Source organism: Paenibacillus sp. GYB004 (assembly GCF_036577605.1).
GTDB lineage: Bacteria > Bacillota > Bacilli > Paenibacillales > NBRC-103111 > Paenibacillus_AB > Paenibacillus_AB oceani.
The window spans coordinates 1-57,671 of record NZ_JARBDB010000035.1 but is presented as its reverse complement, the minus strand read 5'-3'; the positions used below and the strand labels follow the sequence as shown (position 1 = coordinate 57,671).

Here is a 57,671-nt window from a genome sequence, read left to right as displayed (position 1 = left end):
AATTATGTACTATGACCTAACGTCATAGTCAAGAGCTTTGAATCAAATAATGAAAATTAAGTATATGGTGCTCCATCACATGCCTCCAAGAATGAGTTAAATAACTGACCATAAAATTCACCAATTTATTTTCTCAGGTTATCCCGTTCTCCTTGCCGGGCGGAGGGTTATTAGCGGAAATTGAACAAGCTACACGAACTTCCGCCAAGCCGGTCATATAGTAACGGGGAAGTGATTCGTCGTTTTCAAAAAGAACTCCCGCAGTCGCACTATCAGAGGCAAGCTGCGGGTAGTCGATATTTGTCTGGCGGTTACGGATTCGTGATCGTTCCGAGGAACAGCCAGGAGCCGGTGTGACTGTCCTCGATGGCGAAGAAAAAGGGACGGTTCACGATCATGTCGACCGGCTTGGAAGGCGGAGCAGAGCCTGCCATCATGGCGCCAGTAGCGGCGGCGGCTTCGGTGCCTTCTTCATTTACGTCCAGATACGTCTTGTGCGTGACGCCGCTAATGTAAAGAGGATGAACGTCGGCCATTTTACGGAAATCCGCCCGGCTCGGATCGAAAGCCTGGGACATGCCGATACCGGTTAGCGCGTCTTTCAGCTGCGCTGTATACTCCACCTTGAACTTAGGGAGACGGAGATCGACCCGGACAGGTTCGAACGTCTGCCGGCAGGGGAGACAATCGGACCACAGCTGGCGGTTTAATTCGTCCAGGGAGGACGTCTCCTTCGGCAGGACGAGCAGCATATTCATCCGCCCGTCGCCGTAGGGAAGCTTGACGGCTTGCCAAGCTTCGTGTTCGGAATAGGCATAGGTGCGGGTTTGCCGCATCATGGGAACTTTTTTGACGGCACCGTCCAGCAGCGTGAAGTCATCATCATGTGTATTCCCCTTCTGGAACGGGTCCGTCCATGAAGCGTTGAAGTAGACCGCATTCAGCAGAACCGCTGCGCTATCGGCGGGGAGCCTTTCCTCGAGCAGCTTGCGGATTTTGCCTTCCGTCCGCTTCGACACCCAGCTGTTGATGACGTCCGTCGTCTTCGGGGAGGCGAAATCTGCAGCGCGAACCTCCGCTTGATAATAATCTTTGACGGTTTGAAGATAAGGCTTATGGATGGCCATATGTGCAGCGGTCCATACCGAATTCGCGATCGTTAGCTTGACGCCGCCCCCGGATGCGGTTAGCAGCTCTGTCATCTTGCGGTTCGCCTCGTTCAGCTCGTTCTCACTCATTCCGTTCCAGTCCAGCGCAGCCGCGATTTCCACCGCCGTCTCCCCGGAGCTTCCCGTAAAGGCCAGAGCAAGCGCGGCCGATATGCTTGCCGGCGAGATTACGACATTTTCCCCTTTTCCGGTACCGCTCATCTGCTTGTGCAGCTTGAGTCCGAACGACCGGCTCGCTTCGGCAATACGCGGATCGATCGCCGCCGCGGCCGCTTTTCGTTCGTCCGCCGACAACTTCGGTCCGGCAGGTCCGGCGCCTGCACAGGCGGTCAGCAGGAGAAGCAGAACACCCGCCGCAACAGTTTTTTTCTTCATAACGCCCCAACCCCCAAATATTGGTGTTCTCTTTCCTAGTCCAGACGAGTTCAAGACACCGAAGGTTGCGCTTCCGGACAACAAATGTGCCGGAAAGCCCAGTCCAGTCAGGCAGGAGCGAATGATTAGAACCGTTTTATCCGGGTGCGATTCCAGCTGTGTAACGGTATAATAGATAAGCTCTGCAAGAGAAGACCATCTGAACAGGAGGGGCCGCCGTTAATCGGATGATCCGTTGTTTTCTCCAAGCTGCTTCCATTCTTCACAAGGTAGAAAAGCGGCCGGTAGTCGTACTCGCCGCTGCTATGCTGGCAATCGTCCCGGTATTGCCGGCTGAGCTATGGCTGATGAAAGAGTTGATTGATCGTATCCAAGGCTGGAACCCCTCCCTAAGTAGTTACCCGATTCTGACCTCCGCCGCTTGGCTGGCCGCTCTGATGCTGGTGAACAATATCGGGCTGGGCGTACCGATCCCGATGGCGCTAACCCGGATTAACGAGATCGGAGCGCTGGAGCAGCAGCGGCTGGTGCTTGAGAAAACGTCCCGCCTTCCTCTCCAATCCGTAGAATCTCCTTCCGTCAAAGATATCCGGGAACGGGCCTTGCGAGTTTCCCTGCACGAGATCTACAATACGGGCCTTCAATGGATACAGCAGCTGATCCAGGCCGCCCTGCTCGTCTCAATCCTACTCGCCTTCGGGCAATGGATACCTCTTGCTGCCATAATCGGCGCTACGGTCTTGCTGTCAATCGTTACCGGCAAGTCGGTGCGTTCCCTCGAGAAACTGTCCCGGAGCCAGACGCCGGATCAGAGATTAATGGATCATTATGCGGGGCTGATGACCGGAAAAGAGGCGGCGAAGGAGATCCGGCTGTTCGGTCATGCGCCTGAGCTGGAGAAACGTTGGCGCGGCCTGTATGAGCGGCAATCCCGTGACAGACGGACCGCCGTCCGCGTCTCCGAATTGCGCAAGCTGGGGCCGGAGCTTCTGCTCGCTCTGCTGTCGGGACTGCTGCTGGCGTTGCTGGTGCTGCTGCCGGGAGCGCGGACGTTTACCGCAGGAGACTTTGCGGTATTGTTCATGACGATGACGATGCTGCTCGCGAAGTTGCCGGAAATCGTTCGGACCGGAGGTTCCTTCCAGAAACTTTATATGAGGTGGGAAGACTTCCGGACTTATCTGGAACTGGAGGAGGACGCCTCGGCGGGAAACGCGGGGAGGGCGGAAACATGTGGCAGGAGCGCAGCCGGCGGAGGATTGCGGTTATCTGATGTTTCGTTTCGTTATCCCGGGATGGACCGCAAAGCGCTGGATGGAATCCGGATGACGATACCGCCGGGCTGCCGGGCCGCGCTCGTCGGCGAGAACGGCTCCGGCAAATCGACGCTGGTGAAGCTGCTCGCCGGGTTTTATCAGCCGTCGGAAGGTGGTATCGATTGGGGCGGTTTACCAGCCAGCGGGCTGGAGTTGGACCGGGAGCCGGAGAGAGAGCGGAACGTGAAGCTGGCCGCCGTCTTTCAAGACTTCTCGCAGCTGCATGTGCGGCTTCGGGAAAACGTCGCACTCGGTCAACTGGCGGAGCTGCATAACGATCCGGCGATCGAAGCGGCGCTCCGGTCCGCCGGATACCGAAAAAGCGGACTGGACACGCAGCTCGGCGCCGCGTTTGGCGGAATCGAGCCTTCCGGGGGCGAATGGCAAAAAATCGCCACAGCCCGGGCGCTGATGCGCGACGCGGATTTCGTCTTTTTCGACGAACCGACGGCCGCGCTTGATCCGCAAGCGGAGCGGGAGGCGTTCGAGCTGTTTATGAAAGTGACGGAAGGCAAGTCGGCGCTGCTCGTCACCCACCGGCTCGGAGCGGCGAAGCAGGCGGACCTCGTGTTCGTCCTCAGGCAAGGCAAGCTGGTCGAGCAAGGGACGCACGAGGAGCTGATGCGGATGAACGGCGAATACTGCCGGATGTACCGGACGCAGGCGTCCTGGTATAGCAGGGATTAGGCAGCAAGGGCATTTGTTCCATAAAGAAACTCCGGCCGAAGCCGGAGTTTGCGCCACCTTTTAGAATGATCGTGCGGAGCGACCGTTTCAGCGCCACCCGTTACCGTTTCAGCAGCGTGATCGAAAATAAGGTGCTGCCTTGGGTAACGGCTGTTCCCGACGGGTTGAGAAGACGGAGGGACACCGTTCCTTTTGCCGCCACATAGGCGGATGCCACGAGCTTTTGCAGCGCGACATTGGTACCGACCGTTACCGCATCGCCGACTACCGCCTCCGGATGGGCGATGTTGACGGTTGCTTCTCCGCCTCCTCCGGCGATCGACGGAACGTTCCACGTATAGTCGACGGAGAGCAGCTGGCGGTCGTTATAGCGGTTCGTATCGTCCGCGAAATAAGCGTTGCTCAGGCCGTTCGGGTCGGAGCCGTTTCCGTAAACAGTAGGGAAGGGGATATCGTAAAAGCGGTTGCCGATCAGCACCGGCTTCGCCGCCGTTCCGGCGTAGGCCGTCGTCCAGGCCCACCGCCAAGTAATGCCGACCCCGCTTTTGCCCGCGATGTTGTTGTTGCACAGCCGGATGTTCATATAACCTTCGCTTGTCGTCAGCGGCAAGTTTTTGGCCGGATCGCAGTAAAACATCACGCCATTATGGCGAATGCTGCACCCGCGCACCTCCAGTCCGTCGATGGAATTGATTTCAAAGATGTTGGACGAGGCAATGGTAGGTTGAACGTTGATCCGGTCCAGAACGGAGTTATGGAATTTCAAGACGCGGGCGTGAAAGGAACGGATGCCGTCGAACGTAATATTGCTCCATTCGCAGCCTTGCAGAACGTGCGACAGCGAGTCGATTCCGAAATGAATGACGGAAGCGTCCGCCTTCAGGACAAGATCCCGGAAAGAGCAGTTGACCAGGGAAGCCGGGTAATAAACCGCTCCGTCCGTATGCGTAAACGTTTTGATCCGGTTGCCGGCGTTAAACAGGTGACGGGCATTCATATCGGGCGGAATAATGATTTTGACGCACGACTGCTGCGCAGCCGATCCGGCCGGGATCTCCAGCGTCGAGCGGCGGAACGTGACATGAACCGCTTGAGGCAAATAAGAATGCTCGTAGTAGCGCCACTGATTGATTCCCCCGAACACGACATTTTCCTTGGAGTCGTAATGGCCGTCGTACGTCCAGCCTGCGGAGTTCGGCACGAGCGCCGGATCGTCGGCATTGGCCCGGTAAGCGACATATTTTTTGCCGCTCTGGAAGACGACTGGCAGCTTGGAGACGATATGGCAGCCGTCGACCAGAACGTGCCGCACCCGGTTAAAGACGAACCCGTTCACCGTCCCGTGGAAATAGCTGTCCCTCACCTGCAAATGTTCGCTGTAATCGAACTCGTCGCTGCTCCGCAGCCAGATTGCGGTAATGTAACCGCGGACGTCCGCCCGTTCGACGCTGATATGTTTGCTGCCATAGCCGACGTTAATGCCGCGTGCTCCGATCGTACCGTCGCTGACCACTTGAATGTCGGACACGCTGCACTTGATGCCGTGCTTGTACTCGTAGCCCATCGTATTCGTTTTGCCGACGCGGATGCGGCGGTCGTGAATGGCATAGCTCCAAAAAATAAACACGCCGTATGTAATGTTCGCGTTGTCGTCGATCCGGACGTTCTCCCAGCTTCCTTCGGAGCAATAAAACGTCCGGATGACGTTGCCTGCGGAAGGAAGCGGTCCGGCGGAAGGGCTGGCAAACGTAAAGTGAAGGTTGGCGTTGCGGAAGCCGTCGACCTTCCGCATCGTAATGACGGTGCCTGTATTCCGGGTCAGGCACAGCTCCAGATCGGAGATGCCGACATTGCTGAGACGATAGTCGTCGCCGCCGTATTGCGCAGGGTCGAACGTATCCATGTCCGCGTAATAAGGCAGGTTGCTCGGATTCGTTCCGCCGAACCCTCCCCGGCTGTCCCAGACATGGATGCAGCTGTCGCCCGTTCCGGGGGACTGAAACAGCAGCCGGGTATGGCCGGTGCCGCACAGAAACACGTTGCTCCGCTGGATCGAGAGATGGCTTCCCTGGACGACATACGTTCCGTCCGGGATTACTACGGTGCCGCCGCCCGCGTCGTAGGTGGCGTCGATCGCGCTTTGCAGCGCCGCCGTATCGTCGGTAACGCCATCGCCTTTGGCGCCGAACCATTTGGCGTTCAGGACGTCTTCATACGAGCGCTTGAACCTCGCGCCGGCGGCGGATACGAGCACCGTCCCCGTATTATCCGCGGATGTCGTATCGGCGGGGTCGTAATAGTAGTGGCCTTCCTGGCCCGGGTCCGTTACATAATACGCCGTATCCGCGTCCGGCAGCGTCATGGCGCGCAAGCTGGATACCGTCGTCGCAACGACGCAAACGTCTGTAGCCGCTGTCAGGCCGTAAACCGATGAAGTAACGGAACTTTGCGCAAATGTTCGCGTAGCGAGGCTGGTCTGGACGAGGCCGCCTGCGGTCAACGCGGCGCCGGCAAGGCCGGCGGTTGCCAGCAGCTGTCTGCGGCTTAATTGTTTCGGATCGGAAGTCATCAACGGTCACCCCATTCCCCATGGTTATTGTCAGACTGCGGGACCGCGCGGGCTCCGCAGCCGTCGTGCCTGAATCCGTCTTGCGCCGCCGGCTACTTGTTGGCGGATTCCAATTCCGCAATTTTTTGATTGGTCCGTTCTTCCGCTTCCCGGATCGCCGTATTGTAATCTTTACCTCCGGCCATCAGCTCGGTAAACGCTTTGTTCAGTTCCGCGACGCCATAGCCGTTATATTTAGACATGTACGCGGGCGGCGCGAACGATTCCGGCAGGAACGCCTGCAAATTTTTCCCTTTATATTCGGGCGCATCCTGGGCGAACGCTTGCCGGATCTCTTTGTTTCTCAGCACGGTCAGGATGCCGCTGCGCGACTTCTGCATCTGGAATTCGTCCGACGCCAGAAAGGCGAGAGCCTGAAACGCTTCCTCCTTGTGCGCGCTCGTGCTCGTCAAGTAAAAGAACAGTGGCCACGACTGCGGTCCGATGCCGGGCGCCTCTTTAAACGACGGGATTTTCGCGAAATCGTAATTGATCCCTTCGAACGACAAATCGTGAACGCCGGTACCGGACACCGGAAGCCACATGGCAAGCCGCTGCTCCTTGTGGAACAGCGTTCTCGTCTCGCCTCCCGCGAGTTGGGCGGGCGACAGCTGATTGCCGGGAATCTGGTAAAAGCGGAGCAGGTTATGAACGTAGTCCCTCCACTTGCTGCTTGAAAAATCGGCTTTTTGCGTCGTCGGATTGATGAAGCCGAGCGAAAACGAATTGCGCAGCAGCGCATCGGCCGGCGAGATGACAGCTCCGTAATACGATACGCCCCCTTCGCTTCGGGACAGCTTTTTCGTCATCTCGTACAGATCGTCCCAGGTCATCTTGTCCGTCGGATAGGCGACCCCGAACTTGTCGAACAGGTCCTTGTTGTAGACGATCGGCGAAGCGGCACCGTTAACGGGCATGCCGTAGATGCCGCCGCCGGCGAGCTGCTTGGCGAGCGCGACCGTCGTCGGGTCGATGCGCTCCATATCGAAGCCGTGTTTTTTAATATAAGGCGTCATGTCGAACTGCAGCTTGTTGTCTTCGATATTTCCGTAGAAGCCCGACAGCGCTACAATAACGACATCGAGCTGCGCTTTGGTCGTCAGCATCTCCTTGATCGGAGCGGCGCTTTTCGGCACGAACGTAATTTTCATGTGCGGGTATTTGTTCTGAATTGCATTGCCGTAGTCTTTCATGAACGATTCCGCCGACCAGCCGAACGTCGCATCCTTAAAGACGAGCTCCACCGGCTCCGGCGGCTTGGGCGCTTCAGGACGAGCCCCGGTCTGTGGCGCTTCTCCGGAGCTTCCGCTTCGGCTCCCGCAGGAGGTCAGCAGCAGCGGAGCGATCATCAGACTTGTCAGGACAACCGTTCCGCTTCGCGCCTGGCGGCGTTTCCGGCCTCTCCTGTACTCGACCTCCTGTTCCCGGTTATTGCTGGATCGTGACATGTTCGGTACACCCCTTCATTTGTTGTGGTGACTGCATTCTTATTGTCCGATATTCCGGCCGGCGGGCCTATATTAAATTTTTAAGATTCATTACATTTGTTTGCGCAGCGGCATTACAGTTTTTCTGCGGAGTTCGTTTTTTTGCGCGGCAGGGCGGGTGATTCGGCTTGGAGTGAGGGAGGGAGAACGGATGCGGCCCCCGGTTTACAACTCGTATACCGCATGTTACGATTCAAGTTACATAAGGGAGAGAACGGAACGGGAAGGCGACGTGGAATGGGGGCATTCGGATGAGAAAAGAGAGGGTACACCGATTCAGCGCTTTATTCGAAAACGCTTACTTTCGGCGGTTGTTCGTATCGTATGCGGTGACAACCGCTCTGATCGCCTGCTTATGCGGCGCCGTCCTGTACGACAGGGCCGGAAGAGCCGCCCATGAGGAGCTGGAGCGGCAAAGCCGCAGCAAGCTGCTGGGCGTTCAGGAGCATCTGGAGAATACGTACCCGAACGTATTCAAAAACGCGTTCGTCAGCAATTTGCTGTCGGCGGTCGATAAGCCGGGGCGGGACGCGTTTTCCGTCTATTACGAAGAGTACGGACAAAATGTATATCAAATGTATCATTTGGCCGCTCACTTGAAAACGATCGTTTCCGGCCGGCCCGAAGCGGAAAATGTAACGGTTTATTTCAAAAATACGAATTTTATGGTCGACAAGCACGCCTTCTTCCCGATGGAAGAGCATACGCCGGGCGCCGAACTGATCCAGCGGCTGCAAAAGGACGAAATCCCGACAAACCGCTGGCTGCAGCGCAACGTGTATTACGGCGAAGGCGTGTACGACCGGCTCATGACGTTCGTATATTCGTTTCCCGAACGGGCGAAGGGCGGCGAGATCCAAGGGTATATGCTGATCGACATTCGCGCCGACCGGTTCCGCGACATCCTCAGCGGGCTTGCCGGCGATTCCGGAGAGAAATTTGTGATGCTGAGCGTCAAGGACGGCTATATGACCGGCTCGGATCACGTTACGGAAACGGATTTCACCCGGGTGCTGAACGCCCGGGAGCGGGGGGCGGGGAGCAGCGACAAAGGAGTGAGCCTGCTTCCGGCGTCCGAAGGGAACGGAGATTGGGCATATGCCTCGATCCGGCCGAAAGGGATGGTGGCTCCGGCTTCCGCCCAGATGCAGCGCAACGTCGTTTTCGTTTGTCTGGGCGTGATCGCATTAGGCGTGCTGATCGCTTATTATTTGTCGCTCAAATCGTATAAACCTGTGCAAACGATGCTGCTGCGGCTGAAGGAACGCGACAACGGGCTGCTTCCGAATCAGCAGCGCAATGAATTTCTGGCTCTCGATCTCGTGCTGAACGGGCTGTACAGCACGATCCAGCAGCTGTCCCAGCAAGTGGACGGGAATATGCTGCACGCCTTGCTGAACGGCCGATTGTCCGAGGACGAAATGCCGAAGCAGGTGCCGGTCAAAGCCGGTTACGTCGTGGCGGCTGTCAGAATGGAGAACGGCGGCGCGCGCGAGCTCGTCCCGGCCCTTCAGAGCGGCAGTCCGATTGCGCAGTTAGTCGCCGAGAAAGATGCGCATGAGATCACGATCCTGTATTTCAGCGATGAGACGGGGACCCTCCGGGAGCGCATCCGGGAGGAGCTGGAGCGCTTGCTGCCTTCGATTGCCGGGGATCGCGGTTATGCGGCCGGCATGGGCGGTCTGGTTCAGACGCGCGAGGATATCGCCAAGTCGAACGAACAAGCGGCCAGCGCTTTGAAATACACGTTTCTGCTCGGGATGAACCGCGTGTTTGACTCTGAGGAACTCGGGTTGCGCTGTGATATTCCTCAGATCGATTACGAGCCGTTCGAGCGCGCGCTTCGTGCGGGGAACAGCGAGGCGGCGAAGCAGTTTATCGCCGATTTTTCGGAGAAGATCAAGGGCCGGCCCGTTCCGCTGGAAACGGCGGAGCTTTCGCTTGCGCAGCTGACGATGATCATGTCCAAGGTAATGATCGATATCAATACGAAGGAACGTATCTTTCCCGACGTTTTGCCGTATCAGCGGGCGAGTCAGGGGACGTTTGCCGAAACGGTCGGCTCGATTTGCGAGCAGAGCATGCAGATTGCCGGTCATATCGGGCGGCATTTGCTGCCGCATGCGCAGCACGAAGTCATAGCCGGACTGATGCGGTATATGGATGCCCATCTGCACGAAGATATATCGCTGGACCAGCTGGCGGGAATGGCCGGGCTGTCGACCCAATATTTGTCCAGACAGTTCAAGGAGATCGCAGGGATTTCCTTTATCGAATATTTGACGAATGTGCGGATGGAGCGGGCCGGCGGACTTTTGCAGAACAGCCGCTCGTCCGTAACGGAGATCGCCTCTGCTGTCGGATACAGCAACGCTCAATATTTTTGTGCAAGGTTTAAAAGCAAGTTCGGCGTCACGCCGATGCAATACCGGAATTTATTCAAAGCAGAGGGTGACCGGACCGCGCATGCGGGACGCGGATAGACGGAGGGAGGGGGCCGGCGTCCGTCCGCTGTCCGGGATTTCGCTTCATCCATAGGAGGGGAAATGAAAAGATCTAGCCGCTATTCGTTAGGGCGCTGCATGATGCTGCTCGTATACCGGATATGGAGGGCTATGCCCGTGCTTGCATCGGTATGGCTCGCCGTTCCGCTGCTGCTCGGGCTGCTGCTCGTTCCGGGCTTCGCGGCGCAGCGGGAGCTGATCGATCTATTTACAGGAGGAATCGGCGGCAAAAGCTGGACCGAGATGCTCGCGTTGGCCTGGCAACCTGTCGTCGTGATTGCGGCCGTCGCGATGCTCCGCTCGTCGTTATCCGCCCTGCACCAGATGACGGATTCGGGGTTAAAGGACCGGGCGTCGATGCTTCTGCAGGCCGAGGTGCATGCCAAGGCGGTCGGCGTTCCGCTCGAGCGGATGGAGCAGGCCGGCTACTATGACCGGTTGGACCGAGCCAATCAGGCCGCCAGGTCGGAGCTGTTCGACATTTTGCAAAACGGGATTACGCTGCTCCGCCTGTTATTCGAGTTCGCCGGGCTGCTGGTCGTATGCTGGCTGGCCGATCCGGTCGTCGGCGTTATTCTTGCCTTCGTGTTTGCGGTGTCATTCGCGATCCGTCTGGAAGCGGATATGGTGAAGCGCAGGTTGAACCGGGAGCTGACGTTTTCCGGCAGATACTCCGACTATTTGCGCAGCGCTGCGGTCCAGCCGGCGACGGTGAAGGAGCTTCGTTTATTCGGATCGATGAGCTACCTGATCGGAAAATGGCATGCGGTCACGGACCAGGCGGTTACGCTTCGCGGCGATGCGAACCGGAGAGAGATCCGTCACGGCATCGTCGTATCGGCCGTTCAGATCGCCGGCCTGTTCGCTTCGATCGTATGGCTCGTTTTGCAGATGAAGGCGGGAACGTTTACGGCGGGAACGCTGGTCGTCGTCTTCCAGGCGATGAGGCAAGCTTACGGAATATCCGGAAGAATGGCGTGGCCGGTAGGGAAGCTGTATTTGCAAAGTGCGAAAATCACAGACCTGGTCCGGTATTTGCATGAACCGCCGGAGACGGAGGCGGGAGCAAGAGAGAGGATTGGGGCAGCGGAGCGCCGGGAGCGTTATGGTCCGGACGGAGCGTCCGCCGCAGAGAGCCGGTCTTCCCAAGTGCCGGGCGAAGAGGGGCGCATCGTGTTCGATCAAGTGGAGTTTCGTTATCCCGGCGCTTCGCAGCCGGTGCTGCGTAATATCCGGCTGGAGCTGAAGCCCGGCGAGACCGTAGCGCTTGTAGGGGAAAACGGTGCGGGCAAATCGACGCTCGTCCGGCTGCTGCTCGGTCTGTACGAGCCGACATCGGGCCAAGTGACGTGGGACGGTACCGACTACCGGGAATTGGACCCGAAGCTGTTCCGCGAATCGGTATCCGCCGCGTTCCAGGACTACGTCCGCTATGAAACGACGGTTCGCGACAACGTCGGTTTCGGCCGGCCGGACCTGCTGAACGACGACGATTCGGTCCGGCTCGCGATGCGGGCGGGCGGGGCCGAACGGATCGGGGGCGGTTATCTCGATTCGCGGGTCGGGCTTGTGACGGAAGGCGCCCGCGAGCTGAGCGGCGGACAATGGCAGCGTCTCGCAATCTCCCGCGCCGCGATCCGGCCGGCCCGCCTGCTGGTGCTCGACGAGCCGACCGCCGCGCTGGACCCGCAGCACGAACAGGAGCTGTACCGCTCGTTCCGCGAGTTGTCCCGGGACCGGACCGTGCTGTTCGTCTCGCACCGGCTGGGCTGGGCGCGGTACGCCGACCGGATCGTCGTGCTTCGGGACGGCGCGATCGCCGAAGAAGGAACCCATGAAGCGCTGATGGCTGCGGATTCCTGCTATGCGGCGATGTTTCGGGCGCAAGCACGGTGGTATTGCGACGAGGGCGGGGGGAAAGGCCAGCCTTGAAACTCGGAGGCGTCGATGAAACCGGCGACGATGCGCTCCAGTGCGATCATGAAATCGTCCGAATCGTTCGGATATTGAACCGATACGAATTCCATGCCGAGTTCTCTGGCTTCACGCTGCAATCGTGGCCGCAATCATAGACGACCTCGACATTCTCCGTCACGGTGAGCAGGTCGCATACGACGACGGCGGCCGCTCCGTCTGCGGCGGCTTCTTCGATCATCCCGGTAACGTCGGGAGCGAGCCATGTTTGCGGAGCGGGCCCGCCGCTGCGGTAGCCCATCTTCCAGGAACCGATTCCGCCGGCAGGCGGCCGTGGAACAAGTGCGAGTAAAAGGCAGGCGGCTCGTCTATCGAAGCAATCGAACAGTAACCCATCAGAAGAACGGCTTTTTTCATAGTCGAATCTCCTTATTTCCCGAATTGCCCGGGATGAAACCATTCGGCCAGTTCCGCAACCGTATCGACGTTATAACGATTCGGATACAGCATCAACTTGACCGTCATCGTTTTGAGGTTCCCTGTCTGGACGCCATAACGGAGAAGGTAATCGCATACCGTTTTAGGCGGAGAGAGCCGTCAAACAAAGTTACGGTAGTAGGGGAATTCCCGGTATTGCGCTGCCGATGGGGAGTGTTGACAGTTTCCACGTTTGCCCTCCTGTGATGGTTTCTTCCTGCCGATCCGCTGCGCCACACCGTTCACTGAACATTTCTTTCCCTTGGGCATATAATTTTACCATGGTTTAAAATGTTTCCTTAGGTAAACAAAATGCCCGAAAAAAAGACGGGCGCCGATCAGGCTTCCGGATGATTTTTATCGTACAACATAAAAGTTTCCCTTGCAACAAATATTTTCCTGAATGCAAAAATAATTCGGTATATCGAGTTAAATACAGAAATCATGAGTAAATTTGAATTATTAAACGAAATGTAGAGGATCTCTGTGGCTGCCGCTCAAAAAAAAGCTTGAAATGTTTTTTAAATGCGGTATGATTATGATAATGATTATCATTCTAGTACGTCATTACGATTTGACGAGGAGTGCCCATTGATGACTTTCATGGTCCCGATCTTATTTGTCATATTGCTTGCGGTTGGCGGGATGGCCGTATTTACCGGATGGGAGAACATTCGCCAGACGAAAGCTTGGAAAGCGCAGCCGGTCCGTACCGGCAGAGCGGTCCGGTTGGACTGGAGCGGTTCGGAAGCCCGGGAGATGAAGTAACAGTTAATCAAGGCGTGACTCCGTTCGTCGTTATAACTTAATCGTGGACTGAGAAAAGCGGCGTAATTATCGGCGCTTTTTTTGTGTTGACGTTATTCGGTTATTTATTTATAATAAGTATAAATAAGAGTGAATGCTAAATAAAAAACGAGCTTTCTTATCATGCTGTTCCCAATCGGGAGCAGCATGAGTCATTTTAAAGGCACTAACAATGGTTCTCAATCTCAAATAGAATGGAGCGATCGAACATGAACTCATCCCTTAATAACGTGGACCGCAACGTCCATTCCCCCATCGTGAAGCCGACCATCCACAGCGTCAAATCGTGGATCGCTCAATACGGCGAAGGAGTGGCTGCGCTTCTAAGCGGCTTGCTGATTGCCGTCGCCTGGGTGCTCGGGAACGTCTCGGACACGGCTTCCGTAATCGTCTACTTGCTCGCCTTCGTTGTCGGCGGCTTCGCCAAAGCGAAGGAAGGGCTGGAGACGTTAATTCAGGAGCGCGATCTAGACGTAAACCTGCTCATGATCGTCGCCGCCATCGGTGCGGCTTGTATCGGGTATTGGGCGGAAGGCGCCGTTCTCATCTTCATCTTCTCTCTGAGCGGTGCGCTTGAGAGCTACACGATGGCGCGCAGCCACCGCGATATTTCGTCGCTGATGGAGCTGAAGCCGGAGACGGCCGTTTTGTATACGGATGGCCAGGAAACAGTAGTGCCGATTGAGCAGCTCTCCGTAGGCGATACGGTGATCGTGAAGCCGGGCGAGCGCATTCCGTCCGACGGCGTGGTGAAAGGCGGCGCTTCGGCGGTGAACCAGGCTTCGATCACAGGCGAATCCGTTCCTGTGGACAAAGCTGCGGGCGACGGAGTATATGCAGGAACATTAAACGGTCAGGGCATCTTGTTCGTCGAAGTCACGCAGACGAGCGAATCGTCGCTGTTCGCCAAAATTATCCGTCTCGTTCAGGAAGCACAAAGCGAGAAGCCGGCGTCGCAGCGGTTTATCGAACGGTTTGAACGAATTTACGCCCGAGCGATTATAGCCAGTACGCTGCTGCTTGTCCTAGTGCCGCCGGTATTGTCGGCGGTAAGCTGGAGCGATGCGTTTTATAAAGCGATGGTATTTCTCGTCGTTGCTTCTCCTTGCGCCCTCGTCGCTTCGATCATGCCTGCCGTGCTGTCGGCCGTCTCGAACGGCGCCCGTCAAGGACTGCTCGTCAAAGGCGGCGCCCATCTGGAGCATTTGGCGAATACCGCGGTTGTGGCGTTTGACAAAACAGGCACCTTAACCGAGGGCAAACCCGCGGTGACGGATGTAGTCGCATTCCGGTCTTACACGGAGGAGCAGGTGCTGGAGATCGCCGCTTCGATCGAAAGCTTCTCGGAGCATCCTCTGGCCAAAGCCGTCGTTCAGCATGCGGCTGAGCGCAAGCTGGAAGTAGGCCGTCCGGAACGGTTCACGTCGCTGACCGGTTTCGGGGTAGAAGCGGACTACAAGGGTGGGACATGGACGGTAGGCAAGCCGGAATGGACGGATGCGGAGACGCGGGAGGCCGAGGTGACCGCCGCCGTTCATGAACTGGAGCAGCAGGGCAAGACGGTCGTCGTCCTGCGGGGAAGCGAAGGTCCGGCCGGCCTGATCGCGATGCAGGACCGCATCCGGCCGCAGGCGGCTGCCGTAGTCGCCCGTCTGAAGCAGATGGGCATAAAGGTAGCGATGTTGACCGGCGACCAGGAGCGGACGGCTCAGGCGGTAGCTCGCGAAGCCGGCATCGATCTCGTCTACGCCCGGCTGCTGCCGGAGGAGAAGGTAGCGCGTATTAAAGAGCTGAGACAGACGTACGGCAAAGTCGCGATGGTCGGGGACGGCGTCAACGACGCGCCCGCGCTTGCGGCGGCTACGACGGGCATCGCCATGGGAGGAGCGGGCAGCGACTCCGCGCTCGAGACGGCCGATATCGTTCTGATGAACGACGATACGCGCAATATCGCCACGGCGATCGCGCTCGGGCAAAAAACGAAAAAGATCATTAAACAAAATCTCGTCTTCTCGATTTCGGTCATCGTTCTGCTGATCGCGGCCAACTTCCTGCAAGGGATCGCGCTTCCGCTGGGCGTTGTGGGGCATGAGGGAAGCACGATTCTCGTCATCTTAAACGGACTGCGCCTGCTCCGCGGCGTTCCGGACCGGTTCGCTTCCGGCGAATAAATGGACCCGAGTGCCGCAGACCAGACCGTTCATCGTGGCAAGCCTAACAGGCAGGAGACAGATCATACGTTGATCGTTGATCAGTGCCCCTCTTATGGGGAGGAGCGAACCAAATAAGAGCGGTTTGTACCCTCTAAATTGCTCGAAAACCGGCTTGGACACAAAGTAAGAGCGGTTTGAAGCCGCTAAAATCGGCAAAAAGGGTGCACAGCCCATCCGTTGGCTGAAATAAGGGGTGCAAAACAAACCGCTTCTATTCGTCGCTGTTTTCCCAATATGGCGGAAATAGAGGATGCCAGAGACTCATATATTATGGATTTGGGCTGTCTGTCTCAACGTCTCAGCCGTCCTGTTGCGATGTTCGAGCCCCGCTTACAACCGATTTTCCCCTTGCAAATAATAAGGACCTCAATCTCTACTTTACCGTGGAAGTCGAGGTCCTTTCGTTTGGAAAGTGGCCTATTTCGCTCTCATGCGAACGCCGTTGGCACAGCCCCTCTTTTATAGGCTGCTAAACCAATTGCAACTTCACAGGAAATGGAGTCGATCCGCGCACCGTTTATCGTTTGAACGAATGACGCTCCATCCGGTTCGGCTTCCATAGCCGGGCCGCTTTTATTTTGCGGGACAGCAGGGCGATAACGTAGATCGCGGCAAGTACGCAGGGCAGCCATACCCATTTGAGCCCGGTGGTGGAGATGTAGCTCCACAAATCCTGGACCTGATCACCCGTTTGAAATCCGATGGTGAAATAAATGGAAGTCCAGACCAAGGCCGGTGCATAGGCAAAAAGGGCAAATCGCTTGAACCTCATCCGGTTCGTTCCCGCGAGGATGGGCATCAGATGGCGCACGACAGGGAAAAAACTGCTGATGCACAATGCGAAGCTGCCGTACTTCCCCATCAGCCTTTCGGTGAAACGGATATATCGGTTATATTTCTTATTCCGCAGACGGGCAAGCAGCTTGACACCGATCCACCGGCCGATCGAATAACCGACAGTCAGTGCGACGGCAAGACCCATATATATCGTGGCAAAGGCAGCGATCGGATGAAACAGCCCGCTGGAAGCGGCGGCGCCTCCGGTCATCACGACAATCTCGTGCGGCAGCGGAAGCCCGAACAGACCGAGACCGAGCTGAATGAACAACGCCCAGTACCCCGCGTCGTCGATAAGACGGTAGATGAGATCGACGTTCATCCCAGTTGCCTCCTTTATCGAATGATTCTACACGTTTAGTATAGTCCCGGACTATTTAAATTTTCTTAAAACGGTCTAATCTGCTACAATCAATTCGAATGAAATTATACGGTATCCGGATGAAAAGGATGGGGGCCTAATGAGAGTTCTGGTTGTTGAGGACGAGCCGTCTCTGCAAAAAGTGATACAGGACGTATTCGAAAGCGAGTCGTTCCAGACCGATTGCGCAGCTACCGGGGACGACGGATATTTTTTGGCGGAGCAGGCGATTTACGATTTGATCGTGCTTGACATTATGCTGCCCGGGATGAGCGGGATCGATATCGTCAAAAAGCTTCGCGAGAGGTCGATCATGACGCCGATCATACTGCTGACGGCCAAAGATAGTCTGGAGGACCGGGTAGCCGGACTGGACGCCGGGGCGGATGACTATCTCGTCAAACCTTTTGCCGTATCGGAGCTGCTGGCCCGGACGAGAGCGGTGCTTCGCAGGCAGGGAACGATTCATGCCGACGGCTTGCTCGTATGCGGCCCGATCCGGCTCGTTCCGGCGCTCCGGGACGCTTTTACGGGGGAGCAGGCATTAAAGCTGACGACCAAGGAGTACGATCTGCTTGAATTTTTTATGTGCAACAAAGAGCAGATTCTGACCCGGGAGCAAATTCTGCACCGGATCTGGGGGTTCGACTCCGATACTGCTTCCAGCGCCGTCGATGTGTACGTCCACCTGCTGCGCAAAAAGCTGGCCGCCTGCGGCGTCGAATCGTTTCTGCAGACGATCCGAGGCGCGGGGTATATGTTCAAGGGGGAGCAGCATGTTCCATAAAACCAGGATACGCCTGGTCCTGTTATACTCGATCGTAATCCTTCTGATTTTGACCAGCTTCAGCGCGTTATTATATGCATATGTCCGTTACAAGCTGTTTGAGCAGGTCGACACGGGGCTCCAGCAGACGGAACGGAAGATCGTCCGGCTCGGCTTTCAGGACATCCATCCGGAGCTGGACATCGGCACGTTTTATTTGTTCTGGAACACCCAGGGAGAGCTGCTGAATCCGCTGCCGAAACGCTTCATCCCCGTCGAGCACCAGTACGGGTTCCGCCAGGAGCTGACTGAGCGCACGATGAAAGACATGACGTATAACGGGCAAAGCTACAGGCTGCTGCAGTTCCCGAATGAAGGCAAAATCAAGCGGCCGTCCGACGATCCGTCCGTTCCCGTCATAGCGGCGGTGACGCTGCTGAAAGATTTGGGCGACGAGAAACGGATGCTGAAAGCGCTCCGGTTCGTCATTTTTATCGGAATCGCGGCAGGTATCGTGTTATCCGTAATTGCCGGCTTTTTTTTGGCAGGACGATCGCTTATTCCGATCCGGCGTTCATGGGACAAGCAGCAGCAGTTCGTGGCCGACGCTTCGCACGAGCTCAGGACGCCGACTACGGTCATTCAGGCGCAGACGGAGCTGCTGTTCCGTCATCCCGGCCATACGATCGAGCAGGAAAGCGAAAACATCGCCAATGTGCTGAAGGAGAGCAAGCGGATGGGCAAGCTGATCGACGATCTGCTGACCCTCGCGCGCTCCGATTCGGACCAGTTGCAGATTCAATCGAACACGTTTCCGCTCGGTCCGCTCCTGGAGGATATTGCCCAGCAGTTCCGGTACTTGGCCGAAACGAAAAGCATTACAATCAACACCGATATCCAGGATGGAACGGTATTCCGCGGGGACGAGGGCCGAATCCGCCAACTGATCGTCATTTTGCTGGACAACTCCTTGAAGTATACGCCGGCGGACGGAACGATCGAGCTGCACTGCCGCAAAAGCTCCAGCGCCGTTCATCTGGTCGTCAAGGACAGCGGCTGCGGCATCGGTCAGGAGCACATCTCCCGGATATTCGAACGGTTCTACCGGGTCAATATTTCGCGTTCGCGGACGGAGGGCGGGACCGGGCTCGGCTTGTCGATCGCCAAGTGGATCGTAGAGGCGCATGACGGCGACATCCGCGTCCAGTCCGAGCTGACCAAGGGGACGACGTTCCATATTACCTTTCCGCAAAAAAAACAAAGAGAGTAACACAAAAAGGGCTTCCCGGGCGCATGTTACGATGACGCATTGCCGGAGAAGCCCTTTGTTTTTAACGCCAGAATGTATAAGTTTACTTAGGCGTAAGGCGCTCGATATGGTGAAATGAACCAAAATTTCCAGTAAAATTACCAAAACTAACGCTGGGTCATTCATCGTGGCTAAGGCTTCGTTAAGAAGCTTTTCTTTTTATGTCTGTCCCGTTACGGCGACGGAGGACCTTTGCTGACCCAAAACATTACTTTGCTCCCTTTATCCACTTTTTTGCCCGGAGCCGGGTCCTGCCGGATGACGGTGCCCGCCGCCTGAGTGGCGAATTCGATAAAGTAATCGTACTTGAGTCCGTAAGCGAGCGCTTGTTTCTCGGCTTCCTCCCGGGCCAGACCGGTTAACGTCGGGATTTCCACCACATCCCCTGATCCGGGAGTGGGAGTAGGGGGGACCGGCGGTTTTACCGGGTCAGGCGCGGGCTGGTCTTTTTTGGTCACCTCGGCCGGCCCCTGCTTCTGCTGGGCCGGCTGATCGGGCGCAGCGACGGAGGGCGCTTCCTTCCCTTTATTGCCCGTTATTCCCAGCAGCAGTGTAAAGACTCCGACGAAAACGGCAACCCCTACCAGCGCGAACGCCCCGCCGATCCAAATCGTCTTGCTGATCCGGAACAACCGGCCTTTCCGGCCGTCCGAAACAGCCTCATCCGCCTCCGCTTCATCGGCTTCCGCCTGCAAGTCGTCGTTCGCATCTTCATCGGGCACCGCTTCATAACGGCGTTCATGAACGTCGGACGGGGAGCGCGGTTCTTTACGCGAAGGCAGCGGGGGAGCGAGCGGATCGCCCGGCCGGTTGTCTCCATGAACGATTCCCGGGCGCATATCCGAGACGGTACGGACGAGATCGGCAGCCGTAATGTTTTCCTGCCATCCTTCCGTTAGAGCCGTAATCGCCGTTTCCTTCACTGGGGAAGGAACGTGGCGCATCGCCTGCCGGAGCTGGGCGGAGAACGTGCCCGCTTCCGCAGGCACGACAAGCGAGCCGACAACGAGCTGGTACAAGAGCCCGCTTAAATGTTTGACGAGCCGATCCTTGAAGGAAGGGGCGTTCCACGTATCGATGACGTTGATCCGCATCTCCTCGGTAACCCATAGATTGCCGGCTTCGAGCGAGAAATCGAGCGGTCTCTGCTCCGCCGCATCCAGCAGAGCCGCACCGAAATCACCGACCATCGAAGCGGCTTCCTTAAAGGACAACGGATGCTCCTGAATGAATTCGCGCAGCGGGCGGCCTTCCTTATAATTCAGGACGGCGCGCAGTTGCTCCTCTCCGACCTCGACATCCAGAACGTGCATAAATTCCGGCTGGTGAAGGCCGTGAGAAGCTTTGCTCAGCCCGGCGATCGCTCCGGACTTGCCGGTTTCTCCCTGATACGGAATTTCGTATATGAATACGAGCCGTTTTAAGGCCGTGTCTTTGCCGATATATAAGGTACCTTGCTGGAGCGGCGTTACGAGCCTCTCCGGAATATAACGGTTTGAAAATGGCTTCATTTGGAATCCCCCCTATATGTCTATACCCATATTGTTCGCGTACGCCGCTGCTTTTTGGGGTAAGAGAAAGCTCTGAATGCGAAGCTTTCCAATAAAATACATAGGAATGATTGCGGAGCCTTGATCGCAGCTTGGCAGAGCCGTATAGACAATTCCTATAACGTTAATACGATTTATATATTTCCTGATGGAAATTCGGTTTTATATACTGAAATTGACAAGCACATCGTTCAACAAATACAAAATACAGGGAGGTGTCCGGATGTCCGACATTGTGAAAAACCAGTTTGATAGTGCGGCGGACCGTTTCGACAGCCAGAGAGAACGGTTGATTCCTTGCTTCGACGACTTTTACGACACGGCCGCCTCCTGGATCGAGACCGGCGAGCCGGCTCCGCGCATATTGGATCTTGGCGCAGGCACGGGCCTGTTCGCCGGATTCGCCAGACGGAAGTTTCCGGAAGCATGGCTGACCCTGATCGATCTGAGCGATAAAATGATCGGGCAGGCGCGCACCCGATTTGCAGGAGACACCCGGGTCGAATGCATTGTAGCTGATTATACTAGTTATTCGTACCGGGGACAATACGACGCTGTCATCTCTTCGCTGTCAATCCATCATTTGTCCCATGAACAGAAGAGAGCGTTGTTTCGCACCGTCTACGAACTGCTGCATGAGGGAGGCGTCTTCGTAAATGCGGACCAGGCTTCGGGTTCGACGCCGCAGCTCGACGCCGAGTACAACAGACGCTGGGAAATGCACGTTCACGGCAGCGGCTTGCCGGCGGAGGCGATCGAATCGGCGATCGAGAGAAGAAAGCTGGATCGCAACGCTCCGCTGCACGCTCAGCTCGACTGGCTGAGGGAGGCCGGGTTCGCCGATGCAGACTGTGTGTACAAATTTAACGAATTCGTCGTATTTGCCGCACGAAAAGCCGGCCCGTCGTAAGGGCCGGCTTAGGCTTCATGCATCCACAGCGGCGGGCAAGTTCAGGAGCGGGAAAACCCTTCCTCCTGCAAATATTCGACCGCTTCCTCATACGTTTCGAACACCGAATCCAGGTTCAGCCCGGCGAATATGTACCAGAAGTCGTCCTCGAACTTCAGCGTCAGCGACTGGTTGCCGGTGCCGGTCCATCGTTCGCTGCGCGGCTGGCCGCTGGCTTGGGCTGGTTCGGCCGCCGTCGACAGCGAACGGATCGAGTCCGCGATCAGGGAACGAAGCTCATGCTCGGGCAGATCCCGGATGTTGACGAACCCTTTGTCGTCCGCAGGGCAGTCGGGAAGCAGTCCGGCGTATGCGAAGCCGTTGCCGTTCGGATGGAGATGATATACGACGTTTTTCTTATCGTGCACGCTTCCGGGATACTGGAAGTTGACGCGCCCGAGCGAGACGTCTTTGCGCTCCAGCTCGGCGAACGATTCGATGATCGCCAGTTTCTGTTCAAAGCTTAACATGCTGATTCCCCTTCGTCATTCCGCTTCGTTTTTTAGAAATTAAAGTTGTCGGGGTCCGCACCGACGCGGGTATCGAGATTTAAACCGTCGATTAATGCCATGTCCTCCGCGGACAGCTGAAAATCGAAAATATCGGCGTTTTCGCGAATACGCGACGGCGTAACCGATTTCGGAATCGTAACGACGCCGTTTTGCAAGTCCCAGCGAAGAATGATCTGAGCGGGAGACTTCCCGTATTTTTGGCCGAGGCCGACAAGCAGCTCATGCGAGATCAGCTCTTTGCCCTGCATCAGCGGACTCCATGCTTCCATCTGGATTCCGTTCTTTTGGCAATAGGCAAGCAGCGGGCGCTGAGAGAGCCGGGGATGATACTCGACCTGATTGACCATCGGCTTGACCACCGCATCTTGCAGCAGATCGTCTAGATGATGAACGTGAAAGTTGCTGACGCCGATGGCGCGCACGCGGCCTTGCTCATACAGATGCTCCAGCGCTTTCCAAGTGTCCTTATACTTGCCTTTAACCGGCCAATGAATCAGGTACAGGTCCGCGTACTCCAGACCGAGCTTGCCGAGGCTTTGCTCATAAGCAGCCAGCGTCGAGTCGTAGCCTTGATCGGCGTTCCACACTTTCGTCGTAACGAACAATTCATCGCGGGAGACGCCGCTATCGCGAATAGCCCGGCCGACGCCTTCCTCGTTGCCGTATACGGCCGCCGTGTCGATGCTGCGGTAGCCGGTTTCGATCGCAGTCCGGACCGCATGCTCGACCTCCTGGCCTTCCGTCACTTTCCATACGCCAAGCCCGAGCCAGGGCATCCGAACGCCGTTGCCAAGTACAGTCGTGTCCGTCAAATGTGAAGCCAAGTGCAGCCTCCTCCTTCTCACCTGCAGAAATGAATATCATCCTAGGATTCGCGATCCTCTTCCAAAATACCATCCCGGGACATCCGATGCAAACAGGGAGGGGCCGCTTTGCGCCATCGCCTCCGGGAGTGCGGTAAACGGCTACGGACTCACCCTCGCGATCACGGCGGCGGCTTCCGCGCGCGTAATCGGCCGGGCCGGCCGGAACGTGCCGTCATCATAACCGTCGAACAGCTCAGCTCGAACGGCCGCATAGATGAGGCCTTCCGCCCAATGACCTTCGACATCGCCAAAGGCCGCAGCCGTCCCGCCGTCTTGTCCCGTCTTGTCCAGCGCTTCGCTTCGGGTCAGGATCGCCGCAATCTCCGAGCGTGTAATTTCCTGGTCCGGCCGGAACGTGGAGTCCGGGTAGCCGTCGACGATGCCGTATTCGATTGCTGTTGCGATGTAGGTTTTGTAGGGGGACTTGGCGATGTCGGTTATGTCCGGACCGCTGCCGTTTGAGAGGAACAGCTGTTTGGCTTTGACCAGATACGTTATAAATTCCGCTCTCGTAATGTTCTGCTCCGGCTTATACAGCAGCTTGCCATTTTCGATATAACCGTCGACGGCCCGCTTGCGATGAAGCGACAAGATCGAATCCCGGGCCCAATGCGCTTCGATATCGGACAATTCCGTCGGAATGCCGTTAAGCGACAATACATAGTTGACGATCGCTTCGTAGTCTTCGTCCCGGAGCGTGGCCGGCGCGTTTTGTGGCATCTCGGTGCTGATATAGCCGTAAGCCTCTTCGAAGGTGCCGTATTTTTTCTTGAAGCGTTCTGTCGTCAGCGCCGGATTCGAGCCCCGTCCTGCGCCGTCTGCGGCATGGCACGACAAGCAGTGCTGCTTGTACAGCTCTTCGCCGGAAGACAGGGTCTCGGAGGCGGAGCCGGCGTTCGTCTGAGCGGACGTGGCGGGCTGCTGAAAGGGCAGGGCGGCAGCGGCCAACGCGACGGTGCCGATCGCTGCGGCAATCAGCCATTTGCGTTGACGGTCCGTGATAAGCGGCATGGTGAACGGCCTCCTTGCTTGTGGGGTTAAAAGTGTCATTCTTCAGCGTATCACAAGTTTATGACATTCTTATGACGGCCTGTACGCCACTAACACCATTTCGCGGGCAGTTCCTCGTATGGTAGCCGGGGGAGGGGAGCCGCCGAAGAAGCTCCGGCCAAAGAAAAAACCGGCCCAGGGCCGGTTTGGACTTTTGTTCGGTATGGCAGCGATCAGTAGATCATGGATTCATGACTTGGAATGCCGGAATGGGACTGCATCTCTTTCCCTTTGTTGTGGTGGCGTTCCTTGTCCTTTTTCCATTCTTTCCAATCTTTTTTGTTGACCATCGCTTTCAGGTGCTCCGGCAGCTTTTGTTTGATGCGGTCCGCTTTGTCCTGCGGCCATTTGCCGGATTGGACGGCTTCGTCGATTTTCTGGTTCCGGATGGCGATCATCCGGTTGATCAGATCCTCTTCGCCGATGCCTTTCGCCTTGGCGATATCCGCTATGCTTTTGCCGGCTTCAAGCTGCTTTTTCAGCTCTTTTTTGTCCACGCCGATGACGGCGGCGGCATCTTCGAACAAGAAGAAGCCTTTGCGCCGCTTTTTCTCATCCTGGGCGGCGGAGGGCGAGTGAAGCTCGGTATCGGGAGCCGCTTCGTTCAAGACGGCGATCTCGGGCGATGGCGCCGCGGAAGCGGGGGTGCCTCCGGGAACGACCAGCAGAGCAGCCGTCAAGCCAAGGGCGAGGAGGCCCAGCGGGATCTTTTTGACAGTCGGAATAACGTTCATGGTACTTCATCACCTTTCTTCTCCAAAGTTCGGGTCGGTTTAGTTTGTTCCAAACTTTGGAGAATGATACGGGATGAATGTCAGAACGCGATCCGGTACAGCGGCATGACGCGTTCGAACGTGTCTTTGATGATGTCGGTCAGCAGAGCCGGATCGGTTAATACCGGATCTTTGCGGTCGATGCGGATGCCGCACAGCGCTTCGGTTTTTTTGACCTGCTGCAGCTTGTCGATCATCCGCTCAAAGTCTTGTTTGCTCATATTCTTATGTACGGAGGAGTCGGGCTGCATATGATCGGTCGACCAGCGGAAATGTCCGGGAATCGACTTGCGGATGGCGGGCAGTTTCTTCTCCAGATTGCGGGCGAAAATCTCTTTGTTGCCGCTTTCGTAAATAACCGCGAACTGCACGAACAAATGCGTCGACCACAGTCCGACCTGAAAATGCGGATGGGCTTTGTACCCTTTTTTGTTATTCGCCCACGCCACCCATGTGTCGTCCGGAGGATTGATCGTCCGTCTGGCATGTCTGGCCACATGGGGGTACATCGGCTCGCCGCACAACGCGGACAAGTAAGGAGCTAGCTCCTCGCCAAGCTTCGTCAGCTTCGGGCGGACGCGCGCAATCAAAGCTTCCATACGCGGCTCCAGCCCGGGAATTCCGAACACTTCAAAATCGGCAACGTCAAACGCGGGAACATCGAGGACAGTCATGAGTACCTCCTAAATAAATAGCTTATCGATCGTCGAACAGCTCCTCTTAACAGTACAACAATCGGCCGATTGTACGCAAACAGTCAACTCCTTCTATGCGGAGGGACGAGGCTAGGCTATAATAGGAACTGGATAAAGAAGGAACTGATGCGAGAACAGTTCGGGACAGGAGTGAGAATGATGAACCATATTCGTTTCAAACGGATAGCCGGATTAACGTTGGCGATGGGGCTTATGTTTACGGCTGGCGTCTACGCTAAGGACACGCTGCAGAAGGTCGAGGCTTATCTGCGTCCGGATTTCAAAGTGGAGATCGACGGCAACAAGGTCGGCGGCATGACTCCGCTCATCTATGACGGCAGCAGCTACTTGCCTTTCAAAGCGATCGGAGAGCTGCTGGGCGCCCAGGTAAGCTGGGACGAGAGTACGACGACGATCAAATTGAAGCGGCCGGCCGCGCCCCAGACAGGTTCCGGTACGAATACGGGAAGCGGTACAGGAACCGGCACAGGAACCGGGACGGGGACAGGGACAGGGACAGGTACGGAAACTCCGATCGTTCCGCCGGTGGTCGAAGTACCCGAAGAGATTACGCTGGACACGCTGATCCGCTACAATTTCGAGTACGAGAAAGTCAACTACCCGGCCTTGATCAATTTGTATAAAGGGACAGAATATATCCGCTGGAAAGATATCAAGAATATTCCGATCAACGTCGGCAATCCGGAGCTGACGAAGGAGAAGCATACCGGGGAGCTTTACGTTCATATGGATTTGATCAAGCCGTACTGGAAAGATAAAGTGAAAGGCGGCCTGAGCAAATACGCGATTGTCGAAGGCGGTTATGCGATCGCGGAGGACAAGCTGAAGGCGCTGGACGAATATTTCGGCCGGTTCGAGAAAGGGTTCACGATCAAGCCGCTGGAAGGGGACAACGAATATACCGTTCTCGCCCAAGGCAGCAACAAAGCGTACTACCAGTACAATATCCGCTTTTCTCCCAAATACAACGGAGGCTGGCTCGTATCGAGCTTCGGCTGGAAATCGTACCCGACCGAAAATCTCGACCCCGCGCTGTGGCCCCCGCGCTGACCGAAAAAGCCGCCCGGCGAGGGCGGCTTTACAGCTTCAAATAAAAAATCGCGATCTGGGTACGGTCGCGCAGCACCAGCTTACTTAAAATGTCCGTAATATAATTTTTGACCGTTCCTTCGCTCAGGTGCAGCTGCCGGGCGATTTCCTTGTTGCTCAGCCCGTCGGCAATCTTCTCCACGATCTGCTGCTCGGAGACGGTCAGTCCGTATTCCGCCAACGATTTTTTGGCATTCGGCGTTTTGTCGGAAGGCTTCAGGAAGACGGTCAGTTTTTTGGCGATATCGGGGTGGATCAGGACGTTTCCGCGGGCGACGGTTTTGATGCCGTCGATGATTCGGTCCGGGGCGACGTTTTTGAGCAAGTAGCCGCCGGCTCCGTTGCGGAGCGCTTCGATGATATACTCGTCGTCGTCGAACGTCGTCAAAATGATCACGGCGATGCCGGGATTATAAGCTTTGATTCGCCTCGTGCCTTCGACGCCGTCGCAGACTGGCATGCGAATATCCATTAGCACTACGTTTATACCACCGTGCTTTTGTACGAATTGCAGCGCTTCCTCCCCGTTCGTGCATACCCCTTCCACCGTAATTTCCGGGTCCAGCTCCAAAATCATTTTCAAGCTTTCTCGAATAAACGGATCGTCGTCGACGATCAGCAGGCGAATGTCGCTCATCGGTTGTTACTCCTTATGCGCCGCCGGAGGCTCGGCTCTATGGGATCTGGGAATGACCGTAGTGACGGCAAATTCGGGCTCCAGGCCGATTTCGAGCGACCCTCCCAGCAGCTTGATTCGTTCTTCCATGCCGCTCAGCCCGAGTCCCTTGCGCGAGATCGAAGCGGGGACGACGCCATTGTTGGAGACAGTCATCGCCACCTTCTGCCGCCCGTAGCGGATCGCAATGCGAAAACGGTCTGCGCCCCCATGGCGGATCGCATTCGTGACCGCTTCCTGGGCGTTGCGGTAAAGGACGATTTCTTCGCTCGGATAGAGGGGATACGGCATCCCTTCCGTATCGAACGACAGCTCGATTCCGTTCGTCTTGCCCAGCTCCTCAATCAGAGCGGCGAGCGAATACGGGCTTTTCGCCTCACCGGGCTTCATATTCCGGACCGTCTTTCTCAAAATATCCATGCTGTCCGCAAGCTGGTCGCGCACTTCGGCAACAAGCTCGAAGCCTTTCTCCGGCCGGGTCGGAATGACCGCGCAAGCGGCGTCCATCATCATCTTTAGGCGAACGAGACGGTGCCCCAGCTCGTCGTGAATGTCCCGGGCGATCCGGTTGCGCTCTTCGGTTTGCGCCAGATGTTCCACCTTCGCCGCATAATCGGCGATCCGGTTGCGGGCTTCTTGCAGCTCGTAATGTTTGCGGCGGAGCTCATCGTTGTAGGTCTCGGCTTTGCTCGTCTCCGAGGAAGCGATGCGAAGAAGGTGCAGCACGGCCGCCAAAGCGGCAAAAGCGAGACATACGGCAATCCGGGTGCTTGCGGGCAGCGTTAACACGGAAACGTTCAATAAAACGAACAGCGCGCTTGCGATCAGCCCATGTCCTTGCCGCCCCCGTTCGGCGTATACGGAGACGAGCGTGGAGAAGGGCAGCATGTAGAACAGTCCGCCATAAGTCCAGGCGAGCCAGCCGGAATATCCGATCTCGCCCCACAGCAGGAGCTGTCCGGCCGTGTGGGCGTGCCGCTTGACGCGCACCTGGGCCAGCCATATAAGCAGGAGGGCATGAATGACGTATACCGTGTAGGAGGAAATATCGGCTCCATACAGCCCGGCGATCGACGGGATGAGCATAAGCATGTAGCGGACGGCTGGCAATGGCAAAACGACTTCCTCCGATCTGTTTCTTTCCTCATTATACCCGGGCGTTCGGGCGCAACGCTACGGAAAAACGAAGCCGGTGGAGAGGATATGACTTTCGTCACCCGGTTTCATGACTTTTTCTACCTGCCGTTTCGGCCGCGGAGGGATACAATGGAACCATAAGCAAACCGAAGCAGACCAAGAGACGGGAGCGGAGCGATGGAATATATACAAATTCGCGATCTGGTGAAACGATACGGTAGCCAGGTATCGGTGGATCATCTGAATCTGGACGTAAACGAGGGAGAAATTTTCGGGCTTCTCGGCCCGAACGGAGCCGGCAAGAGCACGACGATCAAAATGATGTGCGGCCTGCTCGCGCCCGATCAGGGTGAGATCCGGATCGGAGGGGAGTCGGTTCGGCGCAGTCCGCTCGAGATCAAGAGGCGGATCGGGGTCGTTCCTCAGGAGTTGGCGATCTACGAAGATTTGAGCGCCCGGGAAAATGTAATGTTTTTCGCCAAGCTGTACGGATTGAAGGGGAAGGTGCTGGAGGAGCGGGTCGAGGAGGCGCTTGGCTTCGTCGGGCTGCTGGACCGGCAAAAGGACAAACCCAGCGCTTATTCCGGGGGGATGAAGCGGAGACTTAATATCGCTTGCGCCATTACGCACCGCCCGAAGCTGATCATTATGGACGAACCGACCGTCGGCATCGATCCGCAGTCGCGCAATCATATTCTTGAGTCGGTGAAGACGCTGAACAAGATGGGCTCCACGATCATTTACACGACTCATTATATGGAGGAAGTCGAGGCGATCTGCAGCAGAGTCGGCATTATGGATCACGGCAGGCTGATCGCAAGCGGCACGAAGGAGCAGTTAATCCGGCAACTGGCGCGCGAGGAGAAGGTGGTGATCGGGACCGGCGGAGTGAACACTGCTGCCGTCGATGAGCTGCGCGGGCACAGCCGTGTAGAGAAAGTTGTGGTCGAAGGGGATGAGCTGGCCGTTTATTTGCCTTCCTCTTCATCTTACTTGCAAGACATTTTGTTTATTTTATCGAAACATGAAGTGGCGATTCAGACGTTAAACCGGATCGAGCCGAATTTGGAGACAGTGTTCCTGGCTTTGACCGGGCGTACACTGCGCGACTAGGGGGAGGGACCGTTATGCAGCTGTGGACGGTGGTCCTCTGCGAGATCCGGCGGATGCTCCGAAGCCGGTCTTTTTATTTCGTACTGTTCGCCCTGCCGTTTCTGCTCATTCTGATTCTCGGCAGCGCGTTGAAAGATATATTCAGTCAAGACGACCGTACGATCGCTCCTGTCCGGCTGGCGGTCGCAAGTCTGGATCAGGGAGCGCTGCAGGAAGGCGTTCAAGCGTTTCTGGGAAGTCCGGACCTGTCCAAGTATTTGCAGCCTTCGCCGGTCGTTTCACGGGAAGCGGCCGTGGACGCTGTAAAGTCGGGGGAGGCCGATTTCGGTCTGGTCATTCCGGAGCGGTTCAGCGAGTCGGTCCTGCGGGGGGAGCGGGCGAACTGGGAGTTTCTATACGGACCCAACCGCACCCATAATACGACGGCCGAGCATGTGCTGCAAACGTTTATCGACCAGACCAATATGATTCAATCCGTTCATATGACGATTCCGTCCGCTGCGGCTTCTGCAGCGCGCCCGCCAGCTTCCATTCCTGCCGGAGGCGAAAGTTTTGTGCTGACCGGTTCGCTGAACAAGGCGAATACCGCCGTATCCGCCTTGCAATATTACGCTGCGGCGGAGCTGGTTATGTTTCTGCTTTATGCGGGGATGATGGCGGCGATCAGCCTGACTACGGAGAAAGAGCAGCATACGCTGGCCCGGCTCGGAACGCTGCCTGTCAAGCCTGCGACCGTGCTGGCCGGTAAAATGGCGGGACAAGGATTTCTTGCGGTCGTACAGGCGGCGGTCATCGTTGCGGGCACGTCGCTGCTGTACGGGGTCGATTGGGGCGACAACTGGGGGATGCTGGCGGCTATCATTTTGTTGACCATAGCCGCTTCGATGAGCCTCGCCCTCTTGATCGCCATCATCGCCAAAACGTACAAAGCGGCGGTCGGCCTGTTCCAGGCGGTAATTATCGGGATGACGCTGCTAAGTGGAGGGTTTATGCCGGTTGACGGAATGCTACAAAAACTCGGTTTTTTCACGGTCAGCTACTGGGCTTCGGACAGTATTACCCGGATTATGCAGGGCTTCGGCCCCGATATTGTAGCCGGACATCTGACCGTACTCGCGGCGATCGCAGGCGGGCTGCTCGCCGTTTCGTTCGCTGTATACCGGAAGGCGGGATTTTAATCATATGAATAGCATAGCGATCGCAATTAATCTCATACGTCGTACGTTCGGGAACAAGAAAGGCATCCTGACCTTCCTTCTCGCTCCTTCCTTGGTCGTAGCGCTCGTCATCAGCTTCCTCGGCTCCGGCTCGTCGCAACCCACCGTGGCCTACGTGAACGGGGATCGGGAAGGACTCGGCGGTTATGTGATCTCCGCCCTGGCCGATTCTGGGGAATACAGGCTCGTACCCGCGCCGTCTGCCGAGGCTGCCAGGCAATCCGTATCGGAAAATAAGGCGGCTGCCGCGATTTTGATCCCGGGTACGTTCGGAGTTCGGCTGCTGCAGGGAGCGGGAGCCGAAGTCGAGATGATTCAGATGCGGGTCGACGAGCAGACGTTCGGGCTGGAGCTGGCTGTCGAGCAGACGATCCGCGGCATGAACCAGGCGGTTGCATTTGCGAAGGAAGCGGGATCGGCCGGCCCGGACCTGCTGCAGACGGTCGAGCGTATCTGGATTCAGCAGCAAAACAAGCAGGTCGGCGTAACGAAGACCGATCTCGGTCTGGAAGTGAGCCCGGCAGTGGATATGGCTACGGGGATTTTACTCGTATTTATGTTAAGTCTGGTGACCAGCTCCGTGGCGTCGATCGTGGAAGATAAGAGAAACCGGACGATGACCCGGATGTACACCGCGCCGGTTCGTGCCTGGGAGATTGCAGCCGGCAACTTTATCGGCAGCTTCGCGATCGGTACGATCCAGACGGTGATCGTGCTTGTGTTTTCCCGGTACGCCCTCGGGTTCGATTACGGGGTCGGATTCTGGCTTCATTTCCTGGTGATCGAGTTTTTCCTGCTCGCCGCTATGGGACTCGGCTGTACGATCGCCGGCCTGGTCCGGAATCCGAATCATCTTGGCGCGATTAATTCGCTGATCATCACGCCGACGTGCATGCTGGGCGGTTGCTTCTGGCCGGTCGAGCTGACTCCGGAGTTTATGCAGAAGCTGTCCAATATCGTGCCGCAGCGGTGGGCGATCGATGCGCTGAGGCAGCTCGCGGCCGGAGAGTCTCTGGCCGGGGTTTCTTTGCAGCTTGGCATTCTTGTGCTGTTTGCGGTTATTTTGCTCGGATTCGGCTCCGTCGTGCTGCGGCCAAACGAGAGCTGATCCCGGGAACCCTCCTCCTTGCAGTACGCAGGGGAGGGGTTTTTTTGTATTTTGAACCGTCTGCCCTGTCCGGCGGCAAGTGCAAGCGCTCCGAATTTTTTACCCGTCCGCTTTAAAAATAATCAATAATCCAAGTTGCTAAATCATATGATCCATAATAAGATAAAAGTAAGCGGCAAAGTTGTCTGAACATTCTGTCAAAAAGTGCAGCGATTGATCAACGGGGTGCAAGCCTAAAGCAGACTTTCAGCGCGACAACGATTCAATCTACAGCCCGTACGTCCGGTTCGGACGCCGAAAGACGGTTTATAGTAATGACAAGGGTGTTCATTGTGTAGGAGGGATTGCCGTGAACAAAAGTTATGAAGTAGAGTACTGCAACCTGGAGTTGCGTTTTGACCGCCGGCAAATCCGCAACTTTATCAAGTCGCTCATTCAGGAAGGCTACTCCTTGTACTGGAACGAAAACGATCAGCAGTTCGTCATCTCGATCCGTACGGGCCGCAAGCTGATCAAGCTGAAATTCCAGCGGATCGGGGACCGCTACAAAATCGTCGGCGATTATTCGTTCAAGGACGAGAAGCTGTCCGAGCTGATGGAGAAGATGATCGGAGACACACGCGGCCACGCTATCGTCAAACGGTTCCGGGAGCGGCAGATTGTAATCGAGAACATCATGTTTGGGGAAATTATCCGCATGGTGGAGATATCGGGAGTCGAGCACAAAATTCTGTTCCAGAAAGAGCCTGTCGTTACGCTGGACGAAATGGTTCAGGCGTTTAAATCGAAACGGGCGGAAGAACGGGTGGCGGTGCTGCGACTGGAGCTCGATTACGAGCTGGCGATCCTGCACGAAGCGCTGCAAGACAACGATGAAGAAAAAGCCGCCGAAAGTAAAGAACGTCTGAAGGAGATGCGCAGCGAAATGCTGCAGCTGGAGATGTAAATGAACAGTAGAGCAATGACGTAACGACCGTCTCAGCCGTGCCAGAGCACCGGGGAGATGGTCGTTTTCGCTGTCCGGCTTCTTGCGCGCGAAAGCAGGGGAACGAGGGGGCCCGATTGATCGTTAGACCGGAAAAGCGGCTGCGGATTCGCTCTTGTTAACGTGTGCATAGATGTGCTAAAATCAAGGCAACAAGAGGTGGTAGGATGTCCGTAACGATCAAAGATATTGCGCGTATGGCCGGCGTGTCGCACACGACCGTGTCGCGGGCGCTGAACGACAGCCCGCTCATTCACGAGGAAACGAAGCGGAGAATCAGGGCACTGGCGGAGCGGCTCGACTACTCTCCGAATTACAGCGCCAAAAGTCTGGTGCTCGCCCGTTCTTACCACATCGGCTTGTTTTTTTCCACGTTGTCGAAAGGAACGTCGTCCAACTTCTTTCACGAGACGGTTAAGGGCGTTCATGGCGCGGTTCAATCGAAGTATCATCTGATTGTGAACTCGATCGACGATTACGACGGCAACTTTGCCGGGGTCACCCGCAAGACGTTCGACGGGGTCATCGTCATGAGCCAGAGCGACCGGGACGAAGCGTTCATATCGTATGTGGCCGAGAAGAACATTCCGCTTGTCGTTCTGAACCGGAATGCCGAGCCTGTATCCGCCGTCAACGTTCTGGCCGACGACCGGGCCGGCGTGTTCCGCGTCGTGGAGCATATGATCTTGCAAGGCCACCGAAGTATTGCGGTTATTGAAGGCAAGGTCACGTTTAAATCTTCGCATGCCCGTAAGGATGGCTATTTGCAAGCGCTTCGGCAATACGGTCTGGAACCCGATCCCCATTACGACGTCGTAGGCGGTTATACGCTTGAGGGGGGCTACCGGGCGATGCAGGAGCTGCTTACGCGCAAGCCTTTGCCTACGGCGGTATTTTGCTCCAGCGACGAGATGGCGGTTGGGGCGATGAAGGCGATCGCCGAGCACGGACTTTCGGTGCCGGGCGATATTTCCGTCGCCGGATTCGACGACGATGTATTTTCCGCGTTTTTATCGCCCGCGCTTACGACCGTGAAGCGTCCGGTCGAGACGATCAGCCGGATCGGAGCGGAGAAGCTGCTGCGGGTTATCGAGAAGGGGTATCCGTCGAAGGAGACGCTGTATGTCGAGACGGAACTGCTCGTGCGTGAATCGGTCAGGGGGATTTGACAGATAGTAGGATGAGAGGGAGGCAGCAGGGATGAGCATTTTACGGACATTGCTGGACGATATTCCGATACCCCAGATGGTACGGATTCGTCAGAAGTTTGATGCAACTAAGGTCGACGATATTGAAGGGGCTCTGCGCGGAGAATTGAAGAAGCCGGGAGCGATCGAGACGATCAAGCCCGGACAGCGGGTCGCCGTTGCCGTAGGCAGCCGGGGCGTGGCGCATATCGCCGAATTTACGCGGATTACGATCGATGCGATCAAGGAAGCCGGCGGCTTGCCGTTCATCGTGCCTTGCATGGGCAGTCACGGCGGCGCCACCGCCCAAGGCCAGATCGAGGTGCTGCATCATCTCGGCGTTACCGAGGAATCGACCGGCGCTCCCATCTTGTCCTCGATGGAAGTGGTCAAGATCGACGAGCTGTCGAACGGCTTGCCGGTGTATATCGATAAATACGCCTACGAAGCCGATGCGATCGTCGTCATTAACCGGGTGAAGCCGCATACCGCCTTCCGCGGACGGATCGAAAGCGGCATTATGAAGATGATCGCCATCGGTCTCGGCAAGCAGAAGGGCGCCGAGGCGTGTCATCAGCTCGGGTTTAAATATATGGCGGAAAACGTACCTGCGATGGCGAAGATTATGCTCGACAAGCTGCCGATCTTGTTCGGCGTAGCGCTTGTGGAGAATGCTTACGACGAAACTTGCCGCGTCGAGGTGCTACCGGCCGCGGATATCGAACACCGCGAGGAGCAACTGCTCGAGGAAGCGAAATCGCGTCTGCCGAAAATCTTGTTCGACCAGATCGATGTGCTCGTGATCGACTATATCGGCAAAAACATTAGCGGCGACGGGATGGACCCGAACATTACGGGCCGGTACCCGACCCCTTACGCCCATGGCGGGCCTGACGTATCGAAGATGGTCGTGCTCGATCTGACGCCGGAGACCAAGGGCAACGCCAACGGGGTCGGAACGGCGGACTTTACGACCCAGCGGCTGGTGGACAAAACGGATTGGCCGGCCACCTACGCCAATGGGTTAACCTCGACGGTATGTGCGCCGACGAAGCAGGCGACGACGTTCGAAAGCGATTTGTACGCGATCAAAGCGGCCGTCAAAACATGCAATATTCTCGACTACACGACATGCAAGATGGTCCGGATTCGCGATACGCTCCATCTCGGGGAGATTGAAATATCCGTCAACCTGCTCGAGGAAGCGAGAAAACATCCGGATATCGAAATATTGACGGAGCCTTACGATTTGCAGTTCGACGATGAGGGGTATTTGCCGAAATGACCGTTAACCGCAGCTCCAAACGATATGTCGTAGCCGCCGATATCGGCACGACGAGCACCAAAACGCTCGTCATCGACCGGGACGGCCGGGTGATTGCCGGCCATTCGATCGAATATCCGCTGTATACGCCGACGCCGGACCGGGCGGAGCAAGATCCGCTTGAGATTTTCGCAGCCGTTGTCCGCGGCATCCGCGAGGTGATCGCCAAGGCCGCCATATCCGGCTCCGACGTCCTGTGCGTCTCGTTCAGCTCGGCGATGCACAGCCTGATCGCGGTCGACCGCGAGCTTCAACCGCTTACGCGCTGTATTACGTGGGCGGATAACCGCAGCGCCGATCTCGTAGCGCCGCTCAAAAACGAAATGAACGGCATGGGCATCTACCGGAATACGGGGACGCCGATTCATCCGATGTCGCCGCTGCTGAAGTTGATGTGGATGAACCGTTACGAGCCGGAGCTGGTCGACCGGACTTATAAGTTTATCGGGATCAAAGAATTCGTCTTTGCCAAACTGTTCGGCAAATTCGTGATCGACTATTCGCTGGCCAGTTGCACCGGATTGTTCAATCTGCGCCAGCTCGAATGGGACGAGGAGGCGCTGCGTGTCGCCGGCGTGTCGCGGGACCAGCTGTCCGAGCCGGTATCGACGACGCATATCGAGACGGGCTTGTCTTCGGCCTACGCGGCGGAGATGGGACTTCCCGCCGATACGCCTTTCGTGGTCGGCGCTTCCGACGGCGTTCTCGCCAATCTCGGCGTAGGCGCCTTCGAGCCGGGCGTATACGCGGTTACGATCGGGACAAGCGGAGCCGTGCGCGGCACGGTCAACGAGCCGCTTACCGATCCGCAGGGCCGTCTGTTCTGTTACGCGCTGAAAGAAGACTTCTGGGTCGTAGGCGGCGCGATTAATAACGGCGGCATCATGTTCCGCTGGGTGCGCGACCAGCTCGCTACGCTTGAAGCGGAAGAAGGCCGCCGCCGGGGGATGGACCCGTACGATTATTTGACTTCGATCGCCGAACAGGTCGCCCCCGGGTCGGACGGGCTTATTTTCCTGCCGCTGCTCGCCGGGGAGCGGGCCCCTTATTGGAACGCCAACGCGCGCGGCGTCTTTTTCGGACTGTCGCTCTTCCATGAGAAGAAGCATATGATCCGATCCGTGCTGGAAGGAGTCGTCTACCGGATTCATTCGGTCGCCATGGCGCTCGAGGAAGTCGGGGGACCGACCCAAGAAATTCGCGCTTCCGGCGGTTTCGCCCGTTCCGCTTTTTGGAGACAGATGATGGCGGACGTCCTCGATACGCCGGTGACGGTTCCCGACTCGATCGAAAGCTCCGGTCTCGGGGCTGCCCAGCTCGGACTGCTCGCGCTCGGGGAAATTCGCGATTTCTCGTCAATTCACGGCTGGGTGCGCTCCAGTATCCGCCACGAGCCGAATGCGGTCAACCATGCGGTTTACCGCGAGCTGACGTCACTATACGCCGACGTTTACCAGCAGTTGAAAGGGTCGTTCGACGCGATCGCCGCTTTTCAGAAAAGGCATGTGGGCGGCGAGTTGCGCTCCTAAGCGCGAGTTCGTCGGGTTTTCTGCACCGAGAAGACGGGATGAAGCGAGGAAATTGAGGAGCGGGCTTGTTGGACATCCTCTATAAACCAATTGGATCTACATATCGGGAGGGAAACGGGATGAATTTATTCGATTTAACGGGGAAAACAGCAGTCATTATCGGCGGAAACAGCACGCTTGGCGGTTCTATGGCGATTGCGCTCGGAGGTCACGGAGCGGATGTGGCGATCGTCGGCCGGAATTTGGAGAAATGCGAGCAGGTGGTAGCGCAGGTTCAAGAAACCGGTGCCAAAGCGAAAAGCTTCAGCGCCGATACGACCGATGCGGAGCAGCTTCGCGGCGTACTGGCCGAGGTGCTGGCATGGACGGGTCGGGTGGACGTGCTTATGAACTGTCCGGGCAAAAACAGCGCCACTCCGTTTTTTGAGATTACCGAAGAAGAATGGGACTCTATCATGGACGTTAACCTGAAAGGCGTTATGCTGGCGTGCCAAGTATTCGGCAAACATATGGTGGAGAGCGGAGAAGGCGGCAGCATCATCAACATCTCGTCCGTCTCCTCGGAGCCTCCGCTGTCCCGCGTATTCACCTATTCGGCGTCCAAAGCGGCCGTCAACAACCTGACCAAAAACTTGGCGCGCGAATTCGCTCCGAGCCGCGTCCGCGTCAACGCCATCATTCCGGGTTTCTTCCCGGCCGAGCAAAACCGCAAAATTTTGTCGCCGGAACGGATCGCCTCGATCATGACCCATACGCCGATGAACCGGTTCGGCGAAGCGCACGAATTGCAAGGCGCCGCCGTATATTTGGCCTCCGAAAAAGCGTCCGGATTCGTTACGGGATCGCTGCTGCGGGTCGACGGCGGATTTGGGGCTATGACAATTTGATGAAAATGGGATAGAATAATGAAGTGCCGCATCGAAAGCGGGCTTCATACATACTTTCGGATAAGGGTGATTAACGATGTCAAAACAACAAATCGGAGTCGTCGGTTTGGCCGTAATGGGCAAAAACTTGGCGCTTAATATCGAAAGCCGCGGCTTTACGGTATCTGTCTATAATCGTTCCCGTGAGAAGACGGACGATCTGATCAGCAACGAAGCGAAAGGCAAAAATCTAGTTCCGACCTATTCCGTGGAAGAGTTTGTCCAATCGCTGGAGCGCCCACGCAAAATTTTGCTGATGGTGATGGCGGGAAAACCGACGGACGATACGATCTCCCAGCTGGTTCCACTGCTTGAGGAAGGCGATATTTTGATCGACGGCGGCAATGCTTATTTCCCGGACACGCAGCGCCGCAACAAAGATCTCGAAGCTCAAGGCATCCGGTTTATCGGTACAGGGGTATCGGGCGGCGAAGAAGGCGCTCTGAAGGGACCGGCCATTATGCCGGGCGGCCAGGAAGATGCATACCGGCTCGTGGAGCCGATTCTGACCGCGATTTCCGCCAAAGTGAACGGCGATCCTTGCTGCACGTATATCGGACCGGACGGAGCCGGCCATTACGTCAAGATGGTTCATAACGGCATCGAGTACGGCGACATGCAGCTGATCTGCGAAGCGTACCAGCTGCTTCGGGACGTGCTTGGACTGAGCACGCAGGAGCTTCACGAAATTTTCTCGGAATGGAACAAAGGCGAGCTGGACAGCTACCTGATCGAGATTACCGCCGATATTTTCACCAAGACGGACCCGGATACGGGCAAACCGATGGTCGACGTTATTTTGGACAAAGCCGGACAAAAAGGGACGGGCAAATGGACAAGCCAAAGCGCCCTCGACCTCGGCGTTCCGCTCTCGATCATTACCGAATCGGTATTCGCACGGATGCTGTCGGCGATTAAAGACGAGCGCGTACAAGCAAGCAAACTGCTCAAAGGACCTCAGCAGCTGCCGGCTGCTCCCGAGAAGGGCGCCTTCATCGAAGCGGTTCGCAAAGCGTTGTACGCCAGCAAAATTTGCTCGTACGCGCAAGGTTTCGCTCAAATGCGCGCAGCCTCCGACGAGTACGGCTGGAATTTGAACTATGGCAATATCGCCATGATATTCCGCGGCGGCTGCATTATCCGCGCCCGCTTCCTGCAAAACATCAAGGAAGCGTATGACGCTGAGCCGGGCCTCAAAAACCTGCTTCTCGACCCGTATTTCAAAGATGTCGTGGAGTCTTACCAGGATGCGTGGAGACAAGTCGTTTCCGTTGCCGTATCGCGGGGAATTCCGGCGCCTTGCTTCGCGTCCGCGCTGGCTTATTACGACAGCTACCGTTCCGAGCGGCTTCCGGCCAACTTGCTGCAGGCGCAGCGGGATTACTTTGGAGCGCACACGTACCAAAGAGTGGACAAGGAAGGTTCGTTCCACTTCCAGTGGATGAATTAATCGGAATTTGAAGCTTTGCCGGGTGCCGGTTCCGGCGCCTGCCACAGCCCGTAGGTCGCTTCCATCAGCGAAGCCCGCAGCCGTTCGGCTTCATTGACGCAGCTCGGTCTTCGCTGGAGAAGCATCGTGGCGGCATCGGCATAGTTTTGAAAGTTTTTCAGCAAGCGTGGCTGGGGGAGATCCAATAACCGGGGATCTTGCTCGGCCACCTTTTTTTTCACATATTCGAGCACCCAGATGACATCTTCCTTGCATAACGAATGGCTTGGACTTAAAATTTGCTCCAGCCGGTTGCCGGGCGGCCTAGGAAACGCAGCCGATTGCATCGATACCGTTCAGCTCCTTTGAAATGAAAAAAAGTGTATTAATAATCATTACTATTCTCCTTGGGAATTATTCACAAATCTTTTGCGTTGCGGTGCGGTTTTCTAAAGAAAGATCAGTTTTCCGTGTCACATCCGGCCGCTTTCGCTCGTCTTGTATAGATGGGAAAAAACTGGGTGAATGGTGATCCATAAAAGGGAGCTGGCGATTTTGCGGATTGAAACGGAACAATGGTACACCTCCTACAAGCCTTTGTTGTTCTCGCTGGCGTATCGGATGCTGGGCAGCGCTGCGGATGCCGAGGATATCGTCCAGGATACGTTTCTGGCGGTGGCGCGGCTCGATGTGTCGCAGGTGACGAATATCAAATCGTATTTATGCAAGATGGCGACGAACCGGTGTCTGGACCGGTTAAAATCGGCGGCAGCCAAAAGGGAGACGTACGTCGGCCCGTGGCTTCCGGAGCCGATCGATACGAGCGCCCGGCCGGAAGATCCTTACGATATGTATATGCTGAAGGAATCGATATCGACCGCGTACTTGCTTATGCTCGAGCAGTTGTCCGCGACGGAACGTGCCGTCTTTTTGCTCCGCGAAGTGTACCGGTACGAGTATGAGGAAATAGCCGATATCGTCGGCAAATCGTCGGCGAATTCCCGGCAGATTTTCCGGCGTGCGAAGAACAAGATCGGCGAAAATCCCGAAATCGAAACGAAGAGCGATCCGAGCGCCCGGCAGGAACTGGTCACAAGTTTCGTCGAAGCGATGAGCACGGGCAACGTGGCCCGGATGCTGGAGCTGCTCGCACCTGATGCGGTATTGCTCAGCGACGGCGGAGGCAAGGTGCGCGCCGCGGTGAATCCGCTTCTCGGTCCGGACCGGATCTGGCGTTTTTTCGAAGGGTTGCGTCAAAAATACGCCGTCGAATTCCGCGGCGAATGGCGGATGGTCAACGGCGCGCCGGGGTTCGTTCAGCACCGGCAGCATGCCGTATGGATCGTCACATTCCATATACGGGAGGGCCGGATCGAGTCGATCTATATCGTAGCGAACCCGGATAAAACCGCCCGGTTTATCGGAAACGCTATAAAACAGTGAAGCGGCGTTCCAAGCCGGGGGCCGTTTTGCCTGTAAGGGTGCGGGGGACGGAACGGCCGGGAGTCTTCCCTTTCCGGGGTTTACCCGTTATGATAGGATAGGAAATGACAAGAAGGGGGAGCGGGATATGAACGCCCGGAACGTAGTGCTGGTTGGGTTTATGGGGACGGGCAAATCGACCGTGGCGTCCTTGATCGCGGAACGGCTCGGCTGGAGCAAGGTCGATCTGGATACGTCGATCGAAACGGCGGAGCGCGCCACCATCCCGCAATTATTTGCCGGTCAAGGAGAGCCGTATTTTCGCCAGGCGGAAACCAATGCGCTCATCCGGGAACTGGAAGGCCGCGAGGGACAAGTCGTGGCGACCGGCGGAGGCGCCGTATTAGCCGAACAGAACCGCGCCATTATGCTCGGCAACGGGCTCGTGGTCGCGCTTACCGCCAGCGTGGAGACGATCCTGGAACGCGTGCAGAACGACCCGAACCGTCCTTTATTGAAGGGGAATGCTGCGGCCTCGGTGCCGGAGCTTCTGGAAAAGCGCAAGACAGCTTACGACTTCGCCCATCTGCGTATCGATACGACCGGGAGAACGCCGGAGAGCATCGCGGACGAAATCGTCGGGCATGTCCGGAAGTTACTCGTTTAATCGCGGTTTGCGGCCCGGGAAGCGATTCTTTTTCCAGTCAGGGAAGATACGATCGAGGGAGACGGTGTTATGACGGTTCTGTTCATCGGACTTGCCGGAGTGCTTGGCGCACTGGCGCGTTACGGGGTCAGCCTGGCTGTCGATCCGTATGTCTATCCTCTGTTCCCGCTGGCTACGCTGCTGTGCAACTTCTCAGGCAGCTTCGCGCTCGGCTGGCTGTCCGGCGGAGGCGCGCTGCGGCTGGGCTGGTCCGAACGGACACGTATGGCGGTGACGACCGGCTTCGTCGGCTCGTATACGACGTTTTCCACATTCGGAGCAGAGACGGTTCACTTTCTGGACAGCGGACACGGGTGGATGGCGGCGGTTTACGTCATGACCAGCCTGTGGGGCGGGCTGCTGCTCGCCTGGGCGGGCGGCCGTCTTGCGGAAGCAAGGAAGAGCGGAGGCGAAGCGGTCTAATGTGGGGGAACGTCGCTCTGGTTGCGGCTGGCGGATTTTGCGGGGCCATAGCCCGCTATTACATATCCAAAAAGATGGGGGAACGATTCCAAAGCAGCGTCCCGTATGGTACACTGACAGTAAACTTGACCGGCTGCTTTCTGCTCGGACTGCTCATCGGCGGAGACTGGGGCAAGCCTGATCTGCTGCTGCTTGCCGGAACCGGATTTATGGGGGCGCTGACCACTTTTTCCACGCTGCAGTTGGAACTCGTGGGACTAGCCAGGAAGTCGCGCTACCGCGCGCTTATCGGATACATAACGGCAAGTTACGTACTCGGAATTGGATTATCGTATATCGGCTATTGCGTCGGTCGAGCGATCTGACGCCCACATCGCAGAGGGAGAGATGACAGTAAGATGAAAGCCATAGTAAAACCTACCCCGGTATTAAACGGGGAAATCAACGCCCTTTCCTCCAAAAACTACACGACCCGGTATATGCTCGTAGCGGCGCTGGCGGAAGGGACAAGCACGATCCGTTATCCGGCGCACAGCGAGGACAGCGATGCGATGCGCCGCTGTATTCGCGATCTCGGAGCGGAACTGATCGAAGAAGGCGATACGATGACGATCCGCGGCTTCGGCCGCCATCCGAAGCAGGTTTCCGAGCTGAATGTCGGCAATGCGGGTGCGGTGCTGCGATTCCTCATGTCGGTCGCGGCGTTTTGCCCGGAGCTTACGTTCGTGAATACCTATCCCGATTCGCTTGGCAAACGTCCGCACGACGACCTGATCACCGCTTTGGAGCAGATGAACGTTCGTATCGAGCACAACAACGGCAAGCTGCCGATCACGATCCGCGGAGGCCAGCCGAAGGGCGGACGGATTCAAGTATCGGGCAACGTCAGCTCGCAATTTTTGAGCTCTCTGCTGTTCATGACGCCGCTGCTTGATGAGGACAGCGAAATTGAAGTGCTTCACGATCTGAAATCAAAGGTCGTCGTCGGCCAGACGCTTGAGGTGATCCGGCAAGCCGGTATCCGGATCGAGGCGAGCGACGATATGATGCATTATCGCATACCCGGAAGGCAACGCTATGAAGCGAAGGAATATGTCGTGCAGGGCGATTATCCCGGCTCGGCGGCGATTCTTGCTGCTGCTGCGGTTACGCAGTCCGATGTCCGCGTACTTCGTCTTGAAGAAGAGAGCAAGCAGGGAGAGCGCGCGGTGGTCGACGTGCTGCGGGCGATGAACGTACCGCTTACACACGAGAGAGGCGTCGTTCACATTAAAGGCGACGGCAGCTTGCAGGCGGTCGAATTCGACGGGGACCATTTTACCGACGCGGTGCTTGCGATGGTAGCGGCAGCCGTATTTGCGAAAGGAACGTCGCGTTTCTATAATGTAGAAAATTTGCGCTACAAAGAATGCGACCGCATTACCGATTACTTGAACGAGCTTCGCAAAGCCGGAGCGGACATCGAGGAGCGCCAAAGCGAGATCATCGTCCACGGCAAGCCGGAAGGCGTGGAAGGCGGAGTCGAGATCGACGCCCATTACGACCATCGGGTCATTATGGCGCTTACTGTCGTCGGACTTCGTTCCAAAGGCGGCTTGACGATTAAGGACGCTCACCATGTAGCCAAATCGTATCCGCATTACTTCGAGCATCTGAAATCGATCGGCGCCGACGTCCAATTGATCGACTGAGTCGGGCCCGCTGCGGCCGGCTCACTGTTCCAACTAACGAATCACCTACAACGAAGCGAATGAGATGGTAGCGAATGATGATCATCATGAATATGGTCAAAGTTTTGTTCACGACATTTCTCATCGTGGGGCTGCTGTTTTCAAGCGGTGTTTTCAGCGTGCTGCTTTATGCGAAAATGACCGGAAAAGATTTTTTCACGGAAGCGCAGCCGATCGCGGCGGTATTGGCGGAGGGCGCCGCCCCGGCCCCTCCTGTTAGCGAAGCGAAGCCCGAGCCGGTAAAGCCGAAGCCCGCTTCCGCCATGCTGGACGCTCCGCTCGTCAGGCAGCTCCCCGAGCTGCCCGCCGGCTGCGAGATCGTCAGCCTCACGATGCTGCTCAACTACTATGGCGTCGACAAAGATAAGATGGAGCTGTACCGCGAGATGATTAAAGATCCGACTCCGATTCGCTGGGAGAAAGGAGCTATCGCTTATTGGGGCAACCCGAACACCGGGTATGTCGGCGATGCTACCGGCAAATCGCGCGGGTTCGGGATTTATCACGGAGCGCTGCTTCCCACCCTGAAGGAGTACGTGCCGACAGCGATCGATATGACCGGAATGGAGTTCGATGCCATCGAGCGTCAGATCGCGGAAGGGCTGCCGGTCGTTATATGGACGACGATCAATTTTCAAGAAACCCAGAAATGGGTGGAATGGGACACGCCGATCGGACCGATCAAGACGACGTTTATGGAGCATGCCGTCCTGCTCGTCGGTTATGACGAAGAGAACGTATACGTCAACGATCCTTACAGTGGCAAAAAGTCGTTGAAGCTGAACAAAGAGCAGTTTTTGGGAACATGGAATGCATTAGGCAAGCAAGCATTGTCTTATACGAACGATTAGTTTCAAGCTGAATTGGAGGGAATTAGAGATGGCATTTGAAAATCCTTCGCGCGACCGGATCAAGGAATTGCTGCAGCAGACGAAAACGATCGCCGTCGTCGGCTTGTCGGACAAGCCGGACCGTACTTCGTATATGGTGTCACAGGCGATGCAGGCGAAAGGCTACCGGATCATTCCGGTTAATCCGAACGCCGATACTGTGCTTGGCGAGAAAAGTTATGCTTCGCTGACCGATATTGAGGAACCGGTCGATATCGTGAATGTGTTCCGCCGCAGCGAAGATACGGTTTCCGTAGCGAAGGATGCGCTTTCGATGAAGCATAAGCCTGCGGTATTCTGGCTTCAGCTCGGCATCGCGAACGACGAGGCTGCGGCTCTTGCCGCCGGAGCGGGCATCGAAGTGATTATGGACCGCTGCATCAAAGTCGAGGATTCGATACTGCTTCCTAAGAAGTAAACGACTTCCATCTATAAAAAAACGCAAACCGAAGAAACTAGTAAAGGCTTCAGCGAAAGGATGCCGCCCAGTTCCATACGCGACATTCGGTTACTGAAGACTTTCTATTTTCCGAGGAGGATTCCCGTCCGTGTATAAACAACAATCGAGCTCGTTGTATGGTTCGTCCGCAGGCAGTATGGGTAACCAGTCGTCTACGTCCCAGTACCGCGGAAGCCAGAACCAGAAGCCGTTCCAGCCGATCGGAATGGTTCAATCCCAGTATGGGCAGCGTGCATCCCAGTACGGGAGCGGCCAGACTCAATCGGCGGCAGCCGGAGGCATGCAATCTTCAGCAGGCGGCTTCCAGAGTACGAGCTCGTTCCATACGGCGAACTACCGCGGCAACCAGCCGGGCCACGACAGCTATTTGCGCTCGGATTCCCGCACCCCGTCGCAGAGCGGAGCGATCGGGATCGGGTCCGGTTATGGCAGCGGAACGATGAGCCAATCGAACCAGGCGTTCGGGATGGGACAAAGCGGCTCGGGACAAGCGGCAGGTGCAGCTTTTCAAAGTACGAGCTCGTTCCACACGGCCGGCTATCGCGGCAACCAGCCGGGGCATGACAGCTACCTGCGTTCGGATTCGCAGCATCCGAGTCAGGCACAGACCGGCTATGCATCCTTCGGAATGGCTCAAAGCCAATTCCAGCCGCAGCAAAGCAGCTACCAGCAGCAACAAAACACGTATCAGCCGCAAAATCAATTCCATTTCCAAAATCAAATGCAGAACCAGCAGCTAAACCAAATTCAGAACCAGAATCAATCGTTCGCTTCCACGCAGTCGTTCCATACGGCCGGTTACCGTGGCAATCAGCCGGGACATGACGCCTACCTGCGTTCGGACTCGAATCAGCCCGCCTCTTCGTATTCGAGCATTGGCGGCACGAGCTCTTTCCGATTTTAATTCGAGATGAAGTCAAGCGGACCGGCAGGTCCGCTTCTTTGTTTGTCCATGGAATTACGCCGGTCGATTGCTTTTGACAAAACGGGGTCGAAGCTTTACGATGGTACAGAAGGGGGGACAGGGCTTGAACTGGATGGGCAATTTGCAGCAATTCGGGCGTTCGCTCATGATTCCGATGATAGCGCTGCCTGCGGCGGCGATTTTGCTGTTCCTCGGCAATTTGCCTTGGGAATGGATCGGAATCGAAAGATTCGGAGAATTGCTCAGCTTCACCGGAAATTCGATCTTTGCGTATTTGCCTTTCCTCTTCTCCATCGGAGTAGCGCTCGGGCTTACGCAAAATGCCGGTATTGCGGGAATCGCCGCATTGCTAGGCTATTTTATTTTTTTCGCGTTAACCAAATATTACATGGGGACGTTTTTTGAGCTGGGGGTTGCCGGCGGGGTGATGATCGGCTTGCTAGCCGCCTTGTCGTATCACCGGTTCAAATCGATTAAGCTGCCCGAATACATACAGTTTTTTGGCGGTCCCAGATTTGTTCCGCTGTTTATGAGCTTCGCTTCGATCGTATTCTCCGCTGTCGTCATTCAGCTGGGGCCGACCGTCAAGCTGATTCTGGACCGCCTGGGCGAATGGATATTGACGCACGGGGCGGCTGGGACGTTCGTCTACGGAGTCGCATACCGGCTGCTCGTTCCGTCGGGGCTTCACCATATTTTGAATAACGTCGTCTGGTTCCAGATCGGGCCGTATATGCGGGACGACGGTCATGTCGTGTACGGGGATTTGCCCCGTTTTTTTGCCGGAGATCCGGAAGCGGGCATTTTTATGGCAGGGCTGTACCCGATTATGATGTTCGCGCTTCCTGCGGTTGCATTCGCCATCATTCACGAAGCCCGGGAAGACTTGAAGCCCAAAGTGAAGGCGACGTTTTTGACGGCCGCGCTCACTTCGTTTTTGACCGGCGTGACGGAGCCGATCGAGTTCGCTTTTTTATTTGTGGCGCCGTATTTGTTCGTCGTGCACGCCTTGTTGTCCGGAGCGGCGATGTGGCTGGCATACGAGCTGGATATTCATCACGGCTTCTCGTTCTCTGCCGGAGCGATCGATTTCGTCATCAATGAGCATCTGGCTACGAACGGGCTGCTGTTGATCCCGATCGGGCTGCTGTTCGCCGGCATTTATTACTTCCTGTTCCGCTGGGCGATCCGGAAGTTCCAACTCCCTACACCTGGGCGGGAGGAAGGCTCCTCCCTCGAGGAATGGGCCGGGGATGTGCGCTACAGGGCGCCGCTTATCCTGCAGGCGCTCGGCGGCAAAAATAACGTCATCGAGATCGAAGCGTGCATTACCCGTCTCCGTCTGACGCTCGGCAACGACAAGCTGCTGGATATTAACGCTTTGAAGCATCTGGGGGCGGCCGGAGTGATCCACCTCGGGGGAGGCAACGTGCAGGTCGTATTCGGCACATTCTCCGAGCTGATCCGCGAAGAGATCGTGAAGGTGCTGCATAAGGAGATCCGGCAAGTGCATTTCCATGCGCCGGTGCAGGGCAATATGATTCCGATCGAGGAAGTGCCGGACGCGATATTCGCCCAGAAGCTTGTAGGCAACGGGGTGGCGTTTTACCCGGAACGCGGGGAGCTGCTCTCGCCCGTTACGGGCAAGGTGGTGCACATTTACCCGACGATGCATGCCATCGGGTTGAGGACCGAGGAGGGGCTCGAGGTGCTGCTTCATATCGGCATCGATACGTCCCACTTGCAGGGCAAGTTATTCCAGGCGGTAGTGAAAGAAGGGGACGACGTGACGGTCGGTCAATTGCTGATCCGGTTTGATGTGCAAAAGCTTAAAAAACATGCCAAATCGCTTGCTACGCCCATGGTCATCACGAATCCGAACATCGTAAAATCGTGGGCGTTCGCCCCGTTCAAACACGTCAAAAAAGGTCAGGCGTCGGTCATGTCTGTCGTGATGAAGGACGCCGGCGACCCGCAAGACGCCAAGCTTTCTGGAGGTGACGCATCGAATGGTTAAAGGCAGCGGGGGGGCCGTCGGCATCGCCATCGGCAAGGCGTTTGTCCTGCCGGATTGGGAATGGGAGCTGACGGAGCAGCCGATCGACGTCAACGACATGGCTTTCGAGTTCGAAAGACTGTACGAGGGCGTCCGAATTTCGAAGTCGGAGCTTCAGCAGATTAAGACCGACATCGCAGAAGTGCTTGGGGTCGAGGAATCGAATATTTTTGACGCTCACCTGGCGATTCTGGAAGATCCGGTGTTCATGAATGAAGTTGCGGGGATTATCCAGCGTCAGTACAAGGCGGCGGAAGTGGCGGTAAAGGAAGTCGTAGATAAGTTCGTCAACATGTTCGACCTTCTCGACGACGAATATATGAAGGAGCGGGCGCTCGATATCAAAGATGTGGGAACGAGGCTGCTCAAGCATCTGCTCGGTTCGTTCGAGGAAACGAAACCGCCGGTCGATCAGCCGTTTATTATCGTAGCCCGCGAGCTGACGCCTTCCCAACTGGCGCATCTGGACCCGAACCAGCTGCTCGGCATCGTAACCGCTTCGGGCGGCAAGACGTCGCATACGGCCATTATGGCGCGCGCTATGGGCATCCCGTTCATATTCAACGTCGAAGGCGGAGCCCAGACCGGCGACTTGCTTATTCTCGACGGGGAGACCGGAGAAGTTCACGTCAACCCGGAACAATCGGTAGTCGAAGCGTATATGCAGCGCCGCCTCCAGCTCGATCAGGAGCGGGAACGGCTGCGTGCCGTCGTTAACGTCCCTTCCGAGACGCGGGACGGCAGAGAGGTGAACCTGTACGCGAACATTACGTCGCTGGCCGAGCTGGAGCAGGCATTAAAGCACGGGGTGAAGGGCGTAGGTTTGTTCCGGACCGAGATGTTGTATATGGACCGGCACACGTGGCCCAAAGAGGATGAGCAGTTCGAAGTGTATAAGGCGGCCGCGCAGAAGCTGGACGGCCAACCGCTCGTGATCCGGACGCTCGATATCGGCGGCGACAAGCTGCTGGACTACATATCGCTGCCGGAAGAAGACAATCCGGTGCTCGGCTACCGGGGCATCCGCATCTCCATCGACCGGCGGGACTTGTTCAAGACCCAGCTGAAGGCGATCTTGCGGGCGAGTTCGTTCGGCAATGTGAAAATATTGTTCCCGATGATTTCCTCGATCGAGGAAGTGCGCCGCGCGCGCGAGGTGCTGGAGCTTGCCATGCAGGAGCTGCAGAGGGCCGGGCAGCCTTATAACGCGAACATCGAGATCGGGATTATGATCGAAGTGCCTGCGGCGGTCGCGATCGCTGATTTGCTTGCGCAGGAAGTTCAATTTTTCAGCATCGGCACGAACGATCTCGTTCAATATGTCCTAGCGGTCGACCGGATGAACGAAAGGATCTCCCATTTGTATGAGCCTTACCACCCGGCTGTGCTGCGGATGCTGAAGGCGACGGTCGAAGCGGCGCGCCGCAACGGCATTTCGGTCAGCGTATGCGGTGAACTGGCCGGCGACGCGGATGCGCTGCCGATGTGGCTCGGTTTGGGCGTTTACGATTTGAGCATGTCCTCCCACTCGGTACTGGATGTGAAGCGGAGATTGATCGACAGTTCGGAGAAGGAAGGCGCGGAGCTGCTGGACAAATTGCTCGCCTGCCGGACCTGTACGGAGATGAAGTCGCTTATTCACGCGACGAAGGCGGAGGACGGCGAACCGCCCGCCGCGGTATAGAGGGCCGCATTCCGTCCGCGGCAGTCCGGCACAGTTAACGTGATGCAGATCGTGTCAGAAATCAGAACACCTCCCTGGTGCCCGGGGAGGTGTTTTTGTGCTAATGGGCATAAAAGTGTAAACAAATTGATGCAAGTTATTTACAAGTTATTTACCTCTTTATCCATTCGTGCTAGTATGAAGATGAGGTCGCCGTCCTACCTGTGAAGACTGCCAACGATCGGGGACTTATTCCGTATATGAGGAGTGCGATAACGATGAAGTTTTGCTGCGTGAGCGAGGTTATGACACCGGATCGGCCGGTCTTTATGCACGGATTCGGGGCCAGAACGAGTAAAAGCGAAGGCGTGCTCGACCAGCTCTACGTGAAGGCCGCGATGCTGGAGGCGAACAAGACGCTGCTCCTGCTGACGATCGACGCTTTGGGCGCAGACCGGAGCTTTGTGCTTGGCGTTAAGGAGGCGTTAAAGGAGAAGTTCGGCCTGGAGCATGACGAGGTGCTGATCAATTTCTCGCATACGCATCACTCGGTCTTTTTGACCGGACTGGATACGGAACACCGCCGGGGCGCGTACAGCATCGCCCAGGAAGGCTGGACCGACAACGACGAGGAGCTTGACTACACGGAGGACGAGGCTTTGTTCCGCTTCATGCGGGATACGATCCTGCGGATGACGGAGTATTGCCGGAACCATCTCGTCCCGGGAGAGCTCAGCATCGGGCGGGGCTTCTCCGATTTTGCGGTCAGCCGGCGCAAGCCGGACGGGAAGGGCGGCGTCTCGTGGAGCCCGTATGTGGACGGGCCGATCGACAAGGAGCTGCTGGTGATGAAGCTGACGGATGCGGCGGGCGCGGTGAAGGGCATTTTGTACAATTACGGCTGTCATACGACTTCGATGGGCTCCGACAACATGCTGCTGTCCAACGACTTCGCCGGCCGGACGTCCCGCGTGCTGGAGGAAACGTATCCGGGAGCCGCCGTTTTGTTTTTGCAAGGCTGCGCGGGAGAGCTGAAGCCGCGAAAAGGTGCGGACGGCGCCCGATTCAAAAGCATGACGATCGCTGAGATGGAGGAGGCCGGCACGGACTTAGCCCAGGATGTGATCCGGATTATGGAACAGGGGCCTTTCGAGACGGTTCATTGCTCGTTCCGTACGGCGCTGGCCGATCCGCTGCTGTATACGGAGCAGACCCCGGCCGCTTTTTATGAGCCGATTGCAAGCAATCCGGACTACAACTCCTTTTACCGGAATGCGGCCATCCGCACGATACAAGCGATCAAGGACGGGACGATCAAGGACCGGATCCCGCACTATATCTCGGTCTGGAAGCTGGACGATCGTCATCGAATCGTATCGATGGAGGGCGAAGTGTCGACCGAATATTCGCTGCTGATCAAGAAGCTGTTCGCAGGCGATACGACGCTGGCGCTGGGTTATACGAACGGGGTATACTGCTATATCCCGACGCGGAAAATGATCGGAGAGGGCGGGTACGAATCGGATTGCAATTTCTTCTTCGACATGCGAGGCCCGTTCGTACCAGAGATCGAAGATATTATCGTCGGCCAGCTGGTGAAGCTGGATATGGAGTTGGCCGCCCGCGGCTGAACCGAGACGACAAATAAAGCCCCCGACTGACAACGGTTGCCGGTTGTCGGTCTGGGGGCTGTTCGCTGCACGCGAGCGCACCGGTATACGCGATCTGACGTATACGGGGAGCCTCTTTCCTCTACCCTTTCGCCAGTACGTCGCAGAACGCTTTCGCATAAGGCGGCAAGTCGGGCGGACGGCGCGAGGACACGATGTTGTTGTCCACGACGACCGCTTCGTCGATCCATTCCGCACCCGCGTTTTCCATATCGTCGCGAATGCCCGGAGTCGAGGTCACTTTGCGGCCCTGCAATATTTTGGCCGAGATGAGCACCCAGCCCGCATGGCAGATTTGCCCGATCGGCTTGCCGGCTTCATCCATCTGCCGGACGAGCTGCAGCACCTTCGGATAACGGCGCAGCTTGTCCGGAGCCCAGCCGCCAGGCACAAGCAGGCCGTCGCAGGCGATAGCGTCCATCTCGTCGAAGGAGATGTCACTCACCGCGGGCACTCCGTATTTGCCGTAATACGTTTTCCCTTTCTCCGGACCGGCCAGCACGACGACCGCGCCCTCTTCGCGAGCCCGGTAGATCGGGTACCAAAGCTCCAGATCTTCGAATTCCTCGTCAACCAAGCAGATGACCTGCTTACCGTCTAATCTCATCTCAACATCCCTCCTTGCGACATTGTACCATAAAAGGATTGCATTTTTGAAACGATCCGTCATAATGAGAGAAGCTCTGTCTGCGAGATTTGCCAGCGCCGGTAGAGTTATATGATGAGATAGGAGAGACACGTTTGAACCGGATAATCCGATGGCTCCCGGCCGTGGTGTGGATGGCCCTCATTTTTTATATGTCGCATCAGACGGGGGACGATCTCGGAACGCTGCTGCCTTTTTTTCAGAACTGGTTTCCTTGGATGGCCAGCTTTGACTGGGGACATTTTATCGCTTACTTCGTGCTTGCGCTTACTTACTACGGAGCGATGTTTCCGCGCTGGGCCGGCTGGGGCGGGAAAGCTCTGGTCGTCGTCCTCTGTCTGCTGTACGGCGTGACGGACGAATTTCACCAGCGGTTCGTCGAAGACCGGACTCCTGACCTGATGGATCTGCGCAACGATACGATCGGAGCCGCTATCGCCATGGCAGTCGTATCGCTGCCTCCTGTAGACCGCCTGCTGCGCAAGCTGATCCGCCGCTAGCAAAAAATACTATACGGCTGCGGGAAGGAGTTTTGCCGGGAAAAGCGAATAAAAGTTGTATCGCATATACCGGAAGGAGTGCTTTTGTTCGTGCAAAAGCAATGCAGCTGCGGCGAGACGATGAGTATTCGTTTGCGCACCGTCATATTTCAAAACAAAGTGGAAATCGAAAACGTGCCGATTTATTCGTGCGACGATTGCCAGCGATCGGAACTGTTCCCTCCGATCAAGCAGGAGCTGACCGGTTACATCCGTACATTAGGCTCGAAGCCGGAAGTCGCGACGGTTTTATTCGACGAGATGTCTGAGCTGGCCGGCCTGATGCACAAGGTGACTCATAAGGACAATCAGATGTATACCGTAGAATCCATTATCCAAGAACGCGTCAACGAGCTGCTGGATACGCTTCTGCTTGCCAAGTCGCTCGGCGACGACGCCTGGGTGGAAGACGTACGCCACCGGCTGAAGCAGATTACGAGCCATTTGACGACTACATATCGTCTCTCCTGAACGTATGGGGATGAGAGGGGCAGCGCGCTCCCGCTATTGAGGGCGGACGCCCGTCAGCGGCATCATTCCCGCGATAATAGACGCTGAGCCAACGCAAGTTGGCTTTTTTGCCTTGTTTTTGGTAGTATTTAATAAGTAGGCACGATTCGGATGCGAGAGGGTGGAATAGATGGACATCATCGAACTGGAATCGGAGAGGCAATGGCTGAACTTGCTCGAGTCCAGCTCAGAGACTCCGGTGCTCGTATTCAAGCACAGCACGCGTTGTCCGATTAGCAGCGAAGCTTATGAGCAGTGGCAGTCTTTTCTAGGCAAGGAGCCGAATCCGGACTGCGAATATGCGCTGGTGCTGGTTGTCGAATCGCGCGACGTATCGAACCGGATCGCCGAGACGATTAACGTGAAGCACGAATCTCCGCAAGTGCTGCTTGTAAAAGGGCGTAAGGCGGTATGGCATACGTCCCATGGGAGAATTACCGAATCGGCTCTGCGCGAAGCGCTGAATAATAGCCTGTAACTGAAATGTAACCGTGTTTTCATTGCGAAGTCAGACGTTTTGTCGTATGATGTATGCAAATGACGAGAAAACGTTTCCTTTCGTTTTTCACACTGAATAACTGGAGTAGATACTAGTGACCGTAACGATTTATGACGTAGCCCGCGAAGCAGGCGTATCGATGGCGACCGTATCGCGTGTCGTCAACAACAATCCGAACGTAAAACCGCAAACGCGTAAAAAAGTATTTGAAGCGATTGAAAGACTCGGCTATCGCCCCAACGCGGTAGCAAGAGGACTGGCGAGCAAAAAAACGACGACCGTCGGCGTCGTCATTCCGGATATTTCGAATTCGATTTTTTCCGAAGTGGCTCGCGGCATCGAAGATATTGCGAATATGTACCATTACAATATCATTCTGTGTAACGCCGACAAGAGGAAAGAAAAGGAGATCCGGGTCATTAACACCCTGCTGGAGAAGCAGGTGGACGGACTTCTGTTCATGGGCGGTACAGTCACCGAGGAACATGTCCAGGCATTCCGGACTTCGACCGTTCCGATCGTGTTGTGCGGAACAAGAGACGATAAGGACCAGTTCCCTTCGGTCGATATCGATCACGAGGCGGCCGCTTTTGACGCAGTCAAGCTGCTGATCGGACAAGGACACAGCAAGATCGGGATGATCAGCGGAACGCTGCAGGACCCGGCCAACGGCTATTCCCGGTACCAAGGGTACAAAAAAGCTTTGGAGCAAGCCGGTTTGAGCGTATCCGAGGATCTGGTTCGCATCGGCAACTACCGGTACGAATCGGGTTACGATGTGATGAAATATTTCCTCCATCTGTCCGACCGGCCAACAGCCATCTTCGCAGCGACCGATGAGATGGCGATTGGTGCCATCCATGCGATCCAGGACGAAGGGCTGCGCGTTCCGGAAGATATATCGGTTATCAGCGTAGACAACATCCGTATGGCGTCGATGGTGCGTCCATTGCTCACTACCGTTGCACAACCGATGTACGACATCGGAGCGGTATCGATGCGTCTTCTGACCAAGCTGATGAACAAAGAAAATGTAGAAATGTCCAAAGTGCTGCTTTCGCACGAAATTATTCAGCGCAAATCGGTGGCTCATGTATAATGAGCCCCTTTTCTTTTTATTGTACTTAACTAAAGGAACCGGGAGGGGCGGCAACTCGTGACATGGAATAAGATCGGATTGATCGGCGCGATGGCCGAAGAGATTGAACGGATCAAAGAACGTCTGACGAACGAGAAGGTGACCGAAAAGGCGGGAATCCGCTTTATGGAAGGCGTGTTTTGCGGGAAAAGCGTTGTGCTTTGCCGGTCGGGCGTAGGCAAAGTGAATGCGGCCGTATGTACGCAGCTGCTGATCGATCAATTCGGCGTCGACGCGATCATTTTTACCGGCGTTGCAGGAGCTTTGGACCCGGCGCTGGATATCGGCGATATCGTCATCTCGAGCGATTGCATGCAGCACGATATGGACGCGTCCGCGCTCGGCTTCCCGAGAGGAACGATCCCGTTCGCGGACACATCGGTTTTCCCGGCGGATCAGGCTCTTGTTAAGCTGGCCGTACAAGCCGGAGAGCGCCAGGAGAGCGGCAGGATCGTCTGCGGCCGGGTGTTGTCGGGCGACCAGTTTATCGCGGACCGGGGCACGGTCAAGCTGCTTCACGAGCAGTTAGGCGGAACGTGTACGGAGATGGAAGGTTCGGCGGTTGCGCAAGTATGCGCGATGAACGGAATTCCGTATGTCGTTATTCGCTCGATGTCGGACAAGGCCGACGGCTCGGCTCATGTCAATTTTGCAGAGTTTACCGTCAAGGCGGCCGATCGTTCCTACTCGATCGTGGAGCGGATGGTCAGCTCTTTATAAACGCTACAGCCTAAAAAAGCTCAGTTCCGCTAAGGAACTGAGCTTTTTGCCGGTTTGCGAAGACGGTTGCGCGTGGCGGCGGCCGCAATGAGGCGATTGCTGCGGTCTGTCTGCCAACGTATCCAATATGGGTTTGTGTTCATTCCGGCACATACATCAAAGCGATCTCCCGGGTGCGCCGGTTATTCTCGGTAATCTCCTTGCGGCGGGGAATCGGCGTCCACGTATGGACCGGATCAAGCCACGTATCCGGCAGTTCGAGCGGACTTTTGTCCGCCCATCGTTTTACCCATGCTTCCGGCAGCGGAGTATCCGGTTTTCGGGTCAGCTCGTCCAGCAGCGGATGATCGGTCATGACAAGCCACAGAAGGCTCCATGCGCGCGGCACGATGCGCCAGATGTCGTACCCGCCGCCGCCCAGGGCGACCCAGCGTCCGCCGCAGTATTGATGCGCTAGCCGGTGGATCGTCTGCGGCATCTCGGCGAAGATGCGCATGCTGCAATGAACGTGGGCGAGAGGGTCCAGGGCGTGGGCGTCGCAGCCGTGCTGGCTGACGATCAGATCCGGTTTGAACGAACGGACGACCCGGTCCATCGCCTCGTTGAATCCTTCCAGCCAGGAGTCGTCCTCCGTATAGGGCTCCACCGGAATGTTAATGCTCATCCCGTAGCCTTCGCCTTCGCCGCGTTCATTAGCGGCTCCGGTGCCCGGAAACAAATATTTGCCGGTCTCGTGAAACGAAAGCGTGCACACATTCGGGTCGTGGTAAAACGACCACTGCACCCCGTCGCCGTGATGAACGTCCGTATCTACATACAGCACTCTGGCATTATACTTTTGGCGGATGTAAGCGATTGCGATCGAGGCGTCGTTATACACGCAAAAACCGGCGCCTTTATTCGGCATAGCATGGTGAAGCCCGCCGCCCAAATGAAGGGCGTGCGCCGTCCGTCCCGACATGACCGCGTCGGCCGCTTCGATGGAGCCGCCGACGATTTGCCGGGTAACGTCGTGCATATTTTCGAAATAGGGCGTATCTTCGGTACTCAGGCCGAAACGGTCCGCTTCTTGGATTGCCTGCTCGGCCGGATGCGGACAGCTTAACTGTTTGACGGCTTCGATGTATTCCGGCGTATGTGTGAACAGCAGCTCGTCTTCCTCGGCGATGCGCGGCGTCACGATGTCCGAAGGATCGAGGGCTCCGAGCTCGTCCAGCAAATCCCGGGTGAGCAGCAGACGTTCCTGATCGAACGGATGGGTATCGTTAAAGCGGTACTTCGTTTCGTCTTGATGATAAACGTACACCGCGTTTGAGCTTTTCATACTTTTCCTCCGATTGTCAATACATGAACCGTTGACGAAACCGAATCGTATCGAATTTTTCCACTGAGGATAGCGGAACTTCTTTGCCGATACGCACCATGAGGCAGTTAGCCGGGTGAGAGCATATTTCCGGATCGTCAGTCGCGAACCAGACCATGTCCACCGATTTCATCAGCTTTTCCATCATATTGCGGTAGTCCCAGACGTTCGATAAGCTGCCTTTCAAATCCCAGTGCCAGTAATATTCAGTCGTGAATACGATCATATTTTCCAGCTGATCTTCCATAAAGGCGAGCTTGATCATTTTTTTGCCGAGACCGATCGAACGATAGTCGTCCGCGACCTCGATCGCACCAAGCTCGACCAGGTCGATCATATTGCCTTCGGACCAGCGCTCCATCTCATCCGGGTAGTGAAAGGTTACGTAACCTACGACCGTCTGTCCGTCGCGGGTTAGGATGATTCGGCCTTCGGGCAGCTCGGTTATTTCCACAAGCGCTTCATGCTGCTCGTTAGGCCGCCGGAATGCGTCCAGATCCGGATGCATGGTTAAGCCGCGCAAATGATCGGTAGGTACGGGACCTTCGACAATAAGCTTTCTGCCCTGGAAGTCGACCTCGAATGAATGATAGATTTTGCGGTGCTCCACGTATGAAATCACTCCTTTCGTGCTGCGGTTGTATCACGACATTGTTCCCCATATGCTACTTATAGCAGATTATAGAGCGGTTGAAAAGGAATAGGCTATTAATTCCGACTATGATATAATAAGATCGTCACAAAACTTACACACTCCCTTCACAACTCAGACAGGCTATATGGACGTTTTGTCCGCATACTTAATGAAAACGGTTAAATGCCAGCCGCTATAGGAGGAGAATTATGGGTAACATGCAGACGGAAATTTTAAAAGCTATCGCTACCGACGGGAACCTGAAAAACTACGAGGAAGCCCGTGTGTCGTTCGATTGGGCCGACGTAGAAAAGCAGTTCTCCTGGTATACGACCGGTAAAGTCAATATGGCCTACGAGGCGATCGACCGTCATGTCGAAGCCGGACTGCAGGATAAGGTAGCGCTTTATTACAGCGATGCCACCCGCGATGAAGCTGTTACTTACGGGCAGATGAAAGCGAATTCGAACAAATTCGGCAACGTGCTGCGGAAGCTCGGTATCGGCAAAGGGGACCGCGTCTTTATCTTTATGCCGCGCACGCCGGAACTCTATTACGCCTTGCTCGGCACGATCAAGATCGGGGCGATCGCCGGACCTTTGTTCGAAGCGTTCATGGAGCAGGCGGTCCGAGACCGGCTGGAGGACGCGGAAGCTGCCGCGATCGTGACGACGCCGGCCCTTCTGGGGCGCGTGCCGGTGAGCAGCCTGC

Annotated in this window: 52 protein-coding genes; 35 read left to right on the top strand and 17 right to left on the bottom strand. The window is 56.3% G+C overall.

All coding sequences use genetic code 11. The features are described 5' to 3' along the window. Positions 1-311: 311 nt before the first annotated feature. The gene (locus PV433_RS15070; RefSeq protein WP_332072904.1) at positions 312-1,544 is read right to left on the bottom strand and encodes a serpin family protein; all 1,233 of its coding nucleotides are present in this window, start codon (positions 1,542-1,544) and stop codon (positions 312-314) included. A gap of 227 nt (positions 1,545-1,771) precedes the next feature. Between PV433_RS15070 and PV433_RS15065 the strand changes: the two genes are divergently transcribed. Continuing rightward, positions 1,772-3,547 carry an ABC transporter ATP-binding protein gene (locus PV433_RS15065; protein WP_332072903.1) on the top strand — a complete coding sequence of 592 codons (1,776 nt, stop codon included), beginning with the start codon at positions 1,772-1,774 and terminating at the stop codon, positions 3,545-3,547. A gap of 100 nt (positions 3,548-3,647) precedes the next feature. Here PV433_RS15065 and PV433_RS15060 read toward each other — a convergent pair whose 3' ends face one another. Next, positions 3,648-6,116, bottom strand: a complete 2,469-nt coding sequence (locus PV433_RS15060; RefSeq protein WP_332072902.1) for a glycosyl hydrolase family 28-related protein — start codon at positions 6,114-6,116, stop codon at positions 3,648-3,650. Positions 6,117-6,208: 92 nt separating this feature from the next. Further along, the gene (locus PV433_RS15055; protein WP_332072901.1) at positions 6,209-7,603 is read right to left on the bottom strand and encodes an ABC transporter substrate-binding protein; all 1,395 of its coding nucleotides are present in this window, start codon (positions 7,601-7,603) and stop codon (positions 6,209-6,211) included. Between the two features lie 290 nt (positions 7,604-7,893). On the opposite strand from PV433_RS15055, the gene PV433_RS15050 reads away from it, so the two are divergent. Together PV433_RS15050 and PV433_RS15045 are read left to right on the top strand one after the other, a co-directional pair. Then, positions 7,894-10,125 carry an AraC family transcriptional regulator gene (locus PV433_RS15050; RefSeq protein WP_332072900.1) on the top strand — a complete coding sequence of 744 codons (2,232 nt, stop codon included), beginning with the start codon at positions 7,894-7,896 and terminating at the stop codon, positions 10,123-10,125. Between the two features lie 63 nt (positions 10,126-10,188). After that, positions 10,189-12,078, top strand: coding sequence for an ABC transporter ATP-binding protein (locus PV433_RS15045; protein ID WP_332072899.1), 1,890 nt, complete (start codon positions 10,189-10,191; stop codon positions 12,076-12,078). Positions 12,079-12,124: 46 nt separating this feature from the next. Here the strand turns inward: PV433_RS15045 and PV433_RS34100 are convergent, their stop codons facing one another. Then, a complete protein-coding gene (locus PV433_RS34100) occupies positions 12,125-12,361 on the bottom strand; it encodes a hypothetical protein (RefSeq protein ID WP_442951529.1) in 237 nt (78 codons plus the stop codon). Positions 12,362-13,131: 770 nt separating this feature from the next. On the opposite strand from PV433_RS34100, the gene PV433_RS15035 reads away from it, so the two are divergent. Both PV433_RS15035 and PV433_RS15030 read left to right on the top strand, forming a co-directional pair. Continuing rightward, on the top strand, positions 13,132-13,305 hold the full coding sequence (locus tag PV433_RS15035; RefSeq protein ID WP_332072897.1) for a hypothetical protein: 174 nt from the start codon (positions 13,132-13,134) through the stop codon (positions 13,303-13,305). A gap of 248 nt (positions 13,306-13,553) precedes the next feature. Continuing rightward, positions 13,554-15,515, top strand: coding sequence for a heavy metal translocating P-type ATPase (locus PV433_RS15030; RefSeq protein ID WP_332072896.1), 1,962 nt, complete (start codon positions 13,554-13,556; stop codon positions 15,513-15,515). Positions 15,516-16,074: 559 nt separating this feature from the next. Here PV433_RS15030 and PV433_RS15025 read toward each other — a convergent pair. Further along, complete coding sequence (locus PV433_RS15025) at positions 16,075-16,716, bottom strand: DedA family protein (RefSeq protein ID WP_332072895.1); 642 nt, start codon at positions 16,714-16,716, stop codon at positions 16,075-16,077. Between the two features lie 139 nt (positions 16,717-16,855). Between PV433_RS15025 and PV433_RS15020 the strand changes: the two genes are divergently transcribed. Next, positions 16,856-17,542, top strand: coding sequence for a response regulator transcription factor (locus PV433_RS15020; RefSeq protein ID WP_332072894.1), 687 nt, complete (start codon positions 16,856-16,858; stop codon positions 17,540-17,542). Beyond that, positions 17,532-18,791, top strand: a complete 1,260-nt coding sequence (locus PV433_RS15015) for a sensor histidine kinase (protein ID WP_332072893.1) — start codon at positions 17,532-17,534, stop codon at positions 18,789-18,791. The genes PV433_RS15020 and PV433_RS15015 overlap by 11 nt, the downstream gene beginning before the upstream one ends. Positions 18,792-19,003: 212 nt before the next feature. Here the strand turns inward: PV433_RS15015 and PV433_RS15010 are convergent, their stop codons facing one another. Next, positions 19,004-20,341 (bottom strand): PASTA domain-containing protein, encoded by a 1,338-nt coding sequence (locus tag PV433_RS15010; RefSeq protein WP_332072891.1) that lies wholly within the window; start codon positions 20,339-20,341, stop codon positions 19,004-19,006. A 262-nt stretch (positions 20,342-20,603) separates the two neighbouring features. On the opposite strand from PV433_RS15010, the gene PV433_RS15005 reads away from it, so the two are divergent. Continuing rightward, complete coding sequence (locus tag PV433_RS15005; RefSeq protein ID WP_332072890.1) at positions 20,604-21,290, top strand: class I SAM-dependent methyltransferase; 687 nt, start codon at positions 20,604-20,606, stop codon at positions 21,288-21,290. A gap of 41 nt (positions 21,291-21,331) precedes the next feature. Here PV433_RS15005 and PV433_RS15000 read toward each other — a convergent pair whose 3' ends face one another. From PV433_RS15000 to PV433_RS14980, 5 genes are all read right to left on the bottom strand, one after another. Beyond that, positions 21,332-21,799 (bottom strand): hypothetical protein, encoded by a 468-nt coding sequence (locus PV433_RS15000; RefSeq protein ID WP_332072889.1) that lies wholly within the window; start codon positions 21,797-21,799, stop codon positions 21,332-21,334. A gap of 32 nt (positions 21,800-21,831) precedes the next feature. Further along, positions 21,832-22,617 carry an aldo/keto reductase gene (locus PV433_RS14995; RefSeq protein ID WP_332073075.1) on the bottom strand — a complete coding sequence of 262 codons (786 nt, stop codon included), beginning with the start codon at positions 22,615-22,617 and terminating at the stop codon, positions 21,832-21,834. Between the two features lie 189 nt (positions 22,618-22,806). Continuing rightward, positions 22,807-23,718, bottom strand: coding sequence for an S-layer homology domain-containing protein (locus PV433_RS14990; protein ID WP_332072888.1), 912 nt, complete (start codon positions 23,716-23,718; stop codon positions 22,807-22,809). Between the two features lie 212 nt (positions 23,719-23,930). Beyond that, a complete protein-coding gene (locus PV433_RS14985; protein WP_332072887.1) occupies positions 23,931-24,491 on the bottom strand; it encodes a hypothetical protein in 561 nt (186 codons plus the stop codon). Between the two features lie 80 nt (positions 24,492-24,571). Continuing rightward, positions 24,572-25,204, bottom strand: coding sequence for a DUF1054 domain-containing protein (locus tag PV433_RS14980; RefSeq protein ID WP_332072886.1), 633 nt, complete (start codon positions 25,202-25,204; stop codon positions 24,572-24,574). 180 nt (positions 25,205-25,384) lie between these two features. Between PV433_RS14980 and PV433_RS14975 the strand changes: the two genes are divergently transcribed. Further along, complete coding sequence (locus tag PV433_RS14975; RefSeq protein WP_332072885.1) at positions 25,385-26,296, top strand: stalk domain-containing protein; 912 nt, start codon at positions 25,385-25,387, stop codon at positions 26,294-26,296. Positions 26,297-26,324: 28 nt separating this feature from the next. On the opposite strand, the gene PV433_RS14970 is transcribed toward PV433_RS14975, so the two are convergent. Together PV433_RS14970 and PV433_RS14965 are read right to left on the bottom strand one after the other, a co-directional pair. Beyond that, positions 26,325-26,972, bottom strand: a complete 648-nt coding sequence (locus PV433_RS14970; RefSeq protein ID WP_332072884.1) for a response regulator transcription factor — start codon at positions 26,970-26,972, stop codon at positions 26,325-26,327. A 6-nt stretch (positions 26,973-26,978) separates the two neighbouring features. After that, a complete protein-coding gene (locus tag PV433_RS14965) occupies positions 26,979-28,127 on the bottom strand; it encodes a sensor histidine kinase (protein ID WP_332072883.1) in 1,149 nt (382 codons plus the stop codon). Between the two features lie 198 nt (positions 28,128-28,325). Between PV433_RS14965 and PV433_RS14960 the strand changes: the two genes are divergently transcribed. The 9 genes from PV433_RS14960 (at position 28,326) to gndA (ending at position 38,987) form a co-directional block, all read left to right on the top strand. Further along, positions 28,326-29,261, top strand: a complete 936-nt coding sequence (locus PV433_RS14960; RefSeq protein ID WP_332072882.1) for an ABC transporter ATP-binding protein — start codon at positions 28,326-28,328, stop codon at positions 29,259-29,261. A gap of 14 nt (positions 29,262-29,275) precedes the next feature. Continuing rightward, positions 29,276-30,439: an ABC transporter permease gene (locus PV433_RS14955; RefSeq protein ID WP_332072881.1), complete on the top strand. Its 1,164-nt coding sequence runs from the start codon at positions 29,276-29,278 to the stop codon at positions 30,437-30,439. Between the two features lie 4 nt (positions 30,440-30,443). Next, positions 30,444-31,586 (top strand): ABC transporter permease, encoded by a 1,143-nt coding sequence (locus PV433_RS14950; RefSeq protein WP_332072880.1) that lies wholly within the window; start codon positions 30,444-30,446, stop codon positions 31,584-31,586. A 349-nt stretch (positions 31,587-31,935) separates the two neighbouring features. Further along, the gene (locus PV433_RS14945) at positions 31,936-32,532 is read left to right on the top strand and encodes a hypothetical protein (RefSeq protein WP_190926433.1); all 597 of its coding nucleotides are present in this window, start codon (positions 31,936-31,938) and stop codon (positions 32,530-32,532) included. 206 nt (positions 32,533-32,738) lie between these two features. Continuing rightward, a complete protein-coding gene (locus PV433_RS14940) occupies positions 32,739-33,740 on the top strand; it encodes a LacI family DNA-binding transcriptional regulator (protein ID WP_332072879.1) in 1,002 nt (333 codons plus the stop codon). Positions 33,741-33,771: 31 nt separating this feature from the next. Further along, the gene (locus PV433_RS14935; RefSeq protein WP_332072878.1) at positions 33,772-35,043 is read left to right on the top strand and encodes a lactate racemase domain-containing protein; all 1,272 of its coding nucleotides are present in this window, start codon (positions 33,772-33,774) and stop codon (positions 35,041-35,043) included. Beyond that, positions 35,040-36,611 (top strand): gluconokinase, encoded by a 1,572-nt coding sequence (gene gntK / locus PV433_RS14930; RefSeq protein ID WP_332072877.1) that lies wholly within the window; start codon positions 35,040-35,042, stop codon positions 36,609-36,611. Before PV433_RS14935 ends, gntK begins: the two co-directional genes overlap by 4 nt. Positions 36,612-36,730: 119 nt before the next feature. Further along, the gene (locus PV433_RS14925) at positions 36,731-37,498 is read left to right on the top strand and encodes an SDR family oxidoreductase (protein ID WP_190926441.1); all 768 of its coding nucleotides are present in this window, start codon (positions 36,731-36,733) and stop codon (positions 37,496-37,498) included. A 76-nt stretch (positions 37,499-37,574) separates the two neighbouring features. Further along, positions 37,575-38,987, top strand: coding sequence for an NADP-dependent phosphogluconate dehydrogenase (gene gndA / locus PV433_RS14920; protein ID WP_332072876.1), 1,413 nt, complete (start codon positions 37,575-37,577; stop codon positions 38,985-38,987). On the opposite strand, the gene PV433_RS14915 is transcribed toward gndA, so the two are convergent. Then, positions 38,984-39,313 (bottom strand): hypothetical protein, encoded by a 330-nt coding sequence (locus tag PV433_RS14915; protein ID WP_332072875.1) that lies wholly within the window; start codon positions 39,311-39,313, stop codon positions 38,984-38,986. The genes gndA and PV433_RS14915 overlap by 4 nt on opposite strands. A gap of 214 nt (positions 39,314-39,527) precedes the next feature. Here PV433_RS14915 and PV433_RS14910 point away from each other — a divergent pair, with 214 nt between their 5' ends. From PV433_RS14910 to PV433_RS14860, 11 genes are all read left to right on the top strand, one after another. Beyond that, complete coding sequence (locus PV433_RS14910) at positions 39,528-40,409, top strand: RNA polymerase sigma-70 factor (RefSeq protein WP_332073074.1); 882 nt, start codon at positions 39,528-39,530, stop codon at positions 40,407-40,409. Between the two features lie 127 nt (positions 40,410-40,536). Beyond that, on the top strand, positions 40,537-41,055 hold the full coding sequence (locus PV433_RS14905; RefSeq protein WP_332072874.1) for a shikimate kinase: 519 nt from the start codon (positions 40,537-40,539) through the stop codon (positions 41,053-41,055). A gap of 69 nt (positions 41,056-41,124) precedes the next feature. Further along, positions 41,125-41,517, top strand: a complete 393-nt coding sequence (locus PV433_RS14900; RefSeq protein WP_332072873.1) for a fluoride efflux transporter FluC — start codon at positions 41,125-41,127, stop codon at positions 41,515-41,517. Continuing rightward, the gene (gene crcB / locus PV433_RS14895; protein ID WP_332072872.1) at positions 41,517-41,882 is read left to right on the top strand and encodes a fluoride efflux transporter CrcB; all 366 of its coding nucleotides are present in this window, start codon (positions 41,517-41,519) and stop codon (positions 41,880-41,882) included. The genes PV433_RS14900 and crcB overlap by 1 nt, the downstream gene beginning before the upstream one ends. A gap of 33 nt (positions 41,883-41,915) precedes the next feature. Continuing rightward, positions 41,916-43,208, top strand: a complete 1,293-nt coding sequence (gene aroA / locus PV433_RS14890; RefSeq protein WP_332072871.1) for a 3-phosphoshikimate 1-carboxyvinyltransferase — start codon at positions 41,916-41,918, stop codon at positions 43,206-43,208. A gap of 74 nt (positions 43,209-43,282) precedes the next feature. Further along, positions 43,283-44,098 carry a C39 family peptidase gene (locus tag PV433_RS14885; protein ID WP_332072870.1) on the top strand — a complete coding sequence of 272 codons (816 nt, stop codon included), beginning with the start codon at positions 43,283-43,285 and terminating at the stop codon, positions 44,096-44,098. 28 nt (positions 44,099-44,126) lie between these two features. Continuing rightward, positions 44,127-44,555 carry a CoA-binding protein gene (locus PV433_RS14880; RefSeq protein ID WP_332072869.1) on the top strand — a complete coding sequence of 143 codons (429 nt, stop codon included), beginning with the start codon at positions 44,127-44,129 and terminating at the stop codon, positions 44,553-44,555. A 130-nt stretch (positions 44,556-44,685) separates the two neighbouring features. Continuing rightward, a complete protein-coding gene (locus PV433_RS14875; protein ID WP_332072868.1) occupies positions 44,686-45,501 on the top strand; it encodes a hypothetical protein in 816 nt (271 codons plus the stop codon). A 124-nt stretch (positions 45,502-45,625) separates the two neighbouring features. Then, entirely contained in the window at positions 45,626-47,539 is a 1,914-nt protein-coding gene (locus PV433_RS14870) for a glucose PTS transporter subunit IIA (protein ID WP_332072867.1), read from the top strand. Next, positions 47,532-49,262 (top strand): phosphoenolpyruvate--protein phosphotransferase, encoded by a 1,731-nt coding sequence (ptsP, locus tag PV433_RS14865; protein ID WP_332072866.1) that lies wholly within the window; start codon positions 47,532-47,534, stop codon positions 49,260-49,262. The genes PV433_RS14870 and ptsP overlap by 8 nt, the downstream gene beginning before the upstream one ends. A gap of 257 nt (positions 49,263-49,519) precedes the next feature. Next, positions 49,520-50,872 carry a neutral/alkaline non-lysosomal ceramidase N-terminal domain-containing protein gene (locus tag PV433_RS14860; protein ID WP_332072865.1) on the top strand — a complete coding sequence of 451 codons (1,353 nt, stop codon included), beginning with the start codon at positions 49,520-49,522 and terminating at the stop codon, positions 50,870-50,872. Positions 50,873-50,993: 121 nt separating this feature from the next. Here the strand turns inward: PV433_RS14860 and PV433_RS14855 are convergent, their stop codons facing one another. Beyond that, positions 50,994-51,518 carry a type 1 glutamine amidotransferase domain-containing protein gene (locus PV433_RS14855; protein WP_190926466.1) on the bottom strand — a complete coding sequence of 175 codons (525 nt, stop codon included), beginning with the start codon at positions 51,516-51,518 and terminating at the stop codon, positions 50,994-50,996. A 134-nt stretch (positions 51,519-51,652) separates the two neighbouring features. Here PV433_RS14855 and PV433_RS14850 point away from each other — a divergent pair, with 134 nt between their 5' ends. The 5 genes from PV433_RS14850 (at position 51,653) to PV433_RS14830 (ending at position 54,963) form a co-directional block, all read left to right on the top strand. Continuing rightward, positions 51,653-52,057, top strand: coding sequence for a VanZ family protein (locus tag PV433_RS14850; RefSeq protein ID WP_190926468.1), 405 nt, complete (start codon positions 51,653-51,655; stop codon positions 52,055-52,057). A 90-nt stretch (positions 52,058-52,147) separates the two neighbouring features. Continuing rightward, positions 52,148-52,567, top strand: coding sequence for a hypothetical protein (locus PV433_RS14845; RefSeq protein ID WP_332072864.1), 420 nt, complete (start codon positions 52,148-52,150; stop codon positions 52,565-52,567). A 169-nt stretch (positions 52,568-52,736) separates the two neighbouring features. Continuing rightward, positions 52,737-53,084, top strand: a complete 348-nt coding sequence (ytxJ, locus tag PV433_RS14840) for a bacillithiol system redox-active protein YtxJ (RefSeq protein ID WP_332072863.1) — start codon at positions 52,737-52,739, stop codon at positions 53,082-53,084. A gap of 115 nt (positions 53,085-53,199) precedes the next feature. Further along, a complete protein-coding gene (gene ccpA, locus PV433_RS14835; protein ID WP_332072862.1) occupies positions 53,200-54,204 on the top strand; it encodes a catabolite control protein A in 1,005 nt (334 codons plus the stop codon). 57 nt (positions 54,205-54,261) lie between these two features. Further along, the gene (locus PV433_RS14830; protein WP_332072861.1) at positions 54,262-54,963 is read left to right on the top strand and encodes a 5'-methylthioadenosine/adenosylhomocysteine nucleosidase; all 702 of its coding nucleotides are present in this window, start codon (positions 54,262-54,264) and stop codon (positions 54,961-54,963) included. A gap of 139 nt (positions 54,964-55,102) precedes the next feature. Here PV433_RS14830 and PV433_RS14825 read toward each other — a convergent pair whose 3' ends face one another. Both PV433_RS14825 and PV433_RS14820 read right to left on the bottom strand, forming a co-directional pair. After that, positions 55,103-56,287: an acetoin utilization protein AcuC gene (locus tag PV433_RS14825; RefSeq protein WP_332072860.1), complete on the bottom strand. Its 1,185-nt coding sequence runs from the start codon at positions 56,285-56,287 to the stop codon at positions 55,103-55,105. A gap of 16 nt (positions 56,288-56,303) precedes the next feature. Further along, the gene (locus PV433_RS14820) at positions 56,304-56,936 is read right to left on the bottom strand and encodes a GNAT family N-acetyltransferase (RefSeq protein ID WP_332072859.1); all 633 of its coding nucleotides are present in this window, start codon (positions 56,934-56,936) and stop codon (positions 56,304-56,306) included. A gap of 233 nt (positions 56,937-57,169) precedes the next feature. Between PV433_RS14820 and PV433_RS14815 the strand changes: the two genes are divergently transcribed. Continuing rightward, on the top strand, positions 57,170-57,671 hold a 502-nt coding region (locus tag PV433_RS14815), incomplete at its 3' end, for an AMP-binding protein (protein WP_332072858.1).

Excerpts from the sequence above, each read along its gene's own strand:
- PV433_RS15070 (WP_332072904.1), bottom strand. The coding sequence starts at position 1,544 with ATGAAGAAAAAAACTGTTGCGGCGGGTGTTCTGCTTCTCCTGCTGACC.
- PV433_RS15065 (WP_332072903.1), top strand. The coding sequence starts at position 1,772 with ATGATCCGTTGTTTTCTCCAAGCTGCTTCCATTCTTCACAAGGTAGAA.
- PV433_RS15060 (WP_332072902.1), bottom strand. The coding sequence starts at position 6,116 with ATGACTTCCGATCCGAAACAATTAAGCCGCAGACAGCTGCTGGCAACC.
- PV433_RS15055 (WP_332072901.1), bottom strand. The coding sequence starts at position 7,603 with ATGTCACGATCCAGCAATAACCGGGAACAGGAGGTCGAGTACAGGAGA.
- PV433_RS15050 (WP_332072900.1), top strand. The coding sequence starts at position 7,894 with ATGAGAAAAGAGAGGGTACACCGATTCAGCGCTTTATTCGAAAACGCT.
- PV433_RS15045 (WP_332072899.1), top strand. The coding sequence starts at position 10,189 with ATGAAAAGATCTAGCCGCTATTCGTTAGGGCGCTGCATGATGCTGCTC.
- PV433_RS34100 (WP_442951529.1), bottom strand. The coding sequence starts at position 12,361 with ATGGGCTACCGCAGCGGCGGGCCCGCTCCGCAAACATGGCTCGCTCCC.
- PV433_RS15035 (WP_332072897.1), top strand. The coding sequence starts at position 13,132 with ATGACTTTCATGGTCCCGATCTTATTTGTCATATTGCTTGCGGTTGGC.
- PV433_RS15030 (WP_332072896.1), top strand. The coding sequence starts at position 13,554 with ATGAACTCATCCCTTAATAACGTGGACCGCAACGTCCATTCCCCCATC.
- PV433_RS15025 (WP_332072895.1), bottom strand. The coding sequence starts at position 16,716 with ATGAACGTCGATCTCATCTACCGTCTTATCGACGACGCGGGGTACTGG.
- PV433_RS15020 (WP_332072894.1), top strand. The coding sequence starts at position 16,856 with ATGAGAGTTCTGGTTGTTGAGGACGAGCCGTCTCTGCAAAAAGTGATA.
- PV433_RS15015 (WP_332072893.1), top strand. The coding sequence starts at position 17,532 with ATGTTCCATAAAACCAGGATACGCCTGGTCCTGTTATACTCGATCGTA.
- PV433_RS15010 (WP_332072891.1), bottom strand. The coding sequence starts at position 20,341 with ATGAAGCCATTTTCAAACCGTTATATTCCGGAGAGGCTCGTAACGCCG.
- PV433_RS15005 (WP_332072890.1), top strand. The coding sequence starts at position 20,604 with ATGTCCGACATTGTGAAAAACCAGTTTGATAGTGCGGCGGACCGTTTC.
- PV433_RS15000 (WP_332072889.1), bottom strand. The coding sequence starts at position 21,799 with ATGTTAAGCTTTGAACAGAAACTGGCGATCATCGAATCGTTCGCCGAG.
- PV433_RS14995 (WP_332073075.1), bottom strand. The coding sequence starts at position 22,617 with ATGCCCTGGCTCGGGCTTGGCGTATGGAAAGTGACGGAAGGCCAGGAG.
- PV433_RS14990 (WP_332072888.1), bottom strand. The coding sequence starts at position 23,718 with ATGCCGCTTATCACGGACCGTCAACGCAAATGGCTGATTGCCGCAGCG.
- PV433_RS14985 (WP_332072887.1), bottom strand. The coding sequence starts at position 24,491 with ATGAACGTTATTCCGACTGTCAAAAAGATCCCGCTGGGCCTCCTCGCC.
- PV433_RS14980 (WP_332072886.1), bottom strand. The coding sequence starts at position 25,204 with ATGACTGTCCTCGATGTTCCCGCGTTTGACGTTGCCGATTTTGAAGTG.
- PV433_RS14975 (WP_332072885.1), top strand. The coding sequence starts at position 25,385 with ATGAACCATATTCGTTTCAAACGGATAGCCGGATTAACGTTGGCGATG.
- PV433_RS14970 (WP_332072884.1), bottom strand. The coding sequence starts at position 26,972 with ATGAGCGACATTCGCCTGCTGATCGTCGACGACGATCCGTTTATTCGA.
- PV433_RS14960 (WP_332072882.1), top strand. The coding sequence starts at position 28,326 with ATGGAATATATACAAATTCGCGATCTGGTGAAACGATACGGTAGCCAG.
- PV433_RS14955 (WP_332072881.1), top strand. The coding sequence starts at position 29,276 with ATGCAGCTGTGGACGGTGGTCCTCTGCGAGATCCGGCGGATGCTCCGA.
- PV433_RS14950 (WP_332072880.1), top strand. The coding sequence starts at position 30,444 with ATGAATAGCATAGCGATCGCAATTAATCTCATACGTCGTACGTTCGGG.
- PV433_RS14940 (WP_332072879.1), top strand. The coding sequence starts at position 32,739 with ATGTCCGTAACGATCAAAGATATTGCGCGTATGGCCGGCGTGTCGCAC.
- PV433_RS14935 (WP_332072878.1), top strand. The coding sequence starts at position 33,772 with ATGAGCATTTTACGGACATTGCTGGACGATATTCCGATACCCCAGATG.
- gntK (WP_332072877.1), top strand. The coding sequence starts at position 35,040 with ATGACCGTTAACCGCAGCTCCAAACGATATGTCGTAGCCGCCGATATC.
- PV433_RS14925 (WP_190926441.1), top strand. The coding sequence starts at position 36,731 with ATGAATTTATTCGATTTAACGGGGAAAACAGCAGTCATTATCGGCGGA.
- gndA (WP_332072876.1), top strand. The coding sequence starts at position 37,575 with ATGTCAAAACAACAAATCGGAGTCGTCGGTTTGGCCGTAATGGGCAAA.
- PV433_RS14915 (WP_332072875.1), bottom strand. The coding sequence starts at position 39,313 with ATGCAATCGGCTGCGTTTCCTAGGCCGCCCGGCAACCGGCTGGAGCAA.
- PV433_RS14905 (WP_332072874.1), top strand. The coding sequence starts at position 40,537 with ATGAACGCCCGGAACGTAGTGCTGGTTGGGTTTATGGGGACGGGCAAA.
- PV433_RS14900 (WP_332072873.1), top strand. The coding sequence starts at position 41,125 with ATGACGGTTCTGTTCATCGGACTTGCCGGAGTGCTTGGCGCACTGGCG.
- crcB (WP_332072872.1), top strand. The coding sequence starts at position 41,517 with ATGTGGGGGAACGTCGCTCTGGTTGCGGCTGGCGGATTTTGCGGGGCC.
- aroA (WP_332072871.1), top strand. The coding sequence starts at position 41,916 with ATGAAAGCCATAGTAAAACCTACCCCGGTATTAAACGGGGAAATCAAC.
- PV433_RS14885 (WP_332072870.1), top strand. The coding sequence starts at position 43,283 with ATGATGATCATCATGAATATGGTCAAAGTTTTGTTCACGACATTTCTC.
- PV433_RS14880 (WP_332072869.1), top strand. The coding sequence starts at position 44,127 with ATGGCATTTGAAAATCCTTCGCGCGACCGGATCAAGGAATTGCTGCAG.
- ptsP (WP_332072866.1), top strand. The coding sequence starts at position 47,532 with ATGGTTAAAGGCAGCGGGGGGGCCGTCGGCATCGCCATCGGCAAGGCG.
- PV433_RS14860 (WP_332072865.1), top strand. The coding sequence starts at position 49,520 with ATGAAGTTTTGCTGCGTGAGCGAGGTTATGACACCGGATCGGCCGGTC.
- PV433_RS14855 (WP_190926466.1), bottom strand. The coding sequence starts at position 51,518 with ATGAGATTAGACGGTAAGCAGGTCATCTGCTTGGTTGACGAGGAATTC.
- ytxJ (WP_332072863.1), top strand. The coding sequence starts at position 52,737 with ATGGACATCATCGAACTGGAATCGGAGAGGCAATGGCTGAACTTGCTC.
- PV433_RS14825 (WP_332072860.1), bottom strand. The coding sequence starts at position 56,287 with ATGAAAAGCTCAAACGCGGTGTACGTTTATCATCAAGACGAAACGAAG.